Here is a 48,607-nt window from a genome sequence, read left to right as displayed (position 1 = left end):
CTTCGTGCGCAAGCTCGGCGAGATCACCCCGCCGCACCAGCTCTTCGACGCCGCGTTCTCGAACAAGGGCTGAGACGCAGGGATTCTGGCCCCCGCGTCGGAGGAAGCGGACCGGGCACACCACGCGCTCACGCGGCGTGTGCCCGGTGCCGTCCCCCTCCCTCCGGGAACGCGAGGTGTGAAGAAGGCCATCGGACTCGCGAGGTCGAGACGCGCCGCCGGGACGATGCGACATGCCGCGTGGGGGCCGACGACGCCTCCGGCCTCACGTCATGGTGTCGAGGATCCCCACCAGGTCGTCGAACGTCGTGCGGGGGTTGAGGATCGCGAAGCGCGCGTTCACGCGACCGGCGTGGCTCGACGGGGTGACGAAGGCGTGCTGCCCGTCGAGCAGCTGCGCCGACCAGCGGTCGTAGTCCGCCTTCTCCCAGCCGACGCGCTCGAAGACCACGACCCCCAGCTGAGGACGGCGGACCAGCGTGAGTTCGGGGCGGCCGTCGATCTCGTCCGCGATGCGCTCGGCGAGGTCGATTGCGGCGGTGATGGCCTCGCGGTAGACGGCGGCGCCGTAGGTGGCGAGCGAGAACCACAGCGGCAGGCCGCGCGCGCGTCGGGTGAGGTGAGCGGCGAAGTCCGAGGGGCTCCAGTCGCTCGTCTCGGTGAGCGTGTCGAGGTACTCGGCGTGCTGCGTGTGGGCGCGGCGTCCGAGCTCGGGGTCGCGGTAGATGAGCGCGCAGGCGTCGAACGGGGCGAACAGCCACTTGTGCGGATCGACGACGAGGGAGTCGGCGTGCTCGACGCCGGCGAAGCGGTGCCGCGCGCGCGGCGAGAGCATGCCGGTGAGCCCGTAGGCGCCGTCGACGTGCAGCCACGCGTCGGTGCCCTCGAGGGCCCGGGCGATGTCGGCGATGTCGTCGACGATGCCGAAGTTGGTGGAGCCGGCGGTGGCGACCACGGCGAAGACGCTGTCGCCGTGCTCGTCGAGGGCCGCGCGCACAGCGTCACCGCGCAGCACGCCGTCGTCGCCCACGGGCACGCCCACGACCTCGACGTCCATCACGCGGGCGGCCGACGCGATCGACGAGTGCGCCTCGACGCTGCAGACGACGCGCCAGGCGTCGGGGCGGGGCTTGCCGGCATCCGCGAACCGGTCCCGAGCGGCCTCGCGCGCGGCGACGAGCGCCGAGAGGTTGCCCAGCGTGCCGCCCTGCACGAAGACGCCTCCGGCACCGGCGGGGAGTCCGAACTCGGCGGCGAGCCAGCGCAGCACCTCGTTCTCGGCGTGCACCGCTCCCGCTCCCTCGAGCCATGAGCCGCCGTAGAGGGCGCTGGCGGAGACGACGAGGTCGAAGGCCGCGGCCGCCTTGGTGGGGGCGCTGGGGATGAACGACAGGTAGCGGGGGTCGTCGGTCGTGATGCACGCGGGCGCGAGGACGTGCTCGAAGACGCCGAGGGCCTTGCGCGCGCCGATGCCCTTCTCGTCGATCGTGCGGCCCGCGAGGCGCGTCAGCTCGGCGGCCGGGAGCGGCTTGTCGAGCGGGGTGTCCTCGGCGGTGAGGCGACCCCGCGAGTACTCGAGCACCATGTCGACGATGGCGCGGGTCTCGTCGCTGACCTCGTGCATGCGCGCGGCGGGGGAGTGGGGCATCAGGATCTCCGGGATCGGGATGCCGAGCGCAGCCGTGGCGGGAGGCGGCGTCGACATCGGCATCGACAGGGTCGGCTCGGGACGGGTGGGTCCGGCTCGCTGGAGGTAGCTTATTCGCCCTCGGGGGCGACCCGCCGTGCGGGGCGCGCCCGCCCTCGGGTCCCCGGTCGAGAAGAGCCCCTGACGCCTATGCCGCGGTCAACTGCGGGGCCACGCGGGCGATGCGCGCGCGCAGTTCCGACACCGTCCGGTCGAACTCCTCGTCGCTGCCGGTGTGCGCGGGGTCGCGGATCGACCAGTGCACGTCGTCGCGTCCGCCGAGGTTCTCGTGCGCGTGGTCGCACACGCTGATGACGAAGTCCCCGGGCCGGGCCACCTCGGTAAGGGAGCGCGGACGCACCCCGTCGTCGAGGCGCAGGCCGTGCCGGGCCGCCGCGGCGACCGCGCCCGCGTGCACGCGCTCGCCCGGGTGGGTTCCGGCCGACTCGGCGGGGATCGCGCTGTGCGCCCCCCAGATGGCGCGCGCCAGCTGAGACCGGGCCGAGTTCGCCGTGCGGACGAACAGCACCCGCCCCTCGACCTTGCGCGGGGCGAGCGTCAGATCCGAGAAGGCCTCGGGGACGAGCTGCAGGTAGCTGCGTCGTCCGTCCGACTCGGAGCGCACGCGGCGCGCGATGCCGCGGTCTTCCAGCACGTTGGCGTGGAAGGCGACGAGGTTCGATTTCATCCCGAGCAGATCGGCGATCTCGCTCGACGACATGTCACCCATCGCGAGCAGGTCCACGATGCGCAGACGACCGGGGTCGCCGAGCGCGGCGAACGCGTCGGCCCGTCGCTGAAGGTCGTCCATTATGCCCCCGTCCGCCCGCCGTGTCACCCGGATGCGAACTTCCGTTTTGCTCAGTACAGTTTGAGCGACCGCAACGGGCGGGCGCCCCCCAAGAGTGCGCCCGTTGCGGTCGTCTCCCGCTCCGGGCTAGAGGAGTTTCTCATGCGGCAGCCGACATCGGATGCGCGGATGTCGTCGATCCGGCGAACCCGCCGATGAGCGCGGCCGCCCCGGGAGACGGCGGGCGTCGGGCTCTGCGCGCGCTGCGCGAGAAGGATGCCGCGGCCTCGCTCCTGCCCGATCTGTCCGGGGTCTTCGCGGGGCGGTACCGCGTGCGGGCGCCCCTCGGCCCGCGCGGTCACGACGGCCACGCGTTCCGCGCGCGCGACGACATCCTCCTGCGCGACGTCGTCGTCACGGTCTTCCCCGTCGACCCCGTCGGAGCCTCCGACCCGCCGCGTCGGCTGCAGGGAGCGCGCGCCCTCACGACGCTCGACCACCCCTTCCTCGTCACGCTCTACGACGCGCACCTCTCCGCCGACGGCCGCGGGTACCTCGTGACCGAGCTGATCGACGGTCCCTCTCTGCGCGAGCTGCTCGACGACGACGGACCGCTGCGCCCGGATGCCGCCGCCGCCCTCGTCGAGGATCTCGCGCGCGCCCTCGCCGCCGTCCACGAGGTGGGCATCGTGCACCACCACCTCACGTCGTCGCGCATCCTGCTCCGACCGGTGCGCCACCCCGGCCGGCGGTTCATCGCGGTGCTGGCCGACTTCGGTGTGACGCATCTGCTGGCGGGGGCGCCCGCCGAGACGCCCGAAGACGACGACGACTACCTCGCTCCCGAGCAGGTGCGCGGCGAGATTCCGGGAGCCGCCGCCGACATCTACGCCCTCGGCCTGCTGGCCGTGGAGGCGCTGACCGGCGAGAGCCCCGTGCTGGGCGGGGCCGCGCAGCACCTCGTGCTCGCGCCGCTGGATTTCGATCCGGTCATCCCTTCGCGCTTCGGTCCGGGGTGGGAGGTCCTCCTCACCGCCATGACCGACCCCGATCCCGCGCGGCGGCCCACCGCGGACGAGGTCGTGGGCGTGGTCACGGAGCTGCGTCGAGGTGCTCCGGCGACTGAGCCGGTGGTGCCCGTCGCCGAGGTCGCCGTGCCGATCGACGGCGAGCCGGTCTCGGCCCTGCACGCGGTCGGGCAGGCACGCGAGACGGTCGTCCGTCGGCGATCGCCGATCTGGGCCTGGGTCACGCACGCGCGCTGAACGGACCGCGGGCGCGCCAACCTGGCAATCGCCTGACCTTCAGAACCCTCCCCGCGACCCGATGCGCGTAATCCCGCGGGTCGACCCGGCAGAACATGCGCCCTCGGGCATATGGCCGACGTAGCGTCGAGATCAGTCCTCGGCATCCGCCCTCGGCTTCCGGCCGTCGCGGTCACCCCCACCCGAGGAGCAGGTCATGCCTTCCCCCACCATCGAGTCCCGCCTGGGGCCCATCCGCCAGACGTACAAGGGCACGACGGACTTCCCGCCCATGGCGAAGGCCTACACCGAGCTGTCGCAGGTCGTGCGCGAGACGGGCCTGCTGACGCGCGCCCGCGCCTTCTACGCCCTCGTGGGCGCCGCGCTCGCGGTCGGCTTCGGTGGGGCCGTGACGGGCTTCGTCCTCCTCGGCGACAGCTGGCTCCAGCTGCTCATCGCCGCCGCCTTCGGCACCCTGTTCACCCAGGTCGCGTTCCTCGCGCACGAGGCCGCGCACAAGCAGATCTTCGCGTCGGGACGCGCGAACGATCGACTGGCGCTGTGGCTGGCCGCGGGCGTCGTGGGGATCAGCCTGTCGTGGTGGACGTCGAAGCACACCCGCCACCACGCCAATCCGAACCGCGTGGGCAAGGACCCCGACATCGAGGTCGACACCATCTCGTTCGTCGAGGAGGATGCCGTCGAGGCCCGCGGACTGCGCCGCTGGATCACCCGCCGCCAGGGGTGGCTGTTCTTCCCGCTGCTGACCCTCGAGGGCGCGAACCTGCACGCGCACGCCTTCCGCCACCTCTTCTCGCGCGGCGAGGTCAAGGGACGATGGACCGAGCTGGGGATCATCGCCCTGCGCTTCGCCGTGTTCGTGGCTCCGGTGTTCGTGTTCCTCCCGCTCGGCATGGCATTCGCGTTCCTCGGCGTGCAGCTGGCGGCGTTCGGGGTGTACATGGGCGCCTCGTTCGCCCCGAACCACAAGGGCATGGCCGTGATCGCCCCGGATGCCAAGCTCGACTTCTTCAGCAAGCAGGTGCGCACCTCGCGCAACATCACCGGCGGCTGGTGGGCCACGTGGCTCATGGGCGGGCTGAACTACCAGATCGAGCACCACCTGTTCCCGAACATGCCGCGCCCGCACCTCAGCCGTGCCCGCGCGATCGTGAAAGAGCACAGCGCCACCCTCAACGTGCCGTACGTCGAGACGACGCTGCTGCAGTCGTACGGCATCGTGATCCGGTACCTCAACCGCGTCGGTCTCGCCGCGCGCGACCCGTTCGAGTGCCCGATGACGTCGGCCGCCGCGCGGGCCTGAGCGGACCCCGCGCGCGGGTGAACGGCATCCGCCCGCTCTCACCGGCGCGCTGCGCCCTCGACGCGCGCACGGGCGGGCGCCCCGTGGCCTCGGAGCGGACGTAGCCTGGAGCGACGAACCCGGGAGGTCTGGATGACGCATCGAGCGATCCGCGCGTCGACGGGACCGACCCGACGCCGGTACGGCCGGACCCGCTGACCGGTGGACGCATCCGCCGATCCGCGCCGGTGGCGCGCCCTGGCCGTGCTGCTGATGGGGCAGTTCGCCTCGCTCCTCGACCTCAGCGTCACCAACGTCGCCCTCCCCTCGATCGGGCGATCGACGGGGGCCGGGCCCAGCGAGCTGCAGTGGGTCATCACCGGCTACGTCCTGGCGTTCGGGCTCGTCCCGGTCATCGGCGGCCGCCTCGGCGACGGCCGCGGACGCCGGCGCATGTTCGTCGTGTCGATGCTCGGCTTCGTCGTCGCGAGCGCCGCGGTGGGGCTCGCCCCGACCCCCGAGGTGCTCATCGCGGCGCGCGTGGTGCAGGGGATCTTCGGCGGCATGATCGGACCGCAGGTCTCGGGCTTCATCCAGAACGCGTTCCCCCCGCTCGAGCGCGGCAAGGCCTTCGGGCGGCTCGGTCTCACGGTGGGCGCCGGCACCGCGCTCGGCCCCGTCGTGGCGGGCCTGCTGATCGCGGTGGGCGGCGAGACCGACGGCTGGCGCCTGGTGTTCTTCATCAACGTGCCGATCGGCATCGCGGCGGTCGTGCTCGCGCGTCGGTGGGTCGCCGCCGACGCGCCGGTCGCGCAGGGCTCCGGGCGCCGGCTCGACCTGCTCGGCGTCGTCCTGCTCGGCACCGGGCTGCTGTGCCTGCTGTTCCCGATCGTCGAGACGGGGCAGTCCGGCGGACCCGTGACGCTCCTCCTGCTGATCCCCGCGGCGGGTCTGCTCGTCGCCTTCGTCCGCCACGAGGCCCGACTCACGCGGGCGGATGCCGCGCCCCTGGTCGATCTGCGCCTGTTCCGCACGCGCTCGTTCGTCATCGGCGTGGTCTTCGCGGTGGTGTTCTTCTGCAGCAACACCGGCATCCCGCTCGTCCTCGCGCTCTACTACCAGGACGGGCTCGGCTTCACAGCGTTGCAGTCGGCGCTCGGGGTCACCGCCTACGCCGTGGGGACGGTCTTCGGCGCCCCTCTCGCCGGCCGCTTCGTGTCGCGCGTCGGTCGGCCCCTGCTGCTCGGGGCGGTGTCGGTCTTCACCCTCGTCACGATCGTGCTGGGCCTCGTCGTCCGCGCCGCCCCCGAGGCCACCGACCCGACGAGCGTGATCCTGCGCCTGTGCCTGCCGCTGTTCCTCCTCGGCGTCGCCGGCGGGTCGATCGTGACGCCGAATCAGACGCTCACCCTCGCCGAGATCGATCCCGCGCGCGGCGGCGTCGCCGGCGGTGTCGTGCAGACCGCGCAGCGGGTGGGCGCCTCGATCGGTCAGACGGTGCTCGGGACGAGTTTCGTCATCGTGCTCGCGGGAGCGGCCCGGGCGACCGAACCGGGTTCCGCGGCGCCCGCCCCGGGCGTCTTCGCCGACGCCCTGACGGTGGCGCTCGCGGTGTCGGTCGTCTTCTCGCTGTCGGCGGCCGTGCTCAGCGGCATCGAGGTGCGGCGGTCGCGGACGCGATAGGGCTCAGCCCTCGTCATCCCAGCGCGAGCGCGGGCGGTCGTCGTCGTCATCCGCGCGCGCGACGCCGCGGGTCGCCGGCCACTCCAGCTGGAACCCGCACTCGCGGCACTCGTCGGCGTCCTCGCCCTCGTCGAGGAGAGGGTGCATCGTGATCCCGCAGGCCGGGCAGATCGGCTGCCGGTCGTCGGGGGAGGCATCGAGGAAGGTCATGGCGGTTCGCTTTCGTGCACCGCCGACACCCGTCGACGGGACCTCAGGAGCAACCGGCGCCGAGGCCCGGATGTTCCCGCGCCCCGCTAGCGTCGGAGCATGAGCGTCCCCGCCCCCCTCGGCCTCGGCCTCGCCGCCGTCGGCCGCCCCGCCTACATCACGACCGCGCGCGACGCCGACCTGGGCGAGCCCGCCGACAGATCGGTCGAGGCGATGCGTGCGCGCGCGCACGAGCTCCTCGACGAGGCGTGGGCGCTCGGCATCCGCTACGTCGATGCGGCCCGGTCGTACGGGTACGCCGAGGAGTTCCTCGGCTCGTGGCTCGCGGCGCACCCCGAGCGTCGTCGCGAGCTGACGATCGGCTCGAAGTGGGGCTACGCCTACGTCGGCGACTGGCGGATGGATGCCGCGGTCCACGAGCGCAAGGAGCACTCGGCCGCGATGCTCGACCGGCAGTGGCCCGAGACGCTCGCGGCGCTGAAAACCGTCCCCGATCTGTACCTGATCCACTCCGTCACGCCCGACAGCCCGGTGCTGGCGGATGCCGCCGTGCTCGAGCGGATGCGCCGGCTGCGCGCCGAGGGCGTGCGTGCGGGACTGTCGACGAGCGGCCCGCGGCAGGCCGACGTGCTGCGCGCGGCCCTCGCCCTCCCCGACACCCCGTTCCAGGCGGTGCAGGCGACCTGGAACCTGCGCGAGCCCTCGGCGGGCGATGCGCTCGCCGCGGCGCACGACGCCGGCTGGACAGTCGTGCTGAAAGAGGTGCTCGCCAACGGCTCCCTCGCCGAGGCGGCGCCCGGGAGCGCGCTCGAGCGGATGGCATCCGGGGTCGATCCCGACATCGCGGCCATCGGGGCCGCCCGCGCGCAGGCCTTCGCCGATATCGTGCTGGTCGGAGCCACGACGCGCCGCCACCTCCAGCGCGCCGCGGAGGCGCCCGCGCGGACGATCGAGCGGGCGGATCTCGAGGCCCTCGCGGTCGACCCGGTGCAGTACTGGCGGGAACGCGCGGAGCGCCCCTGGCGCTGACCGCGCCGGCTGCGCGCCCGCTGCCGCCGGGGCGAGACGCCGTGATCGACCCGGGGCCGCTCAGCGGGGAGCGTCGGCCCTGTCCTGCACGTCCCACAGGGCGTACTCGGTCAACGACCCGGCGGGCAGGTCGAGATCGGTGTTCGGGGCGGTCAGCGCCGACTCGAATCCGACGATGCGCCCGGTTTCGGTCGACAACAGCAGCGTCACGTCGGTGTCGGCCGTCGACGAGGGGATGCCGGCCAGACCCACGACCTCGCGACCGAGGCGGTCCTGCGTCGTCCCGAGCGCCCGCAGGCCGGGGGAGGAGGCGACGACCTCGAGCAGCGCGGACTGCTGGGCGTCGTCCAACGTCCACTCGCCCTGGATGCTGCGCACCCCCACCAGGGCGTCGCCCGCGCTCAGGGTTCCGGTCGCGCCCGTGGCCGTCTCGACGAGCGCGCGCATGGCGTCGACCGAGGCGTCCGGCGACGACGGAGACAGCGGACGGAACTGGTTGCGCACGTAGCGCATCTCGCCCACGACGGTCCCGGGCGCGGGGTCGACGTTCGGGACGGTGTCGCCGTCGGCGTTCGTCGCCTCCGCCGCGGTGGTCACCACCGACCCGGAGAAGTCCTCGTTCCACCGCACATCGACCCACTCCCGCCGGAACACGGTGGCCTCCGCGCCGTCGGGCGAGGCGCTGAAGTACCAGCCGAGCGACAGGGAGCGCCGCTCGGCGGCGACGGCGCCGGCTCCGGCGGCCAGCTGGGCCTGTGCGCGCGCGATCACCTCGGCCGCGCCGGTTCCGCTGGGAACGGCGGTGTACACGAGGGGCTTGGGCGTCTGAGCGGATGCCGACGATCCCGGCATCCACAGCATCCCCGTCACGACGGCCACGACGATCGCGACCGCGGCCGCGGCCGAGATCCACGCGAGGGACGGGCGGCGACGGCGGGTGGGCGGGTGGTCGAGGATCCGCCGCAGGCGACGTTCGGCGTCGAGGGGGAGCGGAGCGTCGAGAGGCGTCTCGGCGGGGTCGAGTCGGCGCAGGGCGCGCGCGAGGTCATCGTCGGTCATCGCTCACCTCCTCCCTCGGGGCAGCCGCCCGCTCGAGCAGGGGCCGCAATCGCGCGCGGGCGCGGTTGAGTCGGGTCCACACGGCGCCGGTGTTCATCTCCATGACCAGGGCGACCTCGGCGGCGGACAGCTCCTCCCAGTAGGTGAGCCAGAGGATCTCGCGCTCGCGCTCGGGCAGGCCGCGGATCGCGTCGACGAGACGCTGCGCCATCGCCGGTTCGGCCTCGCTCGCCAGGGCGCGCACGTGGTCTTCGATGTGCGTCCACAATGCCCCCTCCCGGTCGCGTCGCCGATACTCATTCGCGATGAGGTTGCGCGCGGTGCGGTACAACCACGGCAATCCGAACGGATCACGCGGATCGCGTTTGCGCCACGCGATCTCGAAGCAATCCATCGTGAGGTCGGCGGCGGCCTCGCGATCCGATACGCGCCGCTCGATGAATCGCCGAACGGCGTTGTGGTGCTCGCGGAAGAGCGCCACGAATTCCGTCTCGTCGATCACCGGCGCGCGTCTCCGTGCGTTCGAAAGGGCTGTGTCCCGTCGCGCTCGATCCTTACAGATCGGCGGGCGGGAAAAGATTTCTGGGCGCGTGTAAGGAATGCGCTCCGGACGACACCACATTGATGGGGGTGGGTGTCGTCTCCGGCTTCGAGACGATGCCCATACGCCCGTCGAGAGATGTTCGGGACAAGGATCGACGGGCGAGGGAGTGCGCTGCATGGGGGCAGTGCACTCCCTCGGATCCTCGCCATGGCATCCAGGATGCCAGAGGGCGGCGCGGGGCCCGGTCTCGCGCTCGCGGGGCGGGCGCGCGGGGTCCCGGCGTCAGCCGTCGCCGGTGGTCGTGCGCGCACCGGAGCCCGGCGCCGACGTCGCCGCGCCCTCACTCCGGATCGACCTCACTCCGGATCGACCTCACTCCGGATCGACGAGGAGGTTCGTGATGCGGGCCGTCGCCACGAGTCGGCCGTCGTCGTCGGTCACGCGCACGTCGTAGGTCGCGATGCGCCGCCCCCGATGGGCCGGGGTCGCGACGGCGTGGATGCGACCGTCGCGCGCTCCGCGATGGTGCGTGATGTTCAGGTCGACGCCGACGCACACCTTCCCGGAGGTCGAGGCATGGATCATCGCCGCCCACGATCCGACCGCCTCGGCGAGGGCCGCCGTCGCTCCGCCGTGGAGCCGCCCGAGCGACTGGGTGTTGCCGTCGACGGGCATCGACGCGCTCACGCCGTCGGTCGACTGCGCCGTGACGACGATGCCGAGACGCTCGTCGAGGGCACCGGGCACGATCGTCCAGGGTGTCATGGCCGCTCCTTCCGCCGTCCTCTTGTCGGACGGACGCACGTCTGACACTATTACTGAACGCTCGGTCGGTAACAGGTGCCGTCGAGTTCGACCCTGCCCCCACAGAACGACGGAGTTCTCATGGCCTCGCAGACAGCGGCATCCACCCGTGCCACCACGGCCGGCATCTCGCGAGAGGAACGGCGCGTCCTCGCCGGGACCCTCGTGGGCACCTCGATCGAGTGGTACGACTTCTTCATCTACGCCCAAGCGGCCGGCCTCGTGCTCGCGCCGCTGTTCCTCGCCCCCCTCGCGGAGTCCGACCCGGCCATCGCGCAGGTGCTGTCGTTCGCGACGATCGGCATCTCGTTCCTCTTCCGTCCCCTCGGCGCGATCGTCGCGGGGTACCTCGGCGACCGTCTCGGGCGCAAGAAGATGCTCGTGCTGACCCTCATCATGATGGGCGTGTCGACGGCCCTCATCGGTGTGCTGCCGACGTACGCCGCAATCGGCGTCGCCGCCCCCATCCTGCTCATCCTGCTGCGCGTGCTGCAGGGCTTCTCGGCCGGTGGAGAGTGGGGCGGGGCCGCGTTGCTCTCGGTCGAGCACGCCCCCGTGACCCGTCGTGGCTACTTCGGGGCGTTCCCGCAGATCGGCGTCCCGGTGGGCATGATCCTCGCCACCGCGACGCTGTGGATCCTCACCTCGTCGATGTCGGCCGAGGCCTTCCTCGCCTGGGGCTGGCGTGTGCCGTTCCTCTTCTCGATCGTGCTGATCGTCGTCGGTTACGTCATCCGTCGCGCGGTCGAGGAGAGCCCCGTCTTCGAAGACCTCGTGCGCCGCCGCAAGGAGTCGTCCGCCCCGCTCGGCCAGCTGTTCCGAAAGAACTGGCGCCAGGTCGTGCTCACCGCGCTGGTGTTCATCGGCAACAACGCCGCCGGCTACCTGCTCATCGCGTTCTTCGCCACCTACACGGTCACCGTCCTCGGGCTCGAGCGCCCCACCGTGCTGCTGGCCACGACCCTGGCATCCTTCGGCTGGCTCGGCTTCACCCTGTGGGGCGGCCGTCTCTCCGACACCCTCGGCCGCGTGCGCACGTTCCAGCTCGGCTACCTGCTGCTGGCGGTCTGGGCCGTGCCGATGTGGTTCCTCATCGACACGGGGAACATCGTCTGGTACTTCGTGGCGCTGTTCGTCATGACCCTCGGACTGGGGCTGTCGTACGGCCCGCAGGCCGCGCTGTACGCCGAGATGTTCCCCGCGAACGTGCGCTACTCGGGCGTCTCGATCGGCTACGCGCTCGGCGCGATCCTCGGCGGCGCCTTCGCCCCGATGATCGCCGAGGCGCTGCTGCGCTCGACCGGCGCGTCGTGGACGATCGGTGCGTACATCGCGGTCGCTGCCTTGGTGTCACTGGTCGCCGTCTCGCTCATCAAGGAGCCGAAGGGCGTCGACCTGCGGGCCTGATCCCGGATGCCGCCCTGGGGCCCCGCGCCGTTCGACGCGCGGGGCCCCGGGGTGGTGCGCGGGGCGTTCGTGCTGCGCGGGGCGGTCGCGCTGCGCGAGGCGTTCGCGCTGCGCGGGGCGTTCGCGCGGCGCGGGGTCGCCGCTGCGCCGCGCCGGACCGTGAACGCACACGATCGGCGCGAGATCACCCGCTGTGCGCCGCGCGGATCGGGTGATCTCGCGCCGATCGTGTGATCTCGCGGCGGCGCGCACCCGCGCCGTCAGGACGTGCGCAGGCCCTCGAGCGCAATCCGCACGATGTCGGCGCCGAGGCGATCGCCGTCCACCCCGCCGCCGGGGCGGTACCACTCGACGACGGAGTTGATCATCCCGAACAGCAGTCGCGCCGCGACCGCCGCGTCGACGTCGTCGCGCACGTCGCCCTCGGCCTGGGCGTCGGCGACGAGGGCGGTGACGCGGTGGTCGAACACGCGCCGGCGTTCGAGCGCGGCCTGCTCGACCGGGCTGTTGCCGCGCACGCGCAGCAGCAAGGTCACGGCGGGCAGCTGCGCCACCAGCACGTCGGTCGCTCCCGTCAGCACGTGCCGCAGGCGGTCGGATGCCGCGCCCTCGACCGCGCGCGGATCGTCGAGGACTGCCTCGAGCCCGCCGAGGGCCGCTTCGAGGGCGACCGAGAGCAGCTCCTCCTTGGAGGAGAAGTGGTGGTAGAGCGCGGATTTGGCCAGGCCCAGGCGGCGGGCGAGGTCGGACACGCTCGTGGCGTCGTAGCCCTGCTCGTTGAACAGCTGCACCGCGACGGCGAGGATGCCCTCCCGGTCGTAGCCGGGCCGACCGCGCCGGGCGGGCGCGTCGGCGGCGGGGGGCACGGCGGAGTCGGCGGCGGTCACCCTGTCAGTGTGTCATTCCAGCAGCGCCGGGGCGTCGGCGTGCAGCAGCGCGCGCGCCGCGTTCCCGATCACGGCACTGTAGGTGGGGTAGGCGAAGCGCACGCCCGCGAGGGTCGCGACGTCGATCCCGGCCGCCATCGCGGTCGTGACCGACTGGATGACCTCGACCGCGTTCTCGCCGACCGCGTGCGCACCGAGCACGAGCTCGCGGCGCCGGTCGGCGATGAGCATGAGGAAGCCGTTCTCGCGGTCGTCGATGACGGCCCGGTCGAGGTCGGCGAAGCGCACGGTGGCCACGACGCACGATGGGTCGCGATCGCGCGCCTGCTCCTCCGTCAGGCCGACACCGGCGTAGTCGGGATCGGTGAACCCGCCCGCGGGCAGGAGGTGGTGGGGCGTCCGGCGGTTCGCTCCGAGCACGGCGTTCTCGGCCGCCGCCTCGCCCTCGAACTGCGCGGCCTGCACGAGCATGTCGCGGCCGTTGGCGTCGCCGACGGCGAGGATGTGCGGCACGATCGTGCGGAAGTACCGGTCGACGGGGATCGCCGAGCGCTCCACCTCGACCCCGGCTTTCTCGAGCCCGAGGTCTTCGACGTCGGCGGGCCATCCCGTGGCCATCACGACGACGTCGACGTCGACCGTGCGTGATCCGCCGCCCTCGCCCCAGGTGAGGCCGATCGCGCCGTCGTCGCGTCGATCGAGGCGTTCCACCGTGTCGATCCCGCAGCGCACGTCGACGCCGCTGTTCTCGAGCGATGTCGCGATCGCGCGCGAGATGGACGCATCGGATGCCATGAGCACGCGCGGCGCGACATCGAGCAGCGTGACCTCCGACCCGAACGAGCGGAACACCGTCACGAGCTGCGCCCCGGTGTTGCCCGCGCCGATGACCGCGACGCGGCGCGGCAGTTCCGGCAGGGCCAGGACGTCCTCGGGGACGGTCGCCAGCTCCGCGCCCGGGATGGGCAGGCGGCGGGAGTGCCCGCCGACGCACACGAGGATGGACTCCGCCCGCACGCGCCGACCCGTGTCGAGCACGAGGGTGTGCTGGTCGTCGAAGCGCGCCCGGCCCTCGTGCACGAGGTCGATGCCCGCCGCCGCGAATCGCTCGGCCTCCCGCTTGATCGAGCGGACGGCATCCACGCGCTCATGTACGCGCGCCACGACGGCGGACCACTCCACGCGCGGTTCGTCGACGACGATGCCGTAGTCGTCGGCCGCGCGCGTCTCGCGCATCAGTCGCGCGGCCTTCGCCAGCACGCGCGTGGGGACGCAGCCCGTGTTCACGCACGTGCCGCCCACGCGGCCGGCCTCGAGCACGACGACGCGGGCGCCGAGCTCGGCCGCGCGCAGGGCCGCGGCGGTGCCCGCGGGACCCGCTCCGATCACGGCGACGTCGTACTCGTCGACCTCCGCGCGCGCCGGGGCGGCGGAGGCGCGGGTGTCGGGCGAGGGGGCGGGGCTGGCGGTGTCGCGCACGGTGGTCCTCCCGAGGGTCGAGGACCCCAGTCAATCCGCCGGGGCTCCACCCCGACCGGGGGTTGTGCTCTCGGTCAGAACCTCTCGTACAGGTCGCTCGCGGTCAGACCCGATCCGCCGATCGCGTGCACGCCCGGGGCGGGGTGCAGCGAGAACGACCGTCCGTCGTGCAGCAGCGTCGCGGTGTAGTCGCCGCGCGTGTCGAGCTTCACCTCGAAGCGACCGGTGTCGATGAGGCGGAGGATCACCACCGCGCCGCTGCGCGCGACGAACTTCGTCTCCTTCTCGTGCGCCGTCGGCAGCGGCAGGATCGGTTCGTCTGCGGCGGGTGCCGGTGAGGGCGTGTTCGGGTCATCGGCATCCATTCGCCGAGTCTGTCACGCCCCCACCGGGCGCGGGTCAGCGCCCGTCGCGCCAGGAGTGCTGCGGATCGTACCCCAGAAGCCGGCGGGCCTTCTCAATAGACAGCAGCGTCGTGTTCTCGCCGAGCTCGCGCGTCTCGACACCGGGGAACACCTCCGCGACGAGCTCGCTGTTCGGGCGGGTCATGACGGTGTCGGCGGCCGCGATGATGAACGTGTCGAAGCCCGCGGGCGCGACCTCGAGGGCGCGCTCGATGGCCTGGGCGCCGTCGCGCGCGTCGATGTAGCCCCAGAGGTTCCACTTGCGGGTGCGCGCGTCGTCGTCGAACGGGAACTCCGCGTAGTCGTCGGGGACCATCACGTTCGAGAAGCGCAGCGCCGTGATCGACAGGTCGGGGTTCCAGCGCACCAGCTCGGTCGCGAGGCGCTCCTCGAGCGTCTTGACGAGCGAGTACACCGACTCGGGGCGCGGGGCGTACTCCTCGTCGACCGGGATGTAGGGCGGCGGCACGTCGAACGGCAGGCCCAGCACCGTCTCGCTCGAGGCGTAGACGATCTTGCGGATGCCGAGGCGCACGGCCGCCCAGAACACGTTGAACGTGCTGGTCATGTTGTTGTGGAAGGTCGCGACATCGGAGCGGATGCCGGGGGCCGGGATCGCGCCGAGGTGCACGACCGCGTCGAACCCCTGGTGCTGGTCGTTCACCCCGGCGAGGGCGTCGATGACCTGGCCGTAGTCGGTGAGCTCGACCTGGACGAACCCGGGGCCGCGATCGCCGCGGACGTCGAGGCCGATCACGTCGTGGCCCGCCGCGCGCAGTTCGCGGGCGACGACGGTGCCGAGTTTTCCGGACGAACCGGTGAGGGCGATGCGCATGATGCTGAGCTCCTGGGTGTGGGGGAGGGATGCCGCCGACGATAGCGGCGGGGTACGACACCGGTGCACGTCTTGACGCGGGATCCACGAGAGCGCGCCGTGCCGGACACGGGAAAGGCCCGCGAGCGGTCAGCTCGCGGGCCCGGACGGCACGTCAGTGGACGCGCGCCTCCTCCTGCTCGTCATCGTCGTCGCTGGGGATGTAGACGTCGACCACGGTCACGTTGATCTCGACGGCCTTCATCCCGACGATCTCCGTGATCGCCCGGCGGACGGCCGAGCGCACGTCGTCGGCGACGCGCTGGATGCGCTCGGGGTAGTCGACCTGAATGGCGATGTCGGCCGCGACCTCGGTCTCGCCCACCTCGACGCTCACGCCCTGGGCGTAGTCCTTCGCGCCCACGGCCTGACGGATGTTGCCGATCACGCGCGCGGCGCCGCCACCGAGGGCGTGCACGCCGGGGACCTCGGCCGCGGCGATACCGGCGACCTTCGCGACCACCGGGTCGACGATGACGGTCTTGCCGGCGCCGGTGCGGGCGTCGGCCGAGAGGGAGGAGTTCTGTGCCATGGGATGCGTCCTTTCGTCAAGATCCCCGTCCGCGAAGGGTGCGGGGTGTTTCGCTATGTGGACGGAACCGATTCGTGAAACGTCACGGCCCGAGCCTGGAAATCTGCTGACAGGAAACGCGATGCCCTCTTTGTCCACCGCCACCGACGCGTTCCTCGCGTCGCGCGCGGCCGACGGCGATCAGCTGGCGTTCGGAGTGCTGGTGCGCCGGCACGCCCCGTTCCTCGTCGCCTTCGCCACGCGTCTCACCGGCTCCCGCGCCGACGCCGACGATTGCGTGCAGGAAGCCCTCATCACGGCGTGGCGCCGACTGCCCGACCTCACCGACCCCGAGAAGGTGCGAAGCTGGCTGACGACCATCGTCTCGCGCAAGGCGACCGACCGGCTGCGCTCGCGCAAGATCTCGGATCAGATCGATGAGGAGATGGTGTCGGCCGCCGACGACCCGGAGCGGTCGGCCGTGGCGTCGTCGCAGATGGACGCCTTGAAGAAGGTGCTGGCGGAACTGCCCGAGGAACTCCGCGTCGTTTGGGTGCTGCGCGAGGTCGGCGGGCACAGCTACGACGAGATCGCCGTCGAGGTGGGGGAGTCGGCCGCCACGGTGCGAGGTCGTCTCGCCCGGGCACGTAAGACCGTGTTGGAACGCATGCAGGAGTGGAGGTGACCGGAATGAGCGAGCACAACGACGACATCGGCGGTTCCGGCTACACACTGGAAGACCTCTCCGCCTATCTCGATCGCGGGAGGACCCCCCGCATCCCCGCGATCGAGCGCAATGCCGAGTGCCAGGCGGTCCTCGCCTCCATGGAGCGCATGGGCCGTCTGTCGCGCGAGATCGTCGAGGAGCAGGCTGCCGAGCCCCTCGCCGACTCCTGGTACGACAGCATCATGCGGGAGGTGATGCGAGAGTTCCGCTCCGGACGTGACATCCCCCTGGCGCGCACCGAGGACGGAACGGAGATCGTCGTCACCGAGGGTGCGCTCTACGAGCTGATCCGCGCGGTGGGCGACGGGATCGAGGGCGTGCTGGTCGGGCGCGTGCGGCTCGACCAGCCCGAGCCCGATGCCCCGCTCGACGTGCGGGTGACGGTGAGCGTGCGCTTCGGCCGCGCGATGAACGCCGCCGTCGACGAGATGCGCGACGGCATCCGCCAGGCGATCGAGCGGCACGGCGATCTGAGGGTCGGACGCGTCGACGTGACCGTCGGCGACGTCCATCTGGACGAGGGGGAAGACGAATGACCCGCATCACGGCGGCCGAACTGGCTCCACGCATCGATCTGGCCGTCACCGCAGTCGAGGGCGTCCGCGAGTGCTACTCCGCCCGACCGGTGGTCGCTCGTGCTCTCGAGCACGTCGCCGACGTCGAGGGGTCGCTCGCGGCCGTCGACGACGTGCCGGGCGCGCGCGCCATCACGGTCTGCATCGGCGTCTCGACCGAAGACGACTCCGCCGCCGTGGCCACGGCCGTGGCGGCGGCGGCGCGCGGTGCGGGCTCGGACGACGAGCCGGCGACCGTGCGGGTGCGCGTCGCGCGTCTGGTGGCACCCGCCTCCTGAGCGCCGTCGCGCACCGCGCACCGCGCACCACGCGGCCGAAGCTCCATCACTGAGGCTTTTCCCGGCCGAGGGGGTCTGCGGCGGCATACGCTGGACGTACCGCTCACTCGCCCCGGAGGCCGTATGTCCACGCCGCCCGTCATCGCCGTCACCGGATCCACCGGAGCCGTGGGAGGCCGCGTCGCCCGCGACCTCGCCGCGCGCGGCATCCCCCAGCGTCTGCTCGTGCGCGACGCGTCACGCGCGCCCCGCCTGGACGGCGCCGAGATCCACGTGGCCCGGTATTCCGACGCGGATGCCGCCCGCGCGGCCCTCGAGGGAGTCGAGACGCTCTTGATGGTCTCGGCTTCCGAGACCGCCGACCGCGTGGAGCACCACCGCACCTTCGTCGAGGCCGCGGCCACCGCGGGCGTGCGCTCGATCGTCTATACGTCGTTCCTCGCCGCCGCCCCCGACGCGGTGTTCACGCTCGGCCGCGACCACGCGGCCACCGAGGACATCATCCGGGCGTCGGGGATGAGGTTCACGTTCCTGCGCGACAACTTCTACATGGACATGATGGAGCTCTTCGCCGGCGACGACGGGGTCATCCGGGGACCGGCGGGCGAGGGGCGCTGCTCGCTGGTGTCGCGGTCCGACGTCGCCGCCACCGCCGTCGCGGTGCTGCGCGACCCCTCCGCGCACGCCGACGTCTCGTACGACCTCACCGGCCCCGAGGCGCTGACGATGGCGGAGGTGGCGGAGAAGATCTCGGCCGTGCGCGGCCACCCCGTGCGGTTCCTCGACGAGACCGTCGACGAGGCCTACGCGTCGCGCGCCGCCTTCGGCGCCCCGCGCTGGCAGGTCGACGCGTGGGTGAGCACCTACACCGCCATCGCGAGCGGCGACCTCGCGGCTGTCTCGCCCGACGTCGAGCGCGTCACCGGTCGGCCCGCGCAGAGCTTCGAGGAGTTCCTGGGCGCCGTCTCGTGAGGCCCGACCACGTCGCGATGCGATCCCGGACCCGACTCGGGTATGCTGACCGCGTGCTGACCTGTCGCTGTTGTCGCTGAACGCCCCGCGTTCTCTTTCGACGACCCCGTCAGCCGCGCCCGCAGAGGGCGCACCAACCTTCAGGATGCCACCGTGCGTTACGCCCAGAGCGTCGCCGACCTCGTCGGCAACACCCCCCTCGTCCGCCTCACCCGCGTCACCGACGGCATCGCCGCCACGGTCCTCGCGAAGATCGAGTACTTCAACCCCGGCGGGTCGGCCAAAGACCGCATCGCCGCGAACATCGTCGACGCCGCGGAGCGCGACGGTCTGTTGCAGCCGGGCGGCGTCATCGTCGAGCCGACCAGTGGCAACACCGGTGTCGGCCTGGCCCTCGTGGCCCAGCAGCGCGGCTACCGCTGCGTGTTCGTCGTGCCCGACAAGGTCGCCGAAGACAAGCGAGCGGTGCTGCGCGCCTACGGCGCCGAGGTCGTGGTCACGCCCACGAACGTCGAGCCCGACGACCCGAACTCCTACTACAGCGTCTCGGATCGTCTCGTGCGCGAGATCCCGGGCGCCTTCAAGCCCAACCAGTACGCCAACCCCAACGGGCCGCGCAGCCACTACGAGACCACCGGCCCCGAGATCTGGCGCGACACCGACGGCGAGCTGACGCACTTCGTCGCGGGGGTCGGGACCGGCGGGACGATCACCGGCACCGGTCGCTACCTGCGCGAGGTCGCCGGGGCGTCGGTGCGGATCGTGGGCGTCGATCCCGAGGGGTCGATCTACTCGGGTGACGACATCCACGGCTACGACGTCGAGGGCGTGGGGGAGGACTTCTGGCCGCCGGCGTTCGACCCGACCCTCGTCGACGCCTACGAGCGCGTCTCCGACGCCGAGTCGTTCGCGATGACCCGCCGCCTCGCCCGCGAGGAGGGGCTGCTCGTGGGCGGCTCGAGCGGAATGGCGGTCGTCGGCGCCCTGCGCGTGGCGAGGGACCTCCCCGCCGACGCGGTCGTCGTCGTCGTCCTTCCCGACCACGGCCGCGGATACCTGAGCAAGATCTTCGACGACGAGTGGATGACCGCGCGCGGCTACGAGGTCGCGCCCGTGGCATCCCTCCTTCCTTCGACCCCCGAGGAGCACTCCGCATGAGCACCCACGACGCCGCCCGCGGCTTCGACAGCCTCGCCGTCCACGCGGGACAGGCGCCCGACGAGACGACCGGCGCGGTGATCCCGCCGATCCACGTCTCGACGACCTACGCGCAGGACGGCATCGGCGGCCTCCGCGGCGGCTACGAGTACGGCCGCAGCGGCAACCCCACGCGCACCGCGCTCGAGACCCAGATCGCCGCCCTCGAGGGCGGGGCGCGCGCGCTCTCGTTCGCGTCCGGCCTCGCGGGAGAAGACGCGCTGCTGCGCGCGGCCCTCGTCCCCGGCGACGAGGTGCTGCTCGGCAACGACGTCTACGGCGGCACGTACCGCTTGCTCGCGCGGGTGCTGGGCCCGTGGGGCGTGAAGCTGCGCGTCGTCGACATGAGCGACCTGGATGCCGTGGCATCCGCCCTCGCCGAGAGCGCGCCGAAGCTGGTCTGGGTCGAGACGCCCAGCAACCCGATGCTGCGCATCACCGACATCGCGGGACTGGCGCGTCTCGGCCACGACGCCGGTGCGCTGGTCGTGGTCGACAACACCTTCGCCTCGCCCGCCCTGCAGCGCCCGCTCTCGCTCGGCGCCGACGTCGTCGTGCACTCGGCGACGAAGTACCTGGGCGGCCACAGCGACGTCGTGGGCGGGGCCCTCGCGTTCGCCGACGCCGCGCTGGCCGAGAAGGTGCAGTTCCTGCAGTTCGCCGCCGGGGCGGTGTCGGGACCGTTCGACGCCTACCTGACCACGCGCGGGATCAAGACCCTCGCGGTACGCATGCAACGCCACAGCTCGAACGCCCAGGCGGTCGCCGAGCACCTGCTCGCGCACGACCGCGTCGCGAAGGTGTACTACCCGGGTCTGCCCTCGCACCCGGGCCACGAGCTGGCGGCGCGGCAGATGAGCGGGTTCGGCGGCATCGTCTCGCTCGAGCTCGCCGACGGGGCCGCCGCCCGCCGGTTCGCGGAGTCGACGCGCCTGTTCACGCTCGCCGAGTCACTCGGCGGCGTCGAGTCGCTCGTGAACTACCCGGATGCCATGACCCACGCCTCGGTCCGCGGTACCGAGCTCGCGGTGCCCGAGACGATCGTGCGCCTGTCGGTGGGTATCGAGTCGGTCGGCGACCTCGTCGCCGACGTCGACCAGGCACTCGCCGCGCTCTGACCGAATGGACGAACCCGACGCTCCGCAAGTGCGGGCGCCGGGTTCGTCGATTCGCGTGAGGTGCCAGTTCTTGTCGCTTGCGGGTACCCCGAAGCGACGAAAATCGGCACCTCACGCGGGATGGGGTCAGCGCTCGGCGCGGGCCAGGTTCTGCGTCAGCTCGGCGGCGTTCTGGCGCACGACGTAGGCGGGCTGGTCACGCTCGACACGCCAGCTCTCGCTGAGCGGTCCGACGTTGACGGTGTCGAAGCCGAACTCGTCGTAGATGCGCGTCACGAGGGCGACGGCGTCGTCGGAGTCGCCCGCGGTGGCGAGGGCGCGACGATCGTCGCTGCCGGCGGGGCTGCCGTCGGTGAGGATGTCGGCGGCCGGGATGTGGTTGAACGCCTTCACGACGACCGACTCCGGGAGGCGCTTCTGCAGCATCTCGGAGGTCGTGGTCTTCTTCTCGTCGAGCTCGGCGATGTGGCCGTCGCGCTCGAAGTAGTAGTTGTTCGTGTCGAGCACGGTCTTGCCGGCGAGCTCGGCGGCGGGAAGGTCGTCGATCGCCTTGAGGGGCACGGTCACGACGACGATGTCGCCGGCCTCGGCCGCCTCGCGCGCGGTCGCCGCGCGGGCCTTGTCGCCGACCTCGGCGACCAGGTCGCTCAGGGTCTCGGGCCCGCGGGAGTTCGCGATCACGACGTCGTAGCCGTTCTGCGCGAAGCCCTTCGCGAGGGCCGAACCGATGTTTCCTGCTCCGATGATTCCTACGGTTGTCATGAGCAGGAGCAACCGAGGGGGGCGACGCGGCATTCCCGGGAGCGCTACCAAGAGTTCAGCGTCATAAATAGTTAGCAGGTCTAGTAATCAGTGTCAACCGGTACGGGTCGGAAGCCGGCGGTGCTTATCGTGATCCTGTCGCACCCTCACGCGAGTGGTCGCAGTCCGGTGTTCGGGTCACCGTCCTGCTTGACCTGTGAGGGCGACGGCCCCCGGTGGACGCGGCTTCGGACCACCGGGGGCCGCTTTCTTTTCCGGACGGGGATCGGGTGAGCGCGGTGCGTCGTTCCGCCGGTGGGAGACTGGACGTCGTGCCTTCCGAGACCCGCCCCGCCGTGACCGGCCGCCCCACCCGCTCCGCTCGTCTGTACCTGGTGTGCATCGCGGTCGGCCTGCTGGCCGGGCTCATGTCCGGGCTCTTCGGGGTCGGTGGCGGCACCGTCATCGTGCCCCTGCTCGTCCTGTTGCTGGGATACGACCAGCGCCTCGCGGCGGGGACCTCGCTCGCGGCGATCGTGCCCACGGCATCCGTCGGGGTCATCACCTACGCCGTCGACGGGCACGTCGCGTGGTTGCCGGCGCTCATCCTCGCGGTCGGCGCGGTCGGCGGCGCGCAGATCGGCACGTGGCTCCTGCCCAAGCTGTCGCAGACGGCGTTGCGCTGGTCGTTCGTGGTCTTCCTCGTCGCGGTGATCGTGAGCCTGTACTTCGTCATCCCCTCGCGCGACGCCGAGCTCGAACTCACCTGGATCACGGGACCGGGGCTGGCGCTGCTGGGCGTGATCACCGGCATCCTGGCGGGACTGCTCGGGGTGGGCGGCGGCATCATCGTCGTGCCGGCGCTGTTGCTGCTGTTCGGCACGAGCGATCTCGTGGCCAAGGGCACGTCGCTGCTCATGATGATCCCCACCGCCGTGTCGGGGACCATCGGCAACCTGCGGCGGTCCAACGTCGATCTGCCCGCGGCCCTGTGCGTCGGCGTCGCCGCGTGCGCGACGACCGCTCTCGGCGCCCAGATCGCGAAAGCCGTCGACCCGTTCGTGGCGAACGTGCTGTTCTCGATCTTCCTCGTCTTCATCGCCTGGCAGATCGCGGTCAAGGCTGTGCGTGGCCGCCGGCAGCGCTGAGCCCCACGCGGTGAGGTGACCCGGTTCGGCGGGCGCCGCTTCGCGAGGGGGCGGCGCGGGACCGCTCGGTAGACTGACCCGGTGCCCGTGAACCCCGAACTCGTCGGTCGTGCCTTCCCGCCGACCGCTCCCTACCTGGTCGGCCGAGAGAAGGTGCGCGAGTTCGCCCGCGCCGTCTTCGCCGACGCCCCGCAGCACAGCGACCCCGAGGCCGCCCGCGCGCTCGGCTACGCCGACGTCGTGGCCCCGCCGACCTTCGCGATGGTCGTGCAGGATCTCACGCTCCAGCAGCTGCTCGGCGACCCCGACTCCGGCATCGAGCTGTCGCGTCTCGTTCACGCCGAGCAGCGCTTCCGCTACTCCCGCCCGATCGTGGCGGGCGACGAGCTCGTCGCGACCCTGTCGGTCACCGGCATCCGTTCGATGGGCGGCAACGCGATGATCACCAGCGAAGCCGAGATCGTGGATGCCGCCGGCGCCCACGTCGTGACGACGACGAGCGTCCTGCTCGCGGGGGAGGCCGGCGCATGAGCGCGTTCACCGTGGGCGACGTGATCGCCGAGCGTTCGGTTCACCTCACGCGCGAGTCGCTGGTGCGCTACGCCGGGGCCTCGGGCGACTTCAACCCGATCCACTACCGCGACGACGTCGCGGCCGCGGTGGGCCTGCCCGGCGTCCTCGCGCACGGCATGCTGACGATGGGCATCGCCGTCGGCGCGCTCGCCGAGGCGCTCGGCGACCCGGGCCGCATCCTCGAGTACGGCGTGCGGTTCACGCGACCGGTCGTCGTCGACCCCGAGACGGGAGCCGACCTGCACGTCAGCGCCAAGGTCGGAGCCGTCGACGACGAGACGGCGCGCATCGACCTGACCGTGACGTTCGCGGAGACCACTGTGCTCGGCAAGGCGCAGGTGCGGGTGCGGCTGTCCTGATGCCCGACGTCGATCCCGTCCCGCTCGCGCAGCTGACGACCCTCCGCACCGGCGGGACCCCCGCGCGCCTGGTCGAGGCGACCACGACCGATGAGCTCGTCGCGACGTTGCGCGACGTGTGGTCCGACGGTGGGGCGTGGTTCGTGCTCGGGGGCGGATCGAACCTCTTCGTCGGCGACGAGCCGTTCGAGGGCACCGTGATCCGCGTGCGCACCTCCGGGATCGAAGAGTTCCCCAGCACCCGCCCCGACACCGTGCTCCTGCGGGTGCAGGCCGGCCACGACTGGGACGCCCTCGTCGCCGAGACCGTGGCGCGCGGATACGCCGGGATCGAGGCGATGTCGGGCATCCCCGGCACGGTGGGCGCAGCCCCGGTGCAGAACGTCGGCGCCTACGGGCAGGAGATCGTGCAGACCCTCGTCGAGGTCGAGCTCGTCGACGAGTTCACCGGCGAGGTGTCGCGCGTCGCGGCATCCGATCTCGGACTCGGTTTCCGCACGTCGGTGCTCAAGCAGCACTACGGCTCGGTGCCGGAGCGGTCCGCCGTCATCCTGTCGGTGACGCTCGAGCTGGAGCGCGTCGGATCCGGAGAGCGTCCGATCGCGGGGGAGCAGCTTCGCGGGGCCCTCGGGCTCGAGCCCGACGAGGCCGTCTCGCTGCGGTGGATCCGCGACCACGTCCTCGCCACCCGCGCTCGCAAGGGCATGGTGCTCGACGCCGAAGACCCCGACACCTGGAGTGCCGGCTCGTTCTTCCAGAACGCGATCGTGTCCGAGTCGTTCGCGCGCACGCTTCCCGCGGAGTGCCCGAAGTGGCCGATGGGGCCCGCGGTCGACCCGGTGACCGTGATCCCGCTCGCCGCGTTCGACGGCATCGTCCCGCCTCCTCCGGTCGAGAACCGGCAGGTCAAGGTGAGCGCCGCCTGGCTCATCGAGAACGCGGGGCTGTCGCGAGGATTCCGCTTCCCGCGCTCGCGCGCCGGGCTGTCGACCAAGCACACCCTCGCGCTCACGAACCGGGGCGAGGCGACCGCCGCCGAGATCGCCCAGCTCGCCCGCTTCGTGCAGCAGCGCGTGCAGTCCGAGTTCGGCCTGCTGCTGCAGCCCGAGCCCGTCCTGGTGAACGTCGAGCTGTAGCCCGTCCCCTCCCGCGTGAGTCGCCAAGATCTGTCGCCTGACCAACCTCCGAAGCGACAGATTCTGGCATCTCACGCGGATGCCGCGAGCAGACGGCGGATGCGCGCGACGAGCGCGATCGGGTCGTCGAAGTCGCGGCGGGTCACGACCGTCATGCGGTATCCGAGGGATTCCCGTTCCGCGCGTCGCATCTGATCACGGCTCCACTGATCGGGATCGCGATGGTGATCGCCGTCGTACTCGATGATCTGGCGCGCGAACCGGTAGAGCAGATCCACCCTCGCGACGAAACGTGAACCGTCGTAGATCTCGACGTTGGTCTCCGGCGCGGGGAGCCCCGCCATGATCAGCAGGACTCTGAGCTCGGATTCCTTCGGCGACTCGGACCCGTCGTCGGCGAAGTCGACCGCGAGGCGACGACGCTTCGACCCGCGTCCGCCGAGGAACCGCCGGTGTGTTCTCTCCAGATCCTCTCGCGTCGCGAGGGGAGCCCGACGGGAGATGAGCCGGTCGGCGACGGCGGTCAGCTGCGCGACGCTGAGCGTCTCGGCGAGTTCCGCCCACGTGCGAAGCGGTGACGTGCACCGGATGCCGTCGACCTCGACGAGGTCTCCGAAGGCGACCAGGAGCGAGCGGCCGACGATGCCCGGACGCCGGATGCGGTTGGCGCCGGCGGGCACGCCCACGAGGGGGCGCTCCCGCGCCCGCGCCTCCACAGGCCCGGGGAGAGGAAGACCGTGCAGGACGGCAGCGCTCGCTCCGCAGACGAAGGCGTGACGCGGCATCGTCCGCAGGAGCGCCGCCAGGCGTTCTCGTTCCGACGCGTCAGGAGCGATCCGGATGCCACGGTGAGGGGCCGACCACGACATCGAGCGCAACGTGCTCGGCGTGAGTCCGTGCGCTGCGCCCTCCACGACCGTGAATGCAGCAGTGGGTCCTTCGAGTCGTGCGCGCGTCGGCATCCCCGATCGTGCCGCACCGCCGGCATCCCCTCGCGGACTTATCCCCAGCCGCTCTCCGCGCACGCACGAGTCGCCAAGAACTGTCGCTCGGGAGGCCCCGAAGGCGACAGTTCTTGGCGACTCGCGCGAGGGGGTCAGGCGAACAGGCGCTGGAGGCGCTGGATGCCCTCGAGCAGCTGGTCGTCGCCCAGGGCGTACGACAGGCGGAGGTATCCGCTCGGGCCGAACGCCTCGCCGGGGACCACGGCCACCTCGGCCTTCTCGAGGATGAGGTCGGCGAGCTCGAGCGAGGTCGTCGGCGTCACTCCGTCCCACGAGCGGTTCAGCAGGCCCTGCACGTCGGGATACACGTAGAACGCACCGAGGGGGTTCGGCACCTGGACGCCCTCGATCTTCGACAGCTCTGACACGATCAGCTTCCGGCGGCGGTCGAAGGCGAGGCGGAACTGCTCGGCCTCGTCCTGCGGGCCGTTCAGCGCCTCGGCGGCGGCGAGCTGCGCGATGTTGTTGACGTTGCTCGTCAGGTGCGACTGCAGGTTGCCGGCGAGCTTCATGGCATCCGCCGGTCCCACCATCCAACCCACGCGCCATCCGGTCATGGCGTAGGTCTTCGCGACGCCGTTGACGAGGATGGTCTGCTCTGCGAGCTCGGGCACGGCCTCGACGATCGAGACGGCGCGCGCACCCTCGTAGGTGAGGTTCTGGTAGATCTCGTCGGTGATGATCCAGATGCCGTGCTCGAGCGCCCAGCGGCCGATCTCGGCGGTCTCCTCGGGCGTGTAGACCGAGCCGGTCGGGTTCGACGGCGACACGAAGACGAGCACGGTGGTCTTGTCGGTGCGGGCGGCCTCGAGCTGGGCGACGGTGACCTTGTAGTCCTGGTCGGCGCCGGCGAACACCTCGACGGGCGTGCCGTCGGCGAGCTCGATCGCCTCGGGGTAGGTGGTCCAGTACGGCGCGGGCAGCAGCACCTCGTCGCCGGGGTTCACCACGGTCTGGAACGCCTGGTACACCGACTGCTTGCCGCCGTTGGTCACGATGACCTGCGAGGGCGCGACCTCGAGGCCGGAGTCACGCCGCGTCTTGGCGGCGATCGCCTCGCGCAGCACGGGGAGACCGGCGGCGGGGGTGTAGCGGTAGTTCTTCGGGTCCTGCAGCGCCTTCGCTGCGGCATCCACGATGAACGACGGGGTGGCGAAGTCGGGCTCGCCGGCCGCGTACGAGATGACGGGTCGGCCGGCGGCCTGGAGGGCCTTGGCCTTGGCGTCGACCTTGAGGGTCGCGGACTCGGCGATGGCGGACAGCTTGCGGGAGAGCGGGGCGCGGGAAGTCACGGTTCCGAGCCTAGTGTTCCCGGGCTTTTCCGCCGAGGGACATGACGGTCAGGGCACGAGGATCAGCAGCGCCGGGACGAGCATCAGGATGCCGAGCGCCAGCGCGATCACCGACCACGCGCGTCGACCGGCCCGACGCGCGGCGACCACGAGACCGACGATCGCGAGGAGGACGACCACGATCCCGTCGAGGAAGAGCAGCGGCAGCAGGATGATGCCGAGCCACCAGATCGCGTTCATCTCGGGGATGAGCCCGAGCAGGTACACCCCGAGCGTCGGCACGACGAGCACACCCGCGACGCAGGTCGCGATGATGCCGAGGACGTCGGCGGGCCGGCGGACGGTGGGGGACGGCGGCGTCATGCGGTCAGGCTACCGCCGGTCGAAACACGAAACACGGGTCCATTAGCGTGGCGGGGTGACCGCTCAGACCGCCACCCCGCTGCGCTCGCGACGTCGGGGATTCGCCGCTCTCGTCCGTCTGGGGATCGCCACCCTCCTCGTCGGTGTGACGACGGGTCTGGCCGTGCTGCTGCTGGTGTGGATCGTGCACAGCCTCGAGCACCTCGTCTGGGGGCACGAGGAGGGGCCGTTCCTCGACGGCCTGGCCTACCCGGAGCAGTGGTGGCTGCCCATCGCCACGGTGGGTGGGGCGGGCGTGGTCGCCGCTCTCGGCTGGTATCTGCTGCGCCGGTTCGGCCGGAAGATCGCCACGGTCGAGCAGGGCGTCGATGGGGCCCGGATGCCGTGGTGGGAGACGCTCGCCGACACCGTGCTGCAGGTGGGTTCGGTCGCGATGGGCGCCTCGATCGGCAAAGAGGTCGCTCCGCGCGAGCTCTCGGCGATGGCGAGCTCGAAGGTCGTGCGCTGGTTCGGGCTCGACGCGCGGTGGTGCCGCATCCTGATCGCCTCGGCCGCGGGCGCGGGTCTCGCCGCGGTCTACAACGTGCCGCTGGCCGGTGCCCTGTTCGCCGTCGAGATCCTCCTCGCGCAGTTCAGCGTGGGAGCGGCGGTGGTGGCGTTGAGCGTCAGCACGATCGCGACCCTGGTGGCCCGTCCGCTCGTGGGCGACGGTTCGCTGTACTCGGTCGGGTCGCTCGAGGTCAACGCGTCGCTGATCGTCGCCGCGATCCTCATCGGCCCGCTGATGGGGTGGGGCGCGACGAGCTTCGCCGCGGTGACGAAGAAGCTCGCGCGCTTCCGTCCCGAGGGGTGGAAGCTGCTGGTCGTGCTGCCGCTGACGTTCACGGCGGTGGGTGCAGTCGGGGCGGCCTTCCCGCTCATCCTCGGCAACGGCCGGGCCCTGGCCACGGCCGGGTTCGATCTGTCGCAGCCGGCGCTGCTGCTGCTCGCGCTCGCCGTGCTGAAGTACGTCGCGACCGCGCTGTCGCTGGGTTCCGGCGCGATCGGCGGAACGCTGCAGCCCTCGGTCGCGATCGGCGCGGCGCTCGGTGCGGCGGCGGCGGCCGGGTGGGCGTTCGTCTGGCCCGGAGCCGACGGCACGGCGCTCGCGATCGTCGCGGCGGGGGCGTTCCTGGCATCCAACATGCGGGCGCCGTTCACGGCGATCGCCCTCATCATCGAGTTCACCGACACCGGCTTCGAGCTGCTGCTGCCGCTCTTCCTCGCCGTCGCGGGTTCGCTCGCGGCATCCAAGCTCACCTCTCGCGAGAGCCTGCGGCCCTTCGCCCCCGTGGACCCCGGCCGGCAGTAGACGCCCGTCGTCGAGACGCGCGAGAGGGCCGGGGCTCGTGGCCCCGGCCCTCTCGGCATCCGGTCAGTCCAGGTACTTCGCGTACGCCGGCAGCGTCAGGAACGCCGGGAACTCCGGACGCAGCGCCACCTCGCGGAACACCTCGGCCGCGTCGTCGAAGCGGTCGCCGTCGAAGCGCGGGGTCTCGGCGAGGACGTCGTCGACCAGGCCCTCGACGAACGGACGCGTGATCGCGGTGCCCTCGGCGGTCTCGCGGTCCTGGTGGATCCACTGCCAGATCTGCGAGCGCGAGATCTCGGCGGTCGCCGCGTCTTCCATGAGGTCGTCGATCGCGACGGCGCCCATTCCCCGCAGCCACGCCTCGAGGTAGCGGATGGCCACCGACACGTTGCCGCGCACGCCCGCCGTGGTCACGGGCAGGCCGATGCGCACGTCGAGCAGCTGGCGGGGGTCGATCGACACCTCGTCGCGGGTGCGCTCGAGCTGGTTCTCGCGGTCTCCGAGCACCGCGTCGAACTCGGCGCGCGCCACCGGGATGAGGTCGGGGTGGGCCACCCACGTGCCGTCGAAGCCGTCTCCGGCCTCGCGCCTCTTGTCGGCGGCGACCTTCTCGAACGCGGCCTCGGTCACCTCGGGCTTGCGACGGTTGGGGATGAAGGCGCTCATGCCGCCGATCGCGTACGCGCCCCGCTTGTGGCAGGTCTGCACGAGCAGCTCGGTGTACGCCCGCATGAACGGCACGGTCATCGTGACCTCGCTGCGGTCGGGGAGCACGAAGCGGGCGCCGCGCCCGCGGTAGGTCTTGATGATCGAGAAGATGTAGTCCCAGCGGCCGGCGTTCAGACCCGCGCAGTGGTCGCGCAGGGCGAAGAGGATCTCCTCCATCTCGAACGCCGCGGGCAGGGTCTCGATCAGCACGGTCGCGCGGATCGTGCCGTGCGCGAGGCCGAGGCGCTGCTCGGTGAACGAGAACACGTCGTCCCACAGTCGCGCTTCTTCGGCGGACTCGATCTTCGGCAGGTAGAAGTACGGACCCCGACCCGCCGCGATCAGGGCGTGCGCGTTGTGGAAGACGTACAGCCCGTAGTCGACGAGGGAACCGGATGCCGCCAGCTCGCGCCCCGCGCGATCGATGAACGTCACGTGCTTCTCGGGCAGGTGCCAGCCGCGCGGGCGCATCACGATCGTGGGCGTGCGCTCGGCGGTCACCTCGTAGCGCTTGCCCTCGGGGCTCGTGAACGACAGCTGACCGCGGATCGCGTCGAACAGCGAGATCTGTCCGCCGATGACGTTCCGCCAGGTGGGGCTGGTGGCATCCTCCTGGTCGGCCAGCCACACCCGCGCGCCGGAGTTCAGCGCGTTGATGGTCATCTTCGGGTCGGTGGGTCCGGTGATCTCGACGCGGCGGTCCTCGAGGCCCGGGCCCGCGCCCGCCACGCGCCACGACGGGTCGTCACGGATGTGCGCGGTGTCGGCGCGGAAGTGCGGGTCGTCGCCCGTGCCGATCTCGAAGCGCCGGCGCTCGCGGGCGGCGAGCCGGTCGTGCCGGCGCCGCGCGAAGCGGTCGTGGAGCTCGGTGAGGAAGGCGACCGCGGCGGGGGTGAGGATCTCGCCGTCGCGTCCTTCGAGGGGGCGCTCGAGGCGCAGGTGCGGGGCGGATGCGGATGCCGGGGCGTTCGGCATCCGGGATCCTTCGGCGTCGGTGCGGCTACCGCTCGGCGGGGTCGCGGTGGTGGGCGGGGGAGAGGTGATGAGGGTCATGGTCGTGGCTTTCTGTCTGTGTCGCGCGGTGCCCCTCGCCCCGCGAACCTTGTCCCACTTATGGCTGGTCGGGGGTGGCTTGACCGGCCATATGGGGGACGAGCTCCGTCATAACGGGGACGGGCTGTCGGTGTGCGCGGCGGAAAGGGAGGTGCGGCGGGAGGGGCCGCTTGCGGACCTTGTCCCACAAATGGCTGGTTGAGGGTGGCTCAGGTGGCCATAAGTGGGACGAGGTCCGCGATAAGTGGGACGAGGTTCTCGCGCGGGGCGGGGCGGGGCGGAGCGGCGGGGTCGCCGGGGGTCAGTGGAACTGGGCCGTCTCGGTGGAGCCGGCCAGGGCGAGGGTGGCGCTGTCGGGGTTGAGCGCGGTCGAGACGACGTCGAAGTAGCCGGTACCCGCTTCGCGCTGGTGGCGCGTGGCGGTGTACCCCTGGGCTTCGGCGGCGAACTCGGCCTCCTGCAGCTCGACGTACGCGCTCATGGCGCGCTCGGCGTAGCCGCGGGCGAGGTCGAACATCGAGTGGTTCACGGCGTGGAAACCGGCCAGCGTGATGAACTGGAAGGCGTAGCCGAGGGCGGCCAGGTCGGCCTGGAACGTGGCGATCTGCTCGTCGTCGAGGTGGCGCTTCCAGTTGAAGCTCGGCGAGCAGTTGTAGGCGAGCTTCTTGCCCGGGTAGCGGGCGTGGATCGCCTCGGCGAAGGCGCGGGCGAGCTCGATGTCGGGCTCCCCGGTCTCCACCCACAGCAGGTCGGCGTAGGGGGCGAAGGCCAGGCCGCGCGCGATGACCGAGTCGAGTCCCGGTCGCACGCGGTAGAAGCCCTCGGTCGTGCGCTCGCCGGTGAGGAACTCGGCATCCCGCGGGTCGACGTCGCTGGTCAGCAGGTCGGCGGCCAGGGCGTCGGTGCGGGCGATGATGACCGTCGGCACTCCCGCGACGTCGGCGGCCAGGCGCGCGGCGTTGAGCGTGCGGATGTGCTGCTGGATCGGAACGAGCACCTTCCCGCCGAGGTGTCCGCACTTCTTCTCGCTCGCGAGTTGGTCTTCCCAGTGGATGCCGGCCGCCCCCGCCGCGATCAGCGACTGCGCGAGCTCGTAGGCGTTCAGGGGACCGCCGAAGCCGGCCTCGGCGTCGGCGACGATGGGGGCGAGCCAGTCCTGCGTGATCTCTCCCTCGGCGCGCTCGATCTGGTCCTGCCGGAGCAGCGCGTTGTTGATGCGGCGGACGACCGCGGGAACGCTGTTGGCGGGGTAGAGGCTCTGGTCGGGGTAGGTCTGACCCGCGAGGTTGCCGTCGGCAGCGACCTGCCAACCGCTGAGGTAGATGGCCTTGAGTCCGGCGCGCACCTGCTGCACGGCCTGTCCTCCGGTGTAGGCGCCGAGGGCCCGGATGTAGTCCTCGGTGTGGAGGAGGTTCCACAGGTTCTCGGCTCCGCGGCGGGCGAGGGTGGACTCCTCGCGGACGCTTCCGCGGAGGCGGACGACGTCTTCGGCGGTGTAGGTCCGCTCGATGCCGTCCCAGCGCGGGTCGGACTCCCACGCGGCGCGGATCTCATCGGCGGTCTCGGTCTGGTCGCCGGGGCGCAGGGGCTGCTGGGCGGGGGTGGCCTGGATCGTCATGTCGTCCTCCTTCGGGTGACGGGGCGTCGGTGCCCCGTGGAGACCACTGTCGGCGAAGATCCACCCGCTCGAACGGGATTTCCGATGTGAAGATCGACCGATCTTCCGTTCTCGTGAGATCCTCCCGGTATGGACACCGGCGTCTCCCTGCCCTCGGCATCGATCCCGCTCGACCATGAGGAGGTGGACACCCTCACCATCGGTCGGCGCATCCGGCAGCTGCGCACCGCGCGCGGCCTGACCCTCGACGACCTCGCCGCCGCGGTGGGGCGCGCGCCGAGTCAGATGTCGATGATCGAGAACGGCCGTCGCGAGGCGAAGCTCACGCTGCTGCAGGCGATCGCGCGGGCCCTCGGGTGCACGCTCGATCAGATCCTGGATGCCGAGCCCCTCGACGCCCGCGCCACCCTCGAGCTGTCGGTCGAACGCGCCATGCGCGGGCAGACGTTCCAGGCCCTCGGCATCGCCCCCTTCCGCGTCGGCCGGTCCGTGCCCGACGAGGCGCTCGCCGCGATGCTCGCGCTGCAGGCCGAGATCGAACGCCTGCGCGAGGAGCGCTCGGCGACACCCGAGGAGGCGCGCCGGGCGAACGTGGCCCTGCGCCGGCTCATGCGCACGCAGGACAACCACTTTCCGGAGCTCGAGCGCGTGGCATCCGAGATGCTCACCGCGATCGCGCACCCCGGTGGGCCCCTCACGCAGCGCGGGGCGAGCGACATCGCCGCGCACCTCGGGTTCACGCTGCACTACGTGCCCGACCTCCCCTCGTCGACGCGGAGCATCGCCGACGTGAAGAACGGCCGGCTGTACCTCTCGACGAAGGTCGCGAAGGGCGACCCGCGCGCGGCGGTGCTCCAGGCGCTGTCGAGCCGCATGCTCGGCCACGGCGAGCCGACGAGCTACGACGAGTTCCTGCGTCAGCGCGTCGAGACGAACTACCTCACCGGGGCCCTGCTCATGCCCGAGGCGCACGTCGTCCCGGCCTTGCGCGAGGCGAAGGGGCGGCGCGCGCTCAGCATCGAAGACCTCCGTGACGCCTACTCGGTGTCGTACGAGACGGCCGCGCACCGCTTCACGAACCTCGCGACCGTGCACCTCGGCATCCCGGTGCACTTCTTGAAAGTGCACGAGTCGGGCACCATCACGAAGGCGTACGAGAACGACGACGTGAACTTCCCCACCGACCGGCTCGGCTCGATCGAGGGGCAGATGTGCTGCCGGCGCTGGACGAGTCGCGTGGTCTTCGACGAGGACGACCTGTTCAACCCGTACTACCAGTACACCGACACCGGCAACGGCACCTACTGGTGCACCGCCCGTGTGGAGCAGTCGAGCGAGGGCGCGCACTCGGTGAGCGTGGGCGTGCGCTTCGACGACACACGATGGTTCCGCGGGCGCGACACGACCAACCGGGCGGTGTCGCGGCACGCGGTCGAGGCGTGCTGCCGACGAGCTCCCGCGGACCTCGAGGCCGAGTGGCGCGGGCAGGCGTGGCCGAACGTGCGGACACCGCGGACGCTGCTCGCGACCCTGCCGACGGGGTCGTTCCCGGGGGTCGACACGACGGAGATGTACGAGTTCCTGGAGGCGCACGCGCCGCGGGAGTGAGTCCGGGCCCCCTCGCTCAGGCCGCGTTCCACCTCAGCCGCGGCGCTCCGAGGCTGGAGCGCACGGCCGCGGCATCGGCCACGGGGAACATCGTGACGATCAGCCCGTCGACGGCGTAGGCCAGAGCGGCGGTGCCGTCGGGCCCCGCGGCGCCGAGGGCGGTTCGCGTCCGGCGGTCGGCGACGACCTGTTCGATCGCGTCGGGGCGGGAGAGCAGGGATGCCGCGGCGGCGGTGACCCGGGACAGCAGCGTCCCGCCGACGGACCACGGCAGCAAGGCACCCTTCTCGAGGCCGCACGCGCGCTCCAGCTCGCCCGAGAGCCAGCGCTCGCGCTTCAGTCCGTAGGGCGTGGGTGTCGTCGAGAGCAGATACCCGTAGACGTGCAGCAGCCCGGCGTTGCCGACCGGCCAGGTCGCCTCGAGGCCGGCCCGCTCGTGCAGCTCGTCGAACAGGGGGCGGGGGATGACCGCCTCGCCGACGTTCTCATCGATCACCGTCGATCGCCCCCAGGCGGCGAAGCGGCCCGCGGCGGCGTCGTCGGCGAGGGATGCCGCGAGCCACGGCAGCGACGCGAACGCGGCGGCGGGGTCGTCGAGGGCGCGGGCGGCGGCGTCGTCGAGGGCGGCGGTCGAGGTCACCCCTCCACGCTACGACGCGCGGTCGCATCGTTTACACGACGTTCACGGAATGTGGACATTGCGTCCACATTTAGAGCCCATCATGGACGCAACGTCCACGACAGGAGTTCTCCCCGTGCCCCGCCCCGTCCTCATCTTCGACTTCGACGGTACCGTCGCCCTCGGCGACGGCCCGCTGCTGGCCTACGCCCGCGCCGTCGCCGCCCACACGGCATCCGCCGAGGCGTTCGTCTCCTCGGTCGCCGCCCGTCTCGCCGCCCCCGCCGACGACGTCATCGACGGCTACGACGTCGTCCGGCGCCTGTCCCTCGACGCGGGCGTGGGCGAGGCTGCCCTCGCCGCGGCGTACGCCGACAGTCGAACCCGACTGGGCGGCGCCGACGCCCCCGTGTCGACCGCCCCCGGACTCGCCGCGTTCCTCGCCGCCACCGACGCCGAACGACTGCTCGTGACGAACGCCCCCGCCACACGCCTCGACCACGCCCTGGCCGCGATGGGGCTGAACGGCCTCTTCGACCGCGTGGTCACCGACGCCGCCAAGCCCGCCGGTCTCGACGCGCTGCTCGACGACCTCGGGGACGGCGTCGCGGTGCTCGCGATCGGCGACGTCTGGCGCAACGACCTCGCTCCCGCGCACGCCCGCGGCCACGCGACCGCGCTCGTCGGCGGCTACATCGACCCCGCCGCCCGTCCCACCTTCCGCGCCGACACTCTCGACGAGCTCCTGCCGGCGGTCGCCGCCTGGGTCGCCGCCGCCCGCGTCGACGCTCCCCCCGCTCGCACGTCCTCCACCCCCGCCTGAATCCCACCCGACCCGCAGAAGGAATCATGAACACTCGTCGCCCCCGTCTCGCCGCCGCCCTCGCCACCGCGGCCCTCGCCTCGCTCGCCCTGGCGGGCTGCGCGGGCACGGCCGGATCGGCCTCCGAACCCGCCGCCGACCCGAGCTCGCTCGTGCTCGCCCTCGTCCCCTCGCAGGACCAGGCGAACCTCGTCGACACGGCCAAGCCCCTCACCGACATGCTCACCGAGAAGCTCGGCATCCCGGTCTCGGGTGTCGTCTCGAAGGACTACCAGGCCGCCGTCGAGGCGATGGGCGCGGGGCAGGCGCAGATCGGCTTCCTGCCGTCGCTGCAGCTGTGGCAGGCCAACGACCGCTACGGCGCGTCGGTCGTGCTCCAGACCGAGCGCAACGGCAACATCACTTACCCGGGTCAGTTCATGACGAACAACCCCGACAAGTACTGCGAGACGCCCGTCGTCGAGCGCGACGGCATGAGCTTCTGCAACGGCGCCGACGCGCTGCAGGGCCCGGCCGGACTCGACTCGATCACCAAGATCGCCGGAGCGAAGGTCGCCGTGCTCGGCCCCGGCTCGCCGGCCGGCTACATCTACCCGATGCTCGCGCTCAAGGAGGCCGGCGTCGACATCGACAGCGGATTCCAGAAGGTCCCCGTCACGGCGAACGACGCCTCGGTGCTCGCGGTCTACAACGGCGACGCCGAGGTCGGCTTCAGCTTCTGGGACGCGCGCACGCTCGTCGCGAAGGACAAGAGCGACGTCGGACAGAAGGTCGTCGTGTTCGGCCTCACCGACGAGATCCCCAACGACGGCGTCGCCGTGTCGAAGGACCTCTCGCCCGAGCTGCAGGAGAAGATCTCGACCGCGCTCGAGGAGTACTCCACGACCGAGGAGGGCTCCGCCGCGCTGAAGGCGGTCTACTCCATCACCAAGCTCGCGCCCGCCGACCCCGCGTCGCTCGACGTCGTCGCCCGCGCCGCCCAGCAGCTCGGACTCCAGTGACGACCGGATCCCTCACCCCGGGCGTCGAGGCGCAGGCCTCGGCGCCCTGGGGCATCCGCCTCGACGGGGTGTCGGTGCGCTATCCGAACGGAACGATCGGGCTGAAGAACGTCTCGGTCGACATCGCGCCCGGCGATCTCGTCGCCGTCGTCGGACTGTCCGGCTCCGGCAAGTCGACGCTCATCCGCACCATCAACGGTCTCGTGCCGGCGACCTCGGGTGCGGTCGAGGTCGGCGGGCGCCGCATCGACGGCGCGTCCGGTCGGCGCCTGCGCGAGACCCGCGGGCACATCGGCATGGTCTTCCAGAGCTTCAACCTCGCGGGCCGCACCACCGTGCTGAACAACGTGCTCGTGGGCCGCCTCGCGCACACCCCGCTGTGGCGCACCCTGGTCGGGGCGTACCGACCCGAGGACCGGCAGCTCGCGTTCGAAGCTCTCGAGCGCGTCGGGATGCTGCCCAAGGTCTGGGACCGCGCGTCGGCCCTCTCCGGCGGGCAGCAGCAACGCGTCGCGATCGCCCGCGCGCTCACCCAGCAGCCGCGGATCGTGCTCGCCGACGAACCCGTCGCGAGCCTCGACCCGCCCACGGCCCGCGGCGTGATGGACGACCTGCGGCGCATCAACGAAGACCTCGGCATCACGGTCCTCGTGAACCTGCACCTGCTCGACCTCGCCCGCGAGTACGGGACGCGCATGATCGGCATGCGCGCCGGCGAGATCGTCTACGACGGGCCCGCGGCATCCGCCACCGACGCCGATTTCGCGGAGATCTACGGTCGCAGCGTGACCGCGGCCGACAGGCTCGACCGATGACGGTCCTCGTCGTGCCCCCGCGCCCGAGAGGGCGGTGGATGCCGTGGACGGCGGCCGCCGTGATCGTCGCCGTCACGGTGTTCATGTGCCTGCCGGTGGTCGGCGTCGGCCTCGACGTGGGCGCGATCGTCCGCAACTGGCAGCAGGGCGCGCTCCGGGTCGGCGAACTCCTCACACCGGACTGGACGTTCTTCCCGCGCACCGTCGGGCCGATCCTCGAGACCCTGCAGATGGCCGTCATCGGCACGGCCGTCGGCGCCGCGATCTCGCTGCCGGTGAGCTTCTGGGCGGCCCGGCCCACCAACCCGTTCACCCCGACGCGGGCGCTCGTGCGCGGCATCCTGAACGTGGTGCGTGCGGTGCCCGAGCTCGTCTACGCGGCCGTGCTCGTCGCGATGGTCGGGGTGGGCGCCCTCCCCGGCATCCTGGCGCTCGTGCTGTTCAACGTCGGCATCGTGGTCAAGCTGGTCTCGGAGTCGATCGACTCCGCCGACGCCGGACCGCTCGAGGCCGGTCGCGCCGCCGGGGCGACGCAGACGCAGATCAACCGCGCCCTCGCCCTCCCCGACACCTGGCCGGTGTTCGTCTCGCAGACGCTGTACGTGTTCGAGCTCAACGTGCGCGCCTCGACCGTGCTCGGTCTCGTGGGCGCGGGCGGGATCGGCCTGCTCATCGACGCCGTGCGAACCTTCTACCGCTACGACCAGCTGTCGTTGATCATCGTCGAGATCCTCGTGATCGTCGTCGTGCTCGACACCGTCAGCGACGCGATCCGCCGGAGGCTCGTATGACCGCCCTCGCCCCCTCTGCGGTCACGGCTCCCACCGTGCCGCCCCGCCGTCGGCGACCCCTGCGTACCCTGTCGTGGGTCGTGGTCAGCGCGATCGTGATCGCCGCGTTCTGGTCGGCCGACATCACGTGGTCGCGACTGGGCGAACTCCCCGCCGAGATCGCCCGCTACCTCGGGCTGATGTTCCTCTCACCGAACTGGGAGAAGCTCGCCGAGGCGCTCTGGCAGACCTGGCGCAGCGTCGAGATGGCGTGGATCGGCACGGTTCTCGGCATCCTGATCGCCACCCCCCTCTCGCTGATCGCCGCGCGAGGCTTCGGTCCGCCGCCGGTGCGCGCGGCCCTGCGGTTCATGTTCTCGCTCGTGCGCGCGGTGCCCGAGCTGGTGTTCGCGATCATCATCCTGTCGGTGACCGGTCTCACGCCCCTCACCGGTGCCCTCGCCCTCGCGATCGGGGGCGTCGGCACCCTCGGCAAGTGGGGATACGAGGCGGTCGAGAACGTCGCCCCCGGACCCATCGAAGCGGCCCGGGCCGCGGGCGGGTCGACCGCGCAGGTGCTGCGCTGGGGCGTCTGGCCGCAGGCGTCGCCGACGTTCCTGTCGTTCTGGCTCTACCGGTTCGAGATCAACGTGCGCGCCTCCGCCGTGCTCGGGCTGATCGGCGTGGGCGGGATCGGCGACATGCTCACCTCGTACACCCAGTACCGTGAGTGGTCGACGGTGGGCATGCTCCTCATCGTCGTGGTCGTGGTCACCGTCGCGATCGACGCCGTGTCGGGTCGCATCCGCCGCCGCATCATGGAGGGTCCCCGTGTCCGCTGAGGTGCCCGTCACCGCGCGCATCGCCGCGGTGCGCAACTCGCTGCAGCCCAGCGAGCGCCGCGTCGCCGACCTCATCGTCGACGAACCGGATGCCGTCATCGAGCTCACCGCGCAGCAGATCGCCGACCGGGTGGGCGTGGGCCGCTCCACCGTCGTGCGCGCGTGCCAGACCTTCGGCTACCGCGGGTACCCGCAGCTGCGCGTGGCGCTCGCCGCCGAGCGCGGCCGCCGGGCGGTCGCCCCGGTCGCGCAGGACGGGGCCCTGGGCGGCATCCGTTCCGCGATCGATCGCATCGCCGACGACCTCCGGGCCGTCACGAGCCTGCTGGATGCCGAGGGGGTCTCCGAGGCCGTCGACGCCGTGGTCGCCGCTCGGCGGTTGCTGGTGGTGGCCAGCGGCCTCTCGGCTCCGGTCGCCACCGACCTCGCGATGCGCCTGACCGCCGTCGGCCGGCCCGCCGAGACGGTGGGCGATCCGATCGGTCAGCAGATCGCCGCCCGGCATCTCGCCGTCGATGACGTCTGCGTCGTGATCAGCGGGTCGGGGGCGAACGAGGCGAGCCTGCGCGCCGCGTCCGCCGCGCGCGCCGCGGGGGCGCGGGTGATCGCGCTGACGTCGTTCTCCGCCTCGCCGTTGACGGAGCGGGCCGACCTCTCGCTCGTGCTCGCCTCGGGGGGCTCCTTCCGCGACGAGCTCGAGCACACCTCCCGCATCGCCCATGCGGTGTTCGCCGAGGCGTTCGTCGACGCGGTGGCCGGCGCGCGCGCCGACGATGCATCCCTGGCCCGCTCCCGCGTGCTCGAGATCCTCTCCGACAACCTCGGCGACGCGGGCTGACCACTCGATCCCGCCGCCCGACCTATTCCGCCAGGCGCAGCGCCGTCCACAGCTCGGCGCGCGCGGCGAACGACGACAGGTCGCGCCCCAGCACGCGCTGCGCGAGAGCGATGCGCGCCCGCACCGTGTGCCGATGGATGCCGAGCGCCTGGGCCGTGGCCTCGTGCGAGCAGTCGTGGGCGAGCCAGGTGTCGAGGGTCGCGACCAGGGCGGAGCCGTCGGTGTCGTCGTGGCTCCGCAGCGGGGCCAGGGTTCCGGCGGCCACGGTCCGCGCGGCCTCCGTCCCGAGGGCGGTGAGCAGTCCCGCCCGCGCGGTGTCGGCGAAGTCGGCGAGACCGGCCTGGTCCGTGCGGTCGCGGGCGGTGCGCGCCTGCGTCAGGGCGCGCGAGAACGCGTCGTAGCCGGTCGGGGCGGAGCAGCCGACGACGAGTTCGAAGCGTTCCGCGATCTCGTCGAGCACCGCGCGGCCGGCGGCCGGCACGACCAGGGCGACACCGTCGTCGCTCCGACCGAAGAACAGTTCGCCGCGGCCCTCCTGCGCCCGCGTCTCGAGCCACTCCGTGAGCGCCGTCGAGCGGGTCGCCGTCGCGGCGGTCAGCCCCACGACGATCGGCGCGGCCGGAAGCGGCCCGAACAGGTCGCGCGCCGCGCGTCGGGCGAGCGTCGGATCGTCGCTCGCGAGCGCGTGCACGAGGCCGGCGCGGAACGTGCCGACCGCGCGCCCGAGGCCGTCCTGCTGCTCGAGGGCGAGGGCGGCCATCGCGACGACCGCGGTGACGACGCTGCGCGCCTCGTGGTCGAGGTCGTCGGCGGCGATCGCGAGGGCGCCGCGCAGGTGTCCGCCTCGGCCGAGAGTCTGCACGCTCACGGCGGAGCCGCCGCTGCGGATCGCCCCGGCGGCGCGCGTCCCCCGGCGCAGCATCGTCGTGACCTCGGCCGCGACGGCGTCGGCGGCCTCGGGCGGCAGGGCATCGGCGGGGAAGGCGCTGCGCAACGCCCCCGCCGCGTCGTAGAGCCCGACCCAGCAGTCGAGCTGCCGCGCGAGCTCGGCCAGGGTGGCCGACAGCCCGTCGGGGCGCAGGGCGGCGAGCGAGACGGCGCGCTGCGCCGCGAGCGACCAGCTGCGACGCGCGTAGGCGTCGGCGGCGATGGCCTCGGCCCCCGCGCGCGCGACGGCGATGAACGGCGTGCGGTAGGGCACCTCGAACAGCGGCATCCCGGCCCGTCGGCACGCCGAGACCAGGGGGGAGGGGATGCCGTCGCGCACGACCTCCGTGCCGAAGCCGAGGCCCTGGACGCCCCGCGCGAGCAGGCGGCCGACGTACGCCTCGTAGTCGGCGGCGTCGGCGTCGGCGAACTGGGTGCCCGTGGTCAGCAGCACGAGGCCCTCGCTGAGGAAGGGCGTGGGATCGACGAGGTCGCTCGAGTGCACCCATCTCACAGGGCGATCCAGGATGCCGGGGGCGAGGTCGTCGTCCGCGACGAGACGCAGGTGCAGGTCCCGGCGGGAGAGGAGCGCGCGCAGGCTGGGCGGCGCGGGGACGGTGTCGGCCATGACAGCTCCTGTACGACTTGTATACGACGGCGCCTGCGACTGTACACGCAGGAGAGTGCGGGGCGCGGCGCGGCGTCCGTAGCATCGCGGCCATGAGCCTCGACACCCTTCCCCTCGTCGGCGGTCCGTCCCTCGCCCAGGAGCGCCGCATCGTCACCGCCATCCCCGGCCCGCGTTCGCAGGAACTGCTCGAGCGCAAGGCCGCCGCCGTGGCATCCGGCGTCGGTCACACCGTGCCGATCCAGGCCGTCGCCGCCGGAGGCGGAGTCGTCGTCGACGCCGACGGCAACTCCCTCATCGACCTTGGCTCCGGCATCGCCGTCACCAGTGTCGGCAACGCCCACCCCGCGGTCGTGAAGGCCGTGCAGGAGCAGGTCGCGGCCTTCACCCACACGTGCTTCATGATCTCGCCCTACGACTCGTACGTGTCGGTCGCCGAGGCGCTCAACCGCCTCACGCCCGGCGACCACGCCAAGAAGAGCGCGCTGTTCAACTCGGGCGCCGAGGCCGTCGAGAACGCCGTCAAGATCGCCCGCAAGTACACCAAGCGCCAGGCCGTCGTCGCCTTCGACCACGGTTACCACGGCCGCACCAACCTGACCATGGCGCTCACGGCGAAGAACATGCCGTACAAGAGCGGCTTCGGTCCCTTTGCCGCCGAGGTCTACCGCGCCCCGCTGTCGTACCCCTTCCGCGACGGGCTCACCGGACCCGAGGCCGCCGCCAAGGCGATCTCGGTGATCGAGAAGCAGGTCGGGGCGGAGAACCTCGCCGCCGTCATCATCGAGCCGATCCAGGGAGAGGGCGGCTTCATCGTCCCCGCCGACGGCTTCCTCAACGCGATCGTCGACTGGTGCCGCGACAACGGCGTCGTCTTCATCGCCGACGAGGTGCAGTCGGGCTTCGCCCGCACCGGCGCGATGTTCGCGAGCGAGCACTTCGGCATCGTCCCCGACCTCGTCACCACCGCCAAGGGCATCGCCGGCGGCCTCCCGCTGGCGGCCGTGACCGGCCGCGCCGAGATCATGGATGCCACCCACACCGGCGGTCTGGGCGGCACCTACGGCGGCAACCCGATCGCGTGCGCCGCGGCTCTGGCATCCATCGACGCCTTCGAGAACGAGGGCTTCGTCGAGCGCGCGCGCGAGATCGGCGTGCTGCTGAAGGACCGCCTGCACGCCCTGCAGCAGAACGACCCGCGCATCGGCGACGTGCGCGGGCACGGCGCGATGATCGCCGTCGAGTTCGTCGACCCCACCACCGGCGCCCCCGACGCCGCGCTCACCGGCGCGGTGGCCAAGGCCGCCATCGCCGAGGGCGTCATCGTGCTCACCTGCGGCACCTACGGCAACGTCATCCGGTTCCTCCCGCCGCTGTCGATCGGCGACGACCTGCTGAACGAGGGCCTCGACGTCGTCGCGGCCGCCCTCGCCCGCAGCTGACCCCCGCCCCGGCGGCGGCGGTCGACCCGAGAGCCCGCCGCCGTCGGGGCCACCCACGAAGACGTGAACGACACAACGAAGGAAGCTCCCATGGACGACATCACCCGTGACGTGGTCGTGATCGGGGCCGGCGCCGCCGGTCTGACCGCCGCCAACGACCTGCGCAAGGCCGGCCTCTCGGTCGTCGTGCTCGAAGCCCGCGACCGCGTGGGCGGACGCCTGTGGACCGACGTCGTCGACGGCGCGATGCTCGAGCTCGGCGGTCAGTGGGTCTCTCCCGACCAGACCGCGCTGATCGACACCGTGGCCGACCTCGGCCTGTCGACCTACAGCCGCTACCGCGAGGGCGACAGCGTCTACGTCGGCCCCGACGGGGAGACCAAGCGGTTCACGGGCGAGATGTTCCCCGTCGCGCCCGAGACCGAGAAGGCCATCAACGAGATCACCGCGCGTCTGGACGCGATGGTGGCCGAGATCGACCCCGACAAGCCGTGGGAGCACCCGCACGCCGCGGAGTGGGACAAGATCTCGTGGGACGCGTGGCTCCGCCAGCAGACCGACGACGACGAGGCCGTGCGCAACCTGGCCTTCGCCACCGGTTCGGCGATGCTCACCAAGCCCACGCACACGTTCTCGCTCCTGCAGTCGCTGCTCATGGCGGCATCCGCGGGCTCCTACTCCCACCTCGTCGACGCCGACTTCATCCTCGACAAGCGCGTGACCGGCGGCCTCCAGCAGGTCCCCGAGCTCCTCGCCGAACGCCTGGGCGACGACGTGCTGCTCAACCAGCCGGTGCGGCGCATCGTGTGGGGCGAGCAGTCCGCGACGCCCGCGCGCGCGACCGACTCGGCGACGGGCCCCCGCGTCGAAGACCTGCGCGCGCTGACCTCCCGCGTCGAGGCGGCGAAGCAGTCGTCCACCGGGGTCACCGTGATCACCGACGACGTCACGGTGCGCGCCCGCTTCGCGATCCTCGCCCTCGCCCCCGTGCTGTACTCGCGCATCTCGTTCGACCCGCCGATGCCGCGCCTGCAGCACCAGATGCACCAGCACATCTCGATGGGCTTCGTCATCAAGGTGCACGCGGTGTACGAGACGCCGTTCTGGCGCGAGCAGGGCCTGTCGGGCACCGCGTTCAGCCCCTACGAGCTGTGCCACGAGGCCTACGACAACACCAACCACGGCGACGAGCGCGGAACCCTGGTCGGCTTCGTCTCCGACCAGAACGCCGACGACCTGTTCCGCCTGAGCGCCGAGGAGCGCAAGGAGCGCATCCTCGAGTCGCTCTCGCACTACTACGGCCCCGAGGCGAAGAACCCCTCGGTGTACTACGAGAGCGACTGGGGCACCGAGGAGTGGACCCGCGGCGCGTACGCGGCCAGCTTCGACCTGGGCGGCCTGCACCGCTACGGTGCCGACCAGCGGCAGCCCGTCGGACCGATCCACCTCGCCTGCAGCGACATGGCCGGCGCCGGCTACCAGCACGTCGACGGGGCGATCCGCCAGGGTCACCGCGCCGCCGACGAGATCCTCGAGCGGACGCGCGGATGAGCGGCGACCGCGTCGTCGTCGGCTACACGGCGACCGACGCGGGCGCGGACGCCCTCGCGTTGGGCGCCCGCCTGGGCGCGGCCCTCGAGACCTCGGTCCACGTCGTCGTCGTCCTGCCGTCGGCGCAGGGCAACGTCTCGATCCCCAGCGACGCCTCGTACGACCGCCTGGTCGAGGACACCGCCCGCGGCTGGCTGCGCGACGCCCTGGCGCCGTTCCCCGGCATCCGGGGGCACGTCCGCTTCGCGGCCGATGTGTCCGACGGTCTCGTCGCCGCCGCCGAGGAGTTCGGCGCGGGAGTGCTCGTCATCGGCACCGGCGGGGGAGGGCCGCGCGGGCGCCACCGCCTGGGCACCACCGCCGAGGAGCTCGTGCACTCCGCCCCCGTTCCCGTCGCGCTCGCCCCGGAGGGGGCCCGCAACGTCGACGCCGCGGTGGGACTGCCGCGCATCACGACCGCGATCGGCACCCGCCCCGGGGCCGACGTGCTCCTCGACACGGCCGTGTCGGTCGCGCGCCGATCGCACGCTCCCGTTCGTCTGCTCTCGCTCGCGGGAGTCGACCTGCCCGGCCGCGTCGACGCGGGACTCACCCGTCTCACCGGACAGGCGCACGCGCAGGAGGTCCTCGACACGGTGCGCTCGTCGCTTCCCGCCGAGATCGCCGCCGAGGCCGTGGTCGGCACCGGCAGCGACATCGAAGACGCCGTCTCTCGCCTCGACTGGCTCCCGGGCGAGATCGCCCTCGTCGGCTCCAGCCGCCTCGCGCAGCCGCGTCGGCTGTTCCTCGGCTCCACCGCGGGGCGCATCCTGCGCGCCCTGCCCGTCCCCATGATCGTGGTGCCCCGCACCTCGGAGGCTTCCTCATGACCTCATCTCGCAACGACGCGAGCCCCGCACCCGACAGCGCCGTCACCACCGGCATCTCCAACAAGGGACTGCGCGTCGGCTCGATCGGCCTGATCGGCGCCGTCGTGATCGGCATCTCGACGATCGCCCCGGCGTACACGCTGACCGGTGCCCTCGGCCCGACGGTCTCGGCCGTCGGCTTCCAGGTGCCGGCGATCATCCTCGTCGGCTTCATCCCGATGCTCCTGGTCGCGCTCGGCTATCGCGAGCTCAATTCCCGCATGCCGGATGCCGGGACCTCGTTCACCTGGGCCGCTCGCGCCTTCGGCCCCTGGGTCGGCTGGATGGCGGGCTGGGGCCTCGTGGCGGCGACCGTGATCGTGCTGTCGAACCTGGCCGGGATCGCGGTGGACTTCCTCTTCCTGCTCATCGCGCAGATCAGCGGAAACGCCGAGATCGCGGAGCTCACGCGGGTCGTGCCGATCAACATCGCCGTGTGCCTGCTCTTCATGCTGCTCGCGACGATCGTGTCGTACCGCGACCTGCAGACGACCCAGCGGCTGCAGTACGGGCTGGTGGGATTCCAGATCCTCGTGCTGCTGATCTTCGCGGGGGCGGCCGTCGTCGAGATGATGAACGGCAACGCCTTCGACCCCAGCCCCGTGCAGGCGTCGTGGTTCAACCCGTTCGAGGTCGACTCCTTCAGCGCCTTCGCGGCCGGTCTGTCGCTGTCGATCTTCATCTTCTGGGGCTGGGACGTCATCCTCACCATGAACGAGGAGACCAAGGACCCCGACCGCACGCCCGGTCGCGCGGCCACCGTGACGGTGTTCCTCATCGTCGCGCTCTACCTGCTGATCGCCGTCGCGCTGCTGATGTTCGCCGGCAACGGCACGGGCGAGCTGGGCCTGGGCAACGAGGACATCCAGGAGAACGTCTTCTTCCACCTGTCCGGACCGATCCTGGGACCGCTCGCGTTCCTCGTCTCGCTCGCGGTGCTGACCAGCTCCGCCTCGTCGCTGCAGGCGACCTTCGTCGGCCCGGCCCGCACGCTCCTCGCGATGGCGCACTACGACGCGCTGCCGCGGAAGTTCGCCAAAGTCAGCCCGCGCTTCTTCACCCCCGGGTACGCCACGATCGTCTCGGCGATCGTCGCCTCGGCGTTCTACGCGATCATGCGCGTGCTGAGCGAGAACGTGCTCACCGACACCATCACCGCCCTCGGGGCGATGATCTGCTTCTACTACGGCCTGACCGCGTTCGCGTGCGTCTGGTACTTCCGCAAGCAGTGGTTCGACTCGGTGCGCAACGTCTTCCTCACCCTCCTCGCACCGCTCGTGGGCGGCGGCATCCTCGCCGTGCTCTTCGTGACGACCCTCATCGACAGTGCGAACCCCGACTACGGATCGGGCTCGCAGATCGGGGGAGTCGGCCTGGTGTTCGTCATCACGGTCGTCATCATCGTCGTGGGGATGGTCCTGATGATCGCCCAGCGCATCGCGAGCCCCGCCTTCTTCCGTGGTGAGACCCTGGGACGGGAGGCGCCCGCCAGCGCCCGCCGCCGCCGCACGACCTGACAACGAAACGAAAAGGAGCAGTCCGATGAGCGACTACGCCGTCGTCAATCCCGCCACCGGCGAGACCCTCGCCGAGTACGACACCCTGACCGACGACGGGGTGGAGAGCGCGATCGCCTCCGCCCACGACGGCTACGGCGTCTGGTCGCGCACGTCTCCCGCCGAGCGCGCCGCCGCCATCCGCCGCGTCGCCGAGCTGCACCGCGAGCGGCGCGACGAGCTCGCCGCGATCATCGTGCGCGAGATGGGCAAGCCGCTGGCCGCCGCCGAGGGCGAGGTCGATTTCGCCGCCGACATCACCGAGTACTACGCCGACAACATCGACAGGATCACCGGCGACACCCCGCTCGACATCCTGGGCGAGGGAACGGCGGTCATCCGCCGCTCGCCGCTGGGCGTGCTTCTGGGCATCATGCCGTGGAACTTCCCGTACTACCAGGTCGCGCGTTTCGCGGCCCCGAACCTCGCGGTCGGCAACACCATCCTGCTCAAGCACGCCCCGCAGTGCCCCGAGTCCGCCGAGGCGCTGCAGGCGATCTACCGCGACGCCGGGCTCCCCGAGGGCGCCTACGTCAACATCCGCGCCACCAACGACCAGGCGGCGACCATCATCGCCGACCGCCGCGTGCAGGGCGTGTCGGTGACCGGGTCGGAGCGCGCCGGGGCGGCCGTCGCCGAGATCGCCGGGCGCAACCTCAAGAAGGTCGCGCTCGAGCTGGGCGGGTCCGACCCGTTCATCCTGCTGTCCACGGATGACCTGGATGCCGCCGTGCAGGCGGCCGTCGACGCCCGTCTCGACAACAACGGCCAGTCGTGCAACGCCGCGAAGCGCTTCATCGTCGCCGACGACCTCTACGACGGGTTCCTGTCGAAGTTCACGGCCGCGCTGGGCGAGGCGAAGGTCGGCGACCCGTTCGCCGACGACACGGTGCTGGGCCCGCTGTCGTCGCTCACGGCGGCCGAGCGCCTCGACGAGCAGGTGCAGCGCGCCGTCTCGCAGGGCGCGACCGTCGAGGTGGGCGGGAAGCGCGACGGCGCCTTCTACCCCGGCACCGTCCTCACCGGCGTCACCGCCGACATGGACGCCTACGGCGAGGAGTTCTTCGGCCCGGTCGGCGTCGTCTACCGCGTCTCGAGCGAGGACGAGGCCGTCGCCCTGGCCAACGACACCGGGTACGGCCTGGGCTCCTACGTCTTCACGACGGATGCCGAGCAGGCGCAGCGCATCGCCGACAAGATCGAGGCCGGCATGGTCTACGTCAACGTCGTGCTCGCCGACTCGCCCGAGCTGCCGTTCGGCGGCGTCAAGCGCAGCGGCACCTCGCGCGAGATGGGTCTGCTGGCGGCCGACGAGTTCGTGAACAAGAAGCTCATCCGCACGGCCTGATTCACACGGAAGATCCCCCGGTCCCGGCGCACGGGACCGGGGGATCTCCGCGTCCGGGGCACCGTGACCCGGCGCCCGATCGGCACCGGTGGGACCCTCCCGAGGCGGCCCCGGTTCGCCAGGTCGGAGGACATGGCATAGACTGGGGAGTGCAGTCGAAATCTGCAATCTTTCGCCGTGCCCTCGGGTACGCGGCATCCCTCCCCGAGAGATTCCGTGCGGAAGTGCGTCGGTTTCGCATCCTGGATCCTTCGGGATCTTAGGGCGGTAGCTCAATTGGCAGAGCAGCGGTCTCCAAAACCGCAGGTTGCAGGTTCGATTCCTGTCCGCCCTGCGCACAGCGCACGCTGGCACAGACAGAGACCTGGGTGGTTCGATGACGCAAGACGAGGCGAAGGGCGAGGTCGTCGCAGACCGCGGCGCGCCCCGCGAGAAGAAGCTCAACTTCTTCGCGCGGATCGCCCTCTTCATTCGTCAGGTCTTCGCCGAACTCCGCAAGGTCGTCACGCCGACGCGGCAGGAACTGGTCAAGTTCACCGCCGTCGTCCTCGGGTTCGTCGTCGTCATGATGGCGATCGTCTACGGCCTCGACGTGTTGTTCGTGTGGATCACCACCGCCGTCTTCGGCGTCCCCGGTACCGCCGGCGCCTGACCGGCGTCTGGGCGGACGCGCGGCGCCGAGAGCGGCCGCCACTGAACGGAAGAGATCACAGTGTCTGAAAGATATGTCGACGACGCCGATTGGGCGACGGCCGCCGAACAGTCGAGCGAAGACGACGAAGCCCAGGAGGGCAACGTGCTCG

50 protein-coding genes and 1 tRNA gene (1 of these 51 running past the window's edge) are annotated in these 48,607 nt (G+C 71.8%); 32 read left to right on the top strand and 19 right to left on the bottom strand.

What is annotated here, in order from left to right; genetic code table 11:
• Positions 1-265 precede the first annotated feature (265 nt).
• Both FB047_RS09225 and FB047_RS09220 read right to left on the bottom strand, forming a co-directional pair.
• Entirely contained in the window at positions 266-1,648 is a 1,383-nt protein-coding gene (locus FB047_RS09225) for a pyridoxal phosphate-dependent decarboxylase family protein (protein WP_136586914.1), read from the bottom strand.
• 187 nt (positions 1,649-1,835) lie between these two features.
• The gene (locus FB047_RS09220) at positions 1,836-2,498 is read right to left on the bottom strand and encodes an arsenate reductase/protein-tyrosine-phosphatase family protein (protein ID WP_136586859.1); all 663 of its coding nucleotides are present in this window, start codon (positions 2,496-2,498) and stop codon (positions 1,836-1,838) included.
• A gap of 194 nt (positions 2,499-2,692) precedes the next feature.
• Here FB047_RS09220 and FB047_RS09215 point away from each other — a divergent pair, with 194 nt between their 5' ends.
• From FB047_RS09215 to FB047_RS09205, 3 genes are all read left to right on the top strand, one after another.
• On the top strand, positions 2,693-3,742 hold the full coding sequence (locus tag FB047_RS09215; protein ID WP_136586858.1) for a serine/threonine-protein kinase: 1,050 nt from the start codon (positions 2,693-2,695) through the stop codon (positions 3,740-3,742).
• A gap of 196 nt (positions 3,743-3,938) precedes the next feature.
• Positions 3,939-5,045, top strand: coding sequence for a fatty acid desaturase family protein (locus tag FB047_RS09210; RefSeq protein WP_136586857.1), 1,107 nt, complete (start codon positions 3,939-3,941; stop codon positions 5,043-5,045).
• Positions 5,046-5,246: 201 nt separating this feature from the next.
• On the top strand, positions 5,247-6,707 hold the full coding sequence (locus tag FB047_RS09205) for an MFS transporter (protein WP_136586856.1): 1,461 nt from the start codon (positions 5,247-5,249) through the stop codon (positions 6,705-6,707).
• A 3-nt stretch (positions 6,708-6,710) separates the two neighbouring features.
• Here the strand turns inward: FB047_RS09205 and FB047_RS09200 are convergent, their stop codons facing one another.
• Entirely contained in the window at positions 6,711-6,917 is a 207-nt protein-coding gene (locus FB047_RS09200; RefSeq protein WP_136586855.1) for a hypothetical protein, read from the bottom strand.
• 99 nt (positions 6,918-7,016) lie between these two features.
• On the opposite strand from FB047_RS09200, the gene FB047_RS09195 reads away from it, so the two are divergent.
• Positions 7,017-7,946, top strand: a complete 930-nt coding sequence (locus tag FB047_RS09195; RefSeq protein ID WP_136586854.1) for an aldo/keto reductase — start codon at positions 7,017-7,019, stop codon at positions 7,944-7,946.
• 60 nt (positions 7,947-8,006) lie between these two features.
• On the opposite strand, the gene FB047_RS09190 is transcribed toward FB047_RS09195, so the two are convergent.
• The 3 genes from FB047_RS09190 to FB047_RS09180 all read right to left on the bottom strand — a co-directional run bounded on the left by FB047_RS09190 (position 8,007) and on the right by FB047_RS09180 (position 10,314).
• On the bottom strand, positions 8,007-9,005 hold the full coding sequence (locus FB047_RS09190; RefSeq protein ID WP_136586853.1) for a hypothetical protein: 999 nt from the start codon (positions 9,003-9,005) through the stop codon (positions 8,007-8,009).
• Positions 8,992-9,507, bottom strand: coding sequence for an RNA polymerase sigma factor (locus tag FB047_RS09185; RefSeq protein WP_167494192.1), 516 nt, complete (start codon positions 9,505-9,507; stop codon positions 8,992-8,994). Before FB047_RS09185 ends, FB047_RS09190 begins: the two co-directional genes overlap by 14 nt.
• Positions 9,508-9,921: 414 nt before the next feature.
• Positions 9,922-10,314, bottom strand: coding sequence for a PaaI family thioesterase (locus FB047_RS09180; protein ID WP_136586851.1), 393 nt, complete (start codon positions 10,312-10,314; stop codon positions 9,922-9,924).
• A gap of 120 nt (positions 10,315-10,434) precedes the next feature.
• On the opposite strand from FB047_RS09180, the gene FB047_RS09175 reads away from it, so the two are divergent.
• Positions 10,435-11,760 carry an MFS transporter gene (locus FB047_RS09175; RefSeq protein WP_136586850.1) on the top strand — a complete coding sequence of 442 codons (1,326 nt, stop codon included), beginning with the start codon at positions 10,435-10,437 and terminating at the stop codon, positions 11,758-11,760.
• Between the two features lie 6 nt (positions 11,761-11,766).
• A complete protein-coding gene (locus tag FB047_RS16900) occupies positions 11,767-11,994 on the top strand; it encodes a hypothetical protein (RefSeq protein WP_167494191.1) in 228 nt (75 codons plus the stop codon).
• Positions 11,995-12,020: 26 nt separating this feature from the next.
• Here the strand turns inward: FB047_RS16900 and FB047_RS09170 are convergent, their stop codons facing one another.
• From FB047_RS09170 to FB047_RS09150, 5 genes are all read right to left on the bottom strand, one after another.
• Positions 12,021-12,647 (bottom strand): TetR/AcrR family transcriptional regulator, encoded by a 627-nt coding sequence (locus FB047_RS09170; RefSeq protein WP_136586849.1) that lies wholly within the window; start codon positions 12,645-12,647, stop codon positions 12,021-12,023.
• A gap of 12 nt (positions 12,648-12,659) precedes the next feature.
• Entirely contained in the window at positions 12,660-14,126 is a 1,467-nt protein-coding gene (locus FB047_RS09165; RefSeq protein WP_276606275.1) for a dihydrolipoyl dehydrogenase family protein, read from the bottom strand.
• Positions 14,127-14,200: 74 nt separating this feature from the next.
• Positions 14,201-14,491, bottom strand: coding sequence for a hypothetical protein (locus FB047_RS09160; protein ID WP_136586847.1), 291 nt, complete (start codon positions 14,489-14,491; stop codon positions 14,201-14,203).
• A gap of 34 nt (positions 14,492-14,525) precedes the next feature.
• Positions 14,526-15,365: an NAD-dependent epimerase/dehydratase family protein gene (locus FB047_RS09155; protein ID WP_136586846.1), complete on the bottom strand. Its 840-nt coding sequence runs from the start codon at positions 15,363-15,365 to the stop codon at positions 14,526-14,528.
• Between the two features lie 154 nt (positions 15,366-15,519).
• Positions 15,520-15,936: an Asp23/Gls24 family envelope stress response protein gene (locus tag FB047_RS09150; RefSeq protein WP_136586845.1), complete on the bottom strand. Its 417-nt coding sequence runs from the start codon at positions 15,934-15,936 to the stop codon at positions 15,520-15,522.
• A gap of 121 nt (positions 15,937-16,057) precedes the next feature.
• Between FB047_RS09150 and FB047_RS09145 the strand changes: the two genes are divergently transcribed.
• From FB047_RS09145 to FB047_RS09120, 6 genes are all read left to right on the top strand, one after another.
• On the top strand, positions 16,058-16,600 hold the full coding sequence (locus FB047_RS09145) for an RNA polymerase sigma factor (protein WP_136586844.1): 543 nt from the start codon (positions 16,058-16,060) through the stop codon (positions 16,598-16,600).
• A gap of 5 nt (positions 16,601-16,605) precedes the next feature.
• Entirely contained in the window at positions 16,606-17,178 is a 573-nt protein-coding gene (locus FB047_RS09140) for an Asp23/Gls24 family envelope stress response protein (RefSeq protein WP_136586843.1), read from the top strand.
• Positions 17,175-17,495 (top strand): hypothetical protein, encoded by a 321-nt coding sequence (locus FB047_RS09135; protein ID WP_136586842.1) that lies wholly within the window; start codon positions 17,175-17,177, stop codon positions 17,493-17,495. The genes FB047_RS09140 and FB047_RS09135 overlap by 4 nt, the downstream gene beginning before the upstream one ends.
• A 123-nt stretch (positions 17,496-17,618) precedes the next feature.
• Complete coding sequence (locus tag FB047_RS09130) at positions 17,619-18,467, top strand: SDR family oxidoreductase (RefSeq protein WP_136586841.1); 849 nt, start codon at positions 17,619-17,621, stop codon at positions 18,465-18,467.
• A 153-nt stretch (positions 18,468-18,620) separates the two neighbouring features.
• Complete coding sequence (locus FB047_RS09125; protein ID WP_136586840.1) at positions 18,621-19,625, top strand: pyridoxal-phosphate dependent enzyme; 1,005 nt, start codon at positions 18,621-18,623, stop codon at positions 19,623-19,625.
• Positions 19,622-20,782: a cystathionine gamma-synthase gene (locus FB047_RS09120; RefSeq protein ID WP_136586839.1), complete on the top strand. Its 1,161-nt coding sequence runs from the start codon at positions 19,622-19,624 to the stop codon at positions 20,780-20,782. Before FB047_RS09125 ends, FB047_RS09120 begins: the two co-directional genes overlap by 4 nt.
• A 126-nt stretch (positions 20,783-20,908) precedes the next feature.
• Here FB047_RS09120 and FB047_RS09115 read toward each other — a convergent pair whose 3' ends face one another.
• The gene (locus tag FB047_RS09115) at positions 20,909-21,544 is read right to left on the bottom strand and encodes an NADPH-dependent F420 reductase (protein ID WP_136586838.1); all 636 of its coding nucleotides are present in this window, start codon (positions 21,542-21,544) and stop codon (positions 20,909-20,911) included.
• Positions 21,545-21,879: 335 nt separating this feature from the next.
• On the opposite strand from FB047_RS09115, the gene FB047_RS09110 reads away from it, so the two are divergent.
• The 4 genes from FB047_RS09110 to FB047_RS09095 all read left to right on the top strand — a co-directional run bounded on the left by FB047_RS09110 (position 21,880) and on the right by FB047_RS09095 (position 24,739).
• Positions 21,880-22,671 (top strand): sulfite exporter TauE/SafE family protein, encoded by a 792-nt coding sequence (locus FB047_RS09110; protein WP_136586913.1) that lies wholly within the window; start codon positions 21,880-21,882, stop codon positions 22,669-22,671.
• 81 nt (positions 22,672-22,752) lie between these two features.
• Entirely contained in the window at positions 22,753-23,202 is a 450-nt protein-coding gene (locus tag FB047_RS09105) for an FAS1-like dehydratase domain-containing protein (protein ID WP_136586837.1), read from the top strand.
• Positions 23,199-23,603, top strand: coding sequence for a MaoC/PaaZ C-terminal domain-containing protein (locus FB047_RS09100; RefSeq protein ID WP_136586836.1), 405 nt, complete (start codon positions 23,199-23,201; stop codon positions 23,601-23,603). The genes FB047_RS09105 and FB047_RS09100 overlap by 4 nt, the downstream gene beginning before the upstream one ends.
• Positions 23,603-24,739, top strand: a complete 1,137-nt coding sequence (locus tag FB047_RS09095) for a UDP-N-acetylmuramate dehydrogenase (RefSeq protein ID WP_136586835.1) — start codon at positions 23,603-23,605, stop codon at positions 24,737-24,739. Before FB047_RS09100 ends, FB047_RS09095 begins: the two co-directional genes overlap by 1 nt.
• 71 nt (positions 24,740-24,810) lie before the next feature.
• Here FB047_RS09095 and FB047_RS09090 read toward each other — a convergent pair whose 3' ends face one another.
• From FB047_RS09090 to FB047_RS09080, 3 genes are all read right to left on the bottom strand, one after another.
• Positions 24,811-25,524 (bottom strand): PDDEXK family nuclease, encoded by a 714-nt coding sequence (locus FB047_RS09090; protein WP_167494190.1) that lies wholly within the window; start codon positions 25,522-25,524, stop codon positions 24,811-24,813.
• Between the two features lie 311 nt (positions 25,525-25,835).
• Positions 25,836-27,035 (bottom strand): pyridoxal phosphate-dependent aminotransferase, encoded by a 1,200-nt coding sequence (locus FB047_RS09085; protein WP_136586833.1) that lies wholly within the window; start codon positions 27,033-27,035, stop codon positions 25,836-25,838.
• A gap of 48 nt (positions 27,036-27,083) precedes the next feature.
• A complete protein-coding gene (locus FB047_RS09080) occupies positions 27,084-27,398 on the bottom strand; it encodes a hypothetical protein (RefSeq protein WP_136586832.1) in 315 nt (104 codons plus the stop codon).
• Between the two features lie 55 nt (positions 27,399-27,453).
• On the opposite strand from FB047_RS09080, the gene FB047_RS09075 reads away from it, so the two are divergent.
• The gene (locus tag FB047_RS09075) at positions 27,454-28,749 is read left to right on the top strand and encodes a chloride channel protein (protein ID WP_136586831.1); all 1,296 of its coding nucleotides are present in this window, start codon (positions 27,454-27,456) and stop codon (positions 28,747-28,749) included.
• A gap of 63 nt (positions 28,750-28,812) precedes the next feature.
• Here FB047_RS09075 and aceB read toward each other — a convergent pair whose 3' ends face one another.
• Both aceB and aceA read right to left on the bottom strand, forming a co-directional pair.
• Positions 28,813-30,432 (bottom strand): malate synthase A, encoded by a 1,620-nt coding sequence (gene aceB / locus FB047_RS09070; protein WP_136586912.1) that lies wholly within the window; start codon positions 30,430-30,432, stop codon positions 28,813-28,815.
• 379 nt (positions 30,433-30,811) lie between these two features.
• Positions 30,812-32,128: an isocitrate lyase gene (gene aceA, locus FB047_RS09065; RefSeq protein WP_136586830.1), complete on the bottom strand. Its 1,317-nt coding sequence runs from the start codon at positions 32,126-32,128 to the stop codon at positions 30,812-30,814.
• A gap of 129 nt (positions 32,129-32,257) precedes the next feature.
• On the opposite strand from aceA, the gene FB047_RS09060 reads away from it, so the two are divergent.
• Positions 32,258-33,736: a helix-turn-helix transcriptional regulator gene (locus tag FB047_RS09060; protein ID WP_240752688.1), complete on the top strand. Its 1,479-nt coding sequence runs from the start codon at positions 32,258-32,260 to the stop codon at positions 33,734-33,736.
• A 16-nt stretch (positions 33,737-33,752) separates the two neighbouring features.
• Here the strand turns inward: FB047_RS09060 and FB047_RS09055 are convergent, their stop codons facing one another.
• The gene (locus FB047_RS09055) at positions 33,753-34,376 is read right to left on the bottom strand and encodes an amino acid deaminase (protein WP_240752687.1); all 624 of its coding nucleotides are present in this window, start codon (positions 34,374-34,376) and stop codon (positions 33,753-33,755) included.
• 115 nt (positions 34,377-34,491) lie between these two features.
• Here FB047_RS09055 and FB047_RS09050 point away from each other — a divergent pair, with 115 nt between their 5' ends.
• Genes FB047_RS09050 through FB047_RS09025 form a run of 6 tightly spaced genes read left to right on the top strand, consistent with a single transcriptional unit; the run spans position 34,492 to position 39,444 of the window.
• Positions 34,492-35,178: an HAD family hydrolase gene (locus FB047_RS09050; RefSeq protein WP_136586829.1), complete on the top strand. Its 687-nt coding sequence runs from the start codon at positions 34,492-34,494 to the stop codon at positions 35,176-35,178.
• Positions 35,179-35,204: 26 nt separating this feature from the next.
• Positions 35,205-36,179, top strand: a complete 975-nt coding sequence (gene phnD / locus FB047_RS09045; protein WP_136586828.1) for a phosphate/phosphite/phosphonate ABC transporter substrate-binding protein — start codon at positions 35,205-35,207, stop codon at positions 36,177-36,179.
• A complete protein-coding gene (gene phnC / locus FB047_RS09040; RefSeq protein WP_136586827.1) occupies positions 36,176-36,994 on the top strand; it encodes a phosphonate ABC transporter ATP-binding protein in 819 nt (272 codons plus the stop codon). Before phnD ends, phnC begins: the two co-directional genes overlap by 4 nt.
• A complete protein-coding gene (gene phnE, locus FB047_RS09035) occupies positions 36,991-37,785 on the top strand; it encodes a phosphonate ABC transporter, permease protein PhnE (protein WP_136586826.1) in 795 nt (264 codons plus the stop codon). Before phnC ends, phnE (FB047_RS09035) begins: the two co-directional genes overlap by 4 nt.
• Complete coding sequence (gene phnE, locus FB047_RS09030) at positions 37,782-38,606, top strand: phosphonate ABC transporter, permease protein PhnE (protein ID WP_136586825.1); 825 nt, start codon at positions 37,782-37,784, stop codon at positions 38,604-38,606. The genes phnE (FB047_RS09035) and phnE (FB047_RS09030) overlap by 4 nt, the downstream gene beginning before the upstream one ends.
• Complete coding sequence (locus FB047_RS09025) at positions 38,596-39,444, top strand: MurR/RpiR family transcriptional regulator (RefSeq protein WP_136586824.1); 849 nt, start codon at positions 38,596-38,598, stop codon at positions 39,442-39,444. Before phnE (FB047_RS09030) ends, FB047_RS09025 begins: the two co-directional genes overlap by 11 nt.
• 22 nt (positions 39,445-39,466) lie before the next feature.
• On the opposite strand, the gene FB047_RS09020 is transcribed toward FB047_RS09025, so the two are convergent.
• Complete coding sequence (locus FB047_RS09020) at positions 39,467-40,999, bottom strand: PucR family transcriptional regulator (RefSeq protein WP_136586823.1); 1,533 nt, start codon at positions 40,997-40,999, stop codon at positions 39,467-39,469.
• A gap of 92 nt (positions 41,000-41,091) precedes the next feature.
• Here FB047_RS09020 and gabT point away from each other — a divergent pair, with 92 nt between their 5' ends.
• The 8 genes from gabT to nusG form a co-directional block, all read left to right on the top strand.
• Entirely contained in the window at positions 41,092-42,441 is a 1,350-nt protein-coding gene (gene gabT / locus FB047_RS09015) for a 4-aminobutyrate--2-oxoglutarate transaminase (protein ID WP_205822815.1), read from the top strand.
• Between the two features lie 90 nt (positions 42,442-42,531).
• Positions 42,532-43,992 carry a flavin monoamine oxidase family protein gene (locus FB047_RS09010; RefSeq protein ID WP_136586821.1) on the top strand — a complete coding sequence of 487 codons (1,461 nt, stop codon included), beginning with the start codon at positions 42,532-42,534 and terminating at the stop codon, positions 43,990-43,992.
• A complete protein-coding gene (locus tag FB047_RS09005) occupies positions 43,989-44,861 on the top strand; it encodes a universal stress protein (protein WP_136586820.1) in 873 nt (290 codons plus the stop codon). The genes FB047_RS09010 and FB047_RS09005 overlap by 4 nt, the downstream gene beginning before the upstream one ends.
• The gene (locus FB047_RS09000) at positions 44,858-46,417 is read left to right on the top strand and encodes an APC family permease (RefSeq protein WP_136586819.1); all 1,560 of its coding nucleotides are present in this window, start codon (positions 44,858-44,860) and stop codon (positions 46,415-46,417) included. The genes FB047_RS09005 and FB047_RS09000 overlap by 4 nt, the downstream gene beginning before the upstream one ends.
• Before the next feature lie 25 nt (positions 46,418-46,442).
• A complete protein-coding gene (locus FB047_RS08995; RefSeq protein ID WP_136586818.1) occupies positions 46,443-47,804 on the top strand; it encodes an NAD-dependent succinate-semialdehyde dehydrogenase in 1,362 nt (453 codons plus the stop codon).
• Between the two features lie 261 nt (positions 47,805-48,065).
• Positions 48,066-48,138, top strand: a tRNA-Trp gene (locus FB047_RS08990).
• A gap of 42 nt (positions 48,139-48,180) precedes the next feature.
• The gene (gene secE, locus FB047_RS08985) at positions 48,181-48,456 is read left to right on the top strand and encodes a preprotein translocase subunit SecE (protein ID WP_136586817.1); all 276 of its coding nucleotides are present in this window, start codon (positions 48,181-48,183) and stop codon (positions 48,454-48,456) included.
• Positions 48,457-48,516: 60 nt separating this feature from the next.
• A protein-coding gene (nusG, locus tag FB047_RS08980) for a transcription termination/antitermination protein NusG (RefSeq protein WP_136586816.1) crosses the window boundary here: on the top strand, positions 48,517-48,607 show its beginning. Its footprint extends 1,031 nt past the window's final position; the window shows 91 of its 1,122 coding nt (coding positions 1-91); its start codon is at positions 48,517-48,519; its stop codon lies beyond the right edge, outside the window.

Source organism: Microbacterium hydrothermale (assembly GCF_004854025.1).
Lineage (GTDB): Bacteria > Actinomycetota > Actinomycetes > Actinomycetales > Microbacteriaceae > Microbacterium > Microbacterium hydrothermale.
Note: the sequence above shows the minus strand (reverse complement) of the source record. Positions and strands in the feature narration are given on the sequence as shown.

Coding starts and splice junctions, on each gene's coding strand:
- FB047_RS09145 (WP_136586844.1), top strand. CDS start 16,058: ATGCCCTCTTTGTCCACCGCCACCGACGCGTTCCTCGCGTCGCGCGCG.
- phnD (WP_136586828.1), top strand. CDS start 35,205: ATGAACACTCGTCGCCCCCGTCTCGCCGCCGCCCTCGCCACCGCGGCC.
- FB047_RS09010 (WP_136586821.1), top strand. CDS start 42,532: ATGGACGACATCACCCGTGACGTGGTCGTGATCGGGGCCGGCGCCGCC.
- aceB (WP_136586912.1), bottom strand. CDS start 30,432: ATGCCGAACGCCCCGGCATCCGCATCCGCCCCGCACCTGCGCCTCGAG.
- FB047_RS09080 (WP_136586832.1), bottom strand. CDS start 27,398: ATGACGCCGCCGTCCCCCACCGTCCGCCGGCCCGCCGACGTCCTCGGC.
- FB047_RS16900 (WP_167494191.1), top strand. CDS start 11,767: ATGCCGCCCTGGGGCCCCGCGCCGTTCGACGCGCGGGGCCCCGGGGTG.
- FB047_RS08995 (WP_136586818.1), top strand. CDS start 46,443: ATGAGCGACTACGCCGTCGTCAATCCCGCCACCGGCGAGACCCTCGCC.
- FB047_RS09190 (WP_136586853.1), bottom strand. CDS start 9,005: ATGACCGACGATGACCTCGCGCGCGCCCTGCGCCGACTCGACCCCGCC.
- FB047_RS09000 (WP_136586819.1), top strand. CDS start 44,858: ATGACCTCATCTCGCAACGACGCGAGCCCCGCACCCGACAGCGCCGTC.
- FB047_RS09215 (WP_136586858.1), top strand. CDS start 2,693: ATGAGCGCGGCCGCCCCGGGAGACGGCGGGCGTCGGGCTCTGCGCGCG.
- FB047_RS09100 (WP_136586836.1), top strand. CDS start 23,199: ATGAGCGCGTTCACCGTGGGCGACGTGATCGCCGAGCGTTCGGTTCAC.
- phnE (WP_136586825.1), top strand. CDS start 37,782: ATGACCGCCCTCGCCCCCTCTGCGGTCACGGCTCCCACCGTGCCGCCC.
- FB047_RS09090 (WP_167494190.1), bottom strand. CDS start 25,524: ATGCCGCGTCACGCCTTCGTCTGCGGAGCGAGCGCTGCCGTCCTGCAC.
- FB047_RS09095 (WP_136586835.1), top strand. CDS start 23,603: ATGCCCGACGTCGATCCCGTCCCGCTCGCGCAGCTGACGACCCTCCGC.
- FB047_RS09150 (WP_136586845.1), bottom strand. CDS start 15,936: ATGGCACAGAACTCCTCCCTCTCGGCCGACGCCCGCACCGGCGCCGGC.
- FB047_RS09140 (WP_136586843.1), top strand. CDS start 16,606: ATGAGCGAGCACAACGACGACATCGGCGGTTCCGGCTACACACTGGAA.
- FB047_RS09130 (WP_136586841.1), top strand. CDS start 17,619: ATGTCCACGCCGCCCGTCATCGCCGTCACCGGATCCACCGGAGCCGTG.
- secE (WP_136586817.1), top strand. CDS start 48,181: ATGACGCAAGACGAGGCGAAGGGCGAGGTCGTCGCAGACCGCGGCGCG.
- FB047_RS09120 (WP_136586839.1), top strand. CDS start 19,622: ATGAGCACCCACGACGCCGCCCGCGGCTTCGACAGCCTCGCCGTCCAC.
- FB047_RS09155 (WP_136586846.1), bottom strand. CDS start 15,365: ATGCGCATCGCCCTCACCGGTTCGTCCGGAAAACTCGGCACCGTCGTC.
- gabT (WP_205822815.1), top strand. CDS start 41,092: ATGAGCCTCGACACCCTTCCCCTCGTCGGCGGTCCGTCCCTCGCCCAG.
- aceA (WP_136586830.1), bottom strand. CDS start 32,128: ATGACGATCCAGGCCACCCCCGCCCAGCAGCCCCTGCGCCCCGGCGAC.
- FB047_RS09135 (WP_136586842.1), top strand. CDS start 17,175: ATGACCCGCATCACGGCGGCCGAACTGGCTCCACGCATCGATCTGGCC.
- FB047_RS09210 (WP_136586857.1), top strand. CDS start 3,939: ATGCCTTCCCCCACCATCGAGTCCCGCCTGGGGCCCATCCGCCAGACG.
- FB047_RS09180 (WP_136586851.1), bottom strand. CDS start 10,314: ATGACACCCTGGACGATCGTGCCCGGTGCCCTCGACGAGCGTCTCGGC.
- FB047_RS09115 (WP_136586838.1), bottom strand. CDS start 21,544: ATGACAACCGTAGGAATCATCGGAGCAGGAAACATCGGTTCGGCCCTC.
- phnE (WP_136586826.1), top strand. CDS start 36,991: ATGACGGTCCTCGTCGTGCCCCCGCGCCCGAGAGGGCGGTGGATGCCG.
- FB047_RS09005 (WP_136586820.1), top strand. CDS start 43,989: ATGAGCGGCGACCGCGTCGTCGTCGGCTACACGGCGACCGACGCGGGC.
- FB047_RS09060 (WP_240752688.1), top strand. CDS start 32,258: ATGGACACCGGCGTCTCCCTGCCCTCGGCATCGATCCCGCTCGACCAT.
- FB047_RS09225 (WP_136586914.1), bottom strand. CDS start 1,648: ATGCCCCACTCCCCCGCCGCGCGCATGCACGAGGTCAGCGACGAGACC.
- FB047_RS09220 (WP_136586859.1), bottom strand. CDS start 2,498: ATGGACGACCTTCAGCGACGGGCCGACGCGTTCGCCGCGCTCGGCGAC.
- FB047_RS09020 (WP_136586823.1), bottom strand. CDS start 40,999: ATGGCCGACACCGTCCCCGCGCCGCCCAGCCTGCGCGCGCTCCTCTCC.
- FB047_RS09175 (WP_136586850.1), top strand. CDS start 10,435: ATGGCCTCGCAGACAGCGGCATCCACCCGTGCCACCACGGCCGGCATC.
- FB047_RS09195 (WP_136586854.1), top strand. CDS start 7,017: ATGAGCGTCCCCGCCCCCCTCGGCCTCGGCCTCGCCGCCGTCGGCCGC.
- FB047_RS09160 (WP_136586847.1), bottom strand. CDS start 14,491: ATGGATGCCGATGACCCGAACACGCCCTCACCGGCACCCGCCGCAGAC.
- FB047_RS09200 (WP_136586855.1), bottom strand. CDS start 6,917: ATGACCTTCCTCGATGCCTCCCCCGACGACCGGCAGCCGATCTGCCCG.